This is a genomic window from Romboutsia lituseburensis (assembly GCF_024723825.1).
In the GTDB taxonomy this organism is placed as follows: Bacteria; Bacillota; Clostridia; order Peptostreptococcales; family Peptostreptococcaceae; genus Romboutsia_F; species Romboutsia_F lituseburensis_A.
Genome location: NZ_JANQBQ010000001.1, coordinates 3,460,293 through 3,517,963, shown reverse-complemented (window position 1 = coordinate 3,517,963; position 57,671 = coordinate 3,460,293). Strand labels below are relative to the sequence as shown.

Annotated in this window: 68 protein-coding genes and 1 tRNA gene (1 of these 69 only partly in view); 19 read left to right on the top strand and 50 right to left on the bottom strand. The window is 26.8% G+C overall.

The window, feature by feature from the left end; translation table 11 throughout:
• Together NWE74_RS16995 and NWE74_RS16990 are read right to left on the bottom strand one after the other, a co-directional pair.
• A protein-coding gene (locus NWE74_RS16995; protein WP_258244155.1) for a CPBP family intramembrane glutamic endopeptidase crosses the window boundary here: on the bottom strand, positions 1–272 show its 5' end (the start). It extends 727 nt beyond the left edge of the window; the window shows 272 of its 999 coding nt (coding positions 1–272); its start codon is at positions 270–272; the stop codon falls past the left edge of the window.
• A 156-nt stretch (positions 273–428) separates the two neighbouring features.
• Positions 429–1,607, bottom strand: a complete 1,179-nt coding sequence (locus tag NWE74_RS16990) for an MFS transporter (RefSeq protein WP_258244154.1) — start codon at positions 1,605–1,607, stop codon at positions 429–431.
• A 156-nt stretch (positions 1,608–1,763) separates the two neighbouring features.
• On the opposite strand from NWE74_RS16990, the gene NWE74_RS16985 reads away from it, so the two are divergent.
• Positions 1,764–2,648: an AraC family transcriptional regulator gene (locus NWE74_RS16985; RefSeq protein WP_258244153.1), complete on the top strand. Its 885-nt coding sequence runs from the start codon at positions 1,764–1,766 to the stop codon at positions 2,646–2,648.
• A 142-nt stretch (positions 2,649–2,790) separates the two neighbouring features.
• Here NWE74_RS16985 and NWE74_RS16980 read toward each other — a convergent pair whose 3' ends face one another.
• The 6 genes from NWE74_RS16980 to NWE74_RS16955 form a co-directional block, all read right to left on the bottom strand.
• On the bottom strand, positions 2,791–3,096 hold the full coding sequence (locus tag NWE74_RS16980) for a hypothetical protein (RefSeq protein ID WP_258244152.1): 306 nt from the start codon (positions 3,094–3,096) through the stop codon (positions 2,791–2,793).
• Between the two features lie 109 nt (positions 3,097–3,205).
• The gene (locus NWE74_RS16975; protein ID WP_258244151.1) at positions 3,206–3,496 is read right to left on the bottom strand and encodes a hypothetical protein; all 291 of its coding nucleotides are present in this window, start codon (positions 3,494–3,496) and stop codon (positions 3,206–3,208) included.
• Positions 3,497–3,541: 45 nt separating this feature from the next.
• The gene (locus NWE74_RS16970; RefSeq protein ID WP_258244150.1) at positions 3,542–3,760 is read right to left on the bottom strand and encodes a hypothetical protein; all 219 of its coding nucleotides are present in this window, start codon (positions 3,758–3,760) and stop codon (positions 3,542–3,544) included.
• A 258-nt stretch (positions 3,761–4,018) separates the two neighbouring features.
• The gene (locus NWE74_RS16965) at positions 4,019–4,576 is read right to left on the bottom strand and encodes a GNAT family N-acetyltransferase (RefSeq protein ID WP_258244149.1); all 558 of its coding nucleotides are present in this window, start codon (positions 4,574–4,576) and stop codon (positions 4,019–4,021) included.
• A 341-nt stretch (positions 4,577–4,917) separates the two neighbouring features.
• Positions 4,918–7,440 (bottom strand): ABC transporter permease, encoded by a 2,523-nt coding sequence (locus NWE74_RS16960; protein ID WP_258244148.1) that lies wholly within the window; start codon positions 7,438–7,440, stop codon positions 4,918–4,920.
• Positions 7,440–8,120, bottom strand: a complete 681-nt coding sequence (locus NWE74_RS16955) for an ABC transporter ATP-binding protein (RefSeq protein ID WP_258244147.1) — start codon at positions 8,118–8,120, stop codon at positions 7,440–7,442. Before NWE74_RS16955 ends, NWE74_RS16960 begins: the two co-directional genes overlap by 1 nt.
• A gap of 371 nt (positions 8,121–8,491) precedes the next feature.
• Here NWE74_RS16955 and NWE74_RS16950 point away from each other — a divergent pair, with 371 nt between their 5' ends.
• Positions 8,492–8,818, top strand: a complete 327-nt coding sequence (locus NWE74_RS16950) for a PadR family transcriptional regulator (protein ID WP_330385802.1) — start codon at positions 8,492–8,494, stop codon at positions 8,816–8,818.
• A gap of 5 nt (positions 8,819–8,823) precedes the next feature.
• Complete coding sequence (locus NWE74_RS16945; RefSeq protein ID WP_258244146.1) at positions 8,824–9,723, top strand: permease prefix domain 1-containing protein; 900 nt, start codon at positions 8,824–8,826, stop codon at positions 9,721–9,723.
• 54 nt (positions 9,724–9,777) lie between these two features.
• Here NWE74_RS16945 and NWE74_RS16940 read toward each other — a convergent pair whose 3' ends face one another.
• The 3 genes from NWE74_RS16940 to NWE74_RS16930 all read right to left on the bottom strand — a co-directional run bounded on the left by NWE74_RS16940 (position 9,778) and on the right by NWE74_RS16930 (position 11,855).
• The gene (locus NWE74_RS16940; protein ID WP_258244145.1) at positions 9,778–10,395 is read right to left on the bottom strand and encodes a DUF3267 domain-containing protein; all 618 of its coding nucleotides are present in this window, start codon (positions 10,393–10,395) and stop codon (positions 9,778–9,780) included.
• A 754-nt stretch (positions 10,396–11,149) separates the two neighbouring features.
• Positions 11,150–11,605 (bottom strand): lasso peptide biosynthesis B2 protein, encoded by a 456-nt coding sequence (locus NWE74_RS16935; RefSeq protein ID WP_258244144.1) that lies wholly within the window; start codon positions 11,603–11,605, stop codon positions 11,150–11,152.
• Positions 11,580–11,855: a lasso peptide biosynthesis PqqD family chaperone gene (locus NWE74_RS16930; protein ID WP_258244143.1), complete on the bottom strand. Its 276-nt coding sequence runs from the start codon at positions 11,853–11,855 to the stop codon at positions 11,580–11,582. The genes NWE74_RS16935 and NWE74_RS16930 overlap by 26 nt, the downstream gene beginning before the upstream one ends.
• 268 nt (positions 11,856–12,123) lie before the next feature.
• Between NWE74_RS16930 and NWE74_RS16925 the strand changes: the two genes are divergently transcribed.
• The 3 genes from NWE74_RS16925 to NWE74_RS16915 are packed head-to-tail and all read left to right on the top strand — an operon-like array spanning position 12,124 to position 13,652.
• Complete coding sequence (locus NWE74_RS16925) at positions 12,124–12,684, top strand: TlpA family protein disulfide reductase (RefSeq protein ID WP_258244142.1); 561 nt, start codon at positions 12,124–12,126, stop codon at positions 12,682–12,684.
• Between the two features lie 4 nt (positions 12,685–12,688).
• A complete protein-coding gene (locus NWE74_RS16920) occupies positions 12,689–12,826 on the top strand; it encodes a CD1871A family CXXC motif-containing protein (RefSeq protein WP_092725930.1) in 138 nt (45 codons plus the stop codon).
• Entirely contained in the window at positions 12,819–13,652 is an 834-nt protein-coding gene (locus NWE74_RS16915) for a 4Fe-4S binding protein (RefSeq protein ID WP_258244141.1), read from the top strand. Before NWE74_RS16920 ends, NWE74_RS16915 begins: the two co-directional genes overlap by 8 nt.
• A gap of 57 nt (positions 13,653–13,709) precedes the next feature.
• Here NWE74_RS16915 and sstT read toward each other — a convergent pair whose 3' ends face one another.
• From sstT to NWE74_RS16885, 6 genes are all read right to left on the bottom strand, one after another.
• Entirely contained in the window at positions 13,710–14,936 is a 1,227-nt protein-coding gene (gene sstT / locus NWE74_RS16910; protein ID WP_258244140.1) for a serine/threonine transporter SstT, read from the bottom strand.
• Positions 14,937–15,348: 412 nt separating this feature from the next.
• Positions 15,349–15,921: a PepSY domain-containing protein gene (locus tag NWE74_RS16905; RefSeq protein ID WP_258244139.1), complete on the bottom strand. Its 573-nt coding sequence runs from the start codon at positions 15,919–15,921 to the stop codon at positions 15,349–15,351.
• 108 nt (positions 15,922–16,029) lie between these two features.
• Positions 16,030–16,506: a VanZ family protein gene (locus NWE74_RS16900; RefSeq protein ID WP_258244138.1), complete on the bottom strand. Its 477-nt coding sequence runs from the start codon at positions 16,504–16,506 to the stop codon at positions 16,030–16,032.
• A gap of 172 nt (positions 16,507–16,678) precedes the next feature.
• Complete coding sequence (locus tag NWE74_RS16895; protein WP_258244137.1) at positions 16,679–18,592, bottom strand: GGDEF domain-containing protein; 1,914 nt, start codon at positions 18,590–18,592, stop codon at positions 16,679–16,681.
• Positions 18,593–18,788: 196 nt separating this feature from the next.
• Complete coding sequence (locus NWE74_RS16890) at positions 18,789–19,751, bottom strand: LCP family protein (protein WP_258244136.1); 963 nt, start codon at positions 19,749–19,751, stop codon at positions 18,789–18,791.
• Between the two features lie 423 nt (positions 19,752–20,174).
• The gene (locus NWE74_RS16885) at positions 20,175–20,975 is read right to left on the bottom strand and encodes a DUF2785 domain-containing protein (protein ID WP_258244135.1); all 801 of its coding nucleotides are present in this window, start codon (positions 20,973–20,975) and stop codon (positions 20,175–20,177) included.
• A gap of 237 nt (positions 20,976–21,212) precedes the next feature.
• On the opposite strand from NWE74_RS16885, the gene NWE74_RS16880 reads away from it, so the two are divergent.
• Both NWE74_RS16880 and NWE74_RS19325 read left to right on the top strand, forming a co-directional pair.
• Positions 21,213–22,400, top strand: a complete 1,188-nt coding sequence (locus NWE74_RS16880; RefSeq protein ID WP_258244134.1) for a metallophosphoesterase family protein — start codon at positions 21,213–21,215, stop codon at positions 22,398–22,400.
• Between the two features lie 301 nt (positions 22,401–22,701).
• Positions 22,702–23,163, top strand: coding sequence for a 5'-methylthioadenosine/S-adenosylhomocysteine nucleosidase (locus tag NWE74_RS19325; protein WP_420330207.1), 462 nt, complete (start codon positions 22,702–22,704; stop codon positions 23,161–23,163).
• A gap of 135 nt (positions 23,164–23,298) precedes the next feature.
• Here NWE74_RS19325 and NWE74_RS16870 read toward each other — a convergent pair whose 3' ends face one another.
• Positions 23,299–23,571 carry a hypothetical protein gene (locus NWE74_RS16870; RefSeq protein WP_258244132.1) on the bottom strand — a complete coding sequence of 91 codons (273 nt, stop codon included), beginning with the start codon at positions 23,569–23,571 and terminating at the stop codon, positions 23,299–23,301.
• Entirely contained in the window at positions 23,555–24,214 is a 660-nt protein-coding gene (locus NWE74_RS16865) for a TetR/AcrR family transcriptional regulator (protein ID WP_258244131.1), read from the bottom strand. The genes NWE74_RS16870 and NWE74_RS16865 overlap by 17 nt, the downstream gene beginning before the upstream one ends.
• Before the next feature lie 248 nt (positions 24,215–24,462).
• Between NWE74_RS16865 and NWE74_RS16860 the strand changes: the two genes are divergently transcribed.
• On the top strand, positions 24,463–24,708 hold the full coding sequence (locus tag NWE74_RS16860; protein WP_258244130.1) for a hypothetical protein: 246 nt from the start codon (positions 24,463–24,465) through the stop codon (positions 24,706–24,708).
• Between the two features lie 91 nt (positions 24,709–24,799).
• Here the strand turns inward: NWE74_RS16860 and NWE74_RS16855 are convergent, their stop codons facing one another.
• Together NWE74_RS16855 and NWE74_RS16850 are read right to left on the bottom strand one after the other, a co-directional pair.
• The gene (locus tag NWE74_RS16855) at positions 24,800–25,783 is read right to left on the bottom strand and encodes a DUF4179 domain-containing protein (RefSeq protein WP_258244129.1); all 984 of its coding nucleotides are present in this window, start codon (positions 25,781–25,783) and stop codon (positions 24,800–24,802) included.
• Positions 25,773–26,327, bottom strand: a complete 555-nt coding sequence (locus tag NWE74_RS16850; protein WP_258244128.1) for an RNA polymerase sigma factor — start codon at positions 26,325–26,327, stop codon at positions 25,773–25,775. Before NWE74_RS16850 ends, NWE74_RS16855 begins: the two co-directional genes overlap by 11 nt.
• Before the next feature lie 209 nt (positions 26,328–26,536).
• On the opposite strand from NWE74_RS16850, the gene NWE74_RS16845 reads away from it, so the two are divergent.
• The gene (locus NWE74_RS16845) at positions 26,537–27,052 is read left to right on the top strand and encodes a hypothetical protein (protein ID WP_258244127.1); all 516 of its coding nucleotides are present in this window, start codon (positions 26,537–26,539) and stop codon (positions 27,050–27,052) included.
• A gap of 84 nt (positions 27,053–27,136) precedes the next feature.
• Here NWE74_RS16845 and NWE74_RS16840 read toward each other — a convergent pair whose 3' ends face one another.
• Positions 27,137–27,628: a peptidoglycan-binding domain-containing protein gene (locus tag NWE74_RS16840; protein ID WP_258244126.1), complete on the bottom strand. Its 492-nt coding sequence runs from the start codon at positions 27,626–27,628 to the stop codon at positions 27,137–27,139.
• A gap of 614 nt (positions 27,629–28,242) precedes the next feature.
• Between NWE74_RS16840 and NWE74_RS16835 the strand changes: the two genes are divergently transcribed.
• Both NWE74_RS16835 and NWE74_RS16830 read left to right on the top strand, forming a co-directional pair.
• A complete protein-coding gene (locus NWE74_RS16835) occupies positions 28,243–28,557 on the top strand; it encodes a hypothetical protein (protein ID WP_258244125.1) in 315 nt (104 codons plus the stop codon).
• A gap of 492 nt (positions 28,558–29,049) precedes the next feature.
• Positions 29,050–30,027, top strand: a complete 978-nt coding sequence (locus tag NWE74_RS16830) for an HD domain-containing protein (protein ID WP_258244124.1) — start codon at positions 29,050–29,052, stop codon at positions 30,025–30,027.
• 129 nt (positions 30,028–30,156) lie between these two features.
• Here NWE74_RS16830 and NWE74_RS16825 read toward each other — a convergent pair whose 3' ends face one another.
• From NWE74_RS16825 to NWE74_RS16745, 17 genes are all read right to left on the bottom strand, one after another.
• Positions 30,157–30,672, bottom strand: a complete 516-nt coding sequence (locus NWE74_RS16825; protein WP_258244123.1) for a GNAT family N-acetyltransferase — start codon at positions 30,670–30,672, stop codon at positions 30,157–30,159.
• A 99-nt stretch (positions 30,673–30,771) separates the two neighbouring features.
• Complete coding sequence (locus NWE74_RS16820; RefSeq protein ID WP_258244484.1) at positions 30,772–31,047, bottom strand: GNAT family N-acetyltransferase; 276 nt, start codon at positions 31,045–31,047, stop codon at positions 30,772–30,774.
• A 17-nt stretch (positions 31,048–31,064) separates the two neighbouring features.
• The gene (locus NWE74_RS16815; RefSeq protein WP_258244122.1) at positions 31,065–31,316 is read right to left on the bottom strand and encodes a hypothetical protein; all 252 of its coding nucleotides are present in this window, start codon (positions 31,314–31,316) and stop codon (positions 31,065–31,067) included.
• A 104-nt stretch (positions 31,317–31,420) separates the two neighbouring features.
• On the bottom strand, positions 31,421–31,813 hold the full coding sequence (locus NWE74_RS16810) for a hypothetical protein (protein WP_258244121.1): 393 nt from the start codon (positions 31,811–31,813) through the stop codon (positions 31,421–31,423).
• Positions 31,814–31,984: 171 nt separating this feature from the next.
• Positions 31,985–32,980, bottom strand: a complete 996-nt coding sequence (locus NWE74_RS16805) for a DUF4003 domain-containing protein (RefSeq protein WP_258244120.1) — start codon at positions 32,978–32,980, stop codon at positions 31,985–31,987.
• Between the two features lie 230 nt (positions 32,981–33,210).
• Positions 33,211–33,570 (bottom strand): hypothetical protein, encoded by a 360-nt coding sequence (locus NWE74_RS16800; protein ID WP_258244119.1) that lies wholly within the window; start codon positions 33,568–33,570, stop codon positions 33,211–33,213.
• 65 nt (positions 33,571–33,635) lie between these two features.
• Positions 33,636–34,157, bottom strand: a complete 522-nt coding sequence (locus tag NWE74_RS16795; protein WP_258244118.1) for a GNAT family N-acetyltransferase — start codon at positions 34,155–34,157, stop codon at positions 33,636–33,638.
• Positions 34,158–34,410: 253 nt separating this feature from the next.
• Complete coding sequence (locus tag NWE74_RS16790; RefSeq protein WP_258244117.1) at positions 34,411–34,917, bottom strand: GNAT family N-acetyltransferase; 507 nt, start codon at positions 34,915–34,917, stop codon at positions 34,411–34,413.
• Positions 34,918–35,330: 413 nt separating this feature from the next.
• On the bottom strand, positions 35,331–36,065 hold the full coding sequence (locus tag NWE74_RS16785) for a hypothetical protein (protein WP_258244116.1): 735 nt from the start codon (positions 36,063–36,065) through the stop codon (positions 35,331–35,333).
• 42 nt (positions 36,066–36,107) lie between these two features.
• Positions 36,108–36,587, bottom strand: coding sequence for a barstar family protein (locus NWE74_RS16780; protein WP_258244115.1), 480 nt, complete (start codon positions 36,585–36,587; stop codon positions 36,108–36,110).
• Between the two features lie 322 nt (positions 36,588–36,909).
• Positions 36,910–37,053, bottom strand: coding sequence for a hypothetical protein (locus tag NWE74_RS16775; protein ID WP_258244114.1), 144 nt, complete (start codon positions 37,051–37,053; stop codon positions 36,910–36,912).
• A gap of 68 nt (positions 37,054–37,121) precedes the next feature.
• Positions 37,122–37,472: an immunity 26/phosphotriesterase HocA family protein gene (locus NWE74_RS16770; RefSeq protein WP_258244113.1), complete on the bottom strand. Its 351-nt coding sequence runs from the start codon at positions 37,470–37,472 to the stop codon at positions 37,122–37,124.
• A gap of 29 nt (positions 37,473–37,501) precedes the next feature.
• Positions 37,502–38,038: a YwqG family protein gene (locus NWE74_RS16765; protein WP_258244112.1), complete on the bottom strand. Its 537-nt coding sequence runs from the start codon at positions 38,036–38,038 to the stop codon at positions 37,502–37,504.
• Between the two features lie 176 nt (positions 38,039–38,214).
• A tRNA-Met gene (locus tag NWE74_RS16760) sits at positions 38,215–38,290 on the bottom strand.
• A 185-nt stretch (positions 38,291–38,475) separates the two neighbouring features.
• Positions 38,476–38,676, bottom strand: coding sequence for a cold-shock protein (locus NWE74_RS16755; protein WP_021124347.1), 201 nt, complete (start codon positions 38,674–38,676; stop codon positions 38,476–38,478).
• Positions 38,677–38,973: 297 nt separating this feature from the next.
• The gene (locus tag NWE74_RS16750; protein ID WP_258244111.1) at positions 38,974–39,375 is read right to left on the bottom strand and encodes a hemerythrin domain-containing protein; all 402 of its coding nucleotides are present in this window, start codon (positions 39,373–39,375) and stop codon (positions 38,974–38,976) included.
• A 238-nt stretch (positions 39,376–39,613) separates the two neighbouring features.
• Positions 39,614–39,862 (bottom strand): Mor transcription activator family protein, encoded by a 249-nt coding sequence (locus tag NWE74_RS16745; protein WP_092725821.1) that lies wholly within the window; start codon positions 39,860–39,862, stop codon positions 39,614–39,616.
• Positions 39,863–40,058: 196 nt separating this feature from the next.
• On the opposite strand from NWE74_RS16745, the gene NWE74_RS16740 reads away from it, so the two are divergent.
• From NWE74_RS16740 to NWE74_RS16730, 3 genes are all read left to right on the top strand, one after another.
• Positions 40,059–40,280 (top strand): DUF1659 domain-containing protein, encoded by a 222-nt coding sequence (locus NWE74_RS16740; protein WP_258244110.1) that lies wholly within the window; start codon positions 40,059–40,061, stop codon positions 40,278–40,280.
• A 114-nt stretch (positions 40,281–40,394) separates the two neighbouring features.
• Positions 40,395–40,619, top strand: a complete 225-nt coding sequence (locus tag NWE74_RS16735) for a DUF2922 domain-containing protein (RefSeq protein WP_258244109.1) — start codon at positions 40,395–40,397, stop codon at positions 40,617–40,619.
• Positions 40,620–40,628: 9 nt separating this feature from the next.
• A complete protein-coding gene (locus tag NWE74_RS16730) occupies positions 40,629–40,775 on the top strand; it encodes a YvrJ family protein (protein ID WP_092725817.1) in 147 nt (48 codons plus the stop codon).
• A gap of 140 nt (positions 40,776–40,915) precedes the next feature.
• On the opposite strand, the gene NWE74_RS16725 is transcribed toward NWE74_RS16730, so the two are convergent.
• Together NWE74_RS16725 and NWE74_RS16720 are read right to left on the bottom strand one after the other, a co-directional pair.
• Positions 40,916–42,220, bottom strand: a complete 1,305-nt coding sequence (locus tag NWE74_RS16725; RefSeq protein ID WP_258244108.1) for a replicative DNA helicase — start codon at positions 42,218–42,220, stop codon at positions 40,916–40,918.
• A gap of 129 nt (positions 42,221–42,349) precedes the next feature.
• Positions 42,350–43,102 carry a conserved phage C-terminal domain-containing protein gene (locus NWE74_RS16720; RefSeq protein ID WP_258244107.1) on the bottom strand — a complete coding sequence of 251 codons (753 nt, stop codon included), beginning with the start codon at positions 43,100–43,102 and terminating at the stop codon, positions 42,350–42,352.
• Positions 43,103–43,282: 180 nt separating this feature from the next.
• On the opposite strand from NWE74_RS16720, the gene NWE74_RS16715 reads away from it, so the two are divergent.
• From NWE74_RS16715 to NWE74_RS16705, 3 genes are all read left to right on the top strand, one after another.
• Entirely contained in the window at positions 43,283–43,645 is a 363-nt protein-coding gene (locus NWE74_RS16715; protein ID WP_258244106.1) for a helix-turn-helix domain-containing protein, read from the top strand.
• A 172-nt stretch (positions 43,646–43,817) separates the two neighbouring features.
• Entirely contained in the window at positions 43,818–44,018 is a 201-nt protein-coding gene (locus tag NWE74_RS16710) for a hypothetical protein (protein WP_258244105.1), read from the top strand.
• A 155-nt stretch (positions 44,019–44,173) separates the two neighbouring features.
• Positions 44,174–44,554, top strand: coding sequence for a DUF6483 family protein (locus NWE74_RS16705; RefSeq protein ID WP_258244104.1), 381 nt, complete (start codon positions 44,174–44,176; stop codon positions 44,552–44,554).
• Positions 44,555–44,640: 86 nt separating this feature from the next.
• Here NWE74_RS16705 and NWE74_RS16700 read toward each other — a convergent pair whose 3' ends face one another.
• The 6 genes from NWE74_RS16700 to NWE74_RS16675 form a co-directional block, all read right to left on the bottom strand.
• Positions 44,641–45,882: a LysM peptidoglycan-binding domain-containing protein gene (locus NWE74_RS16700; RefSeq protein ID WP_258244103.1), complete on the bottom strand. Its 1,242-nt coding sequence runs from the start codon at positions 45,880–45,882 to the stop codon at positions 44,641–44,643.
• 200 nt (positions 45,883–46,082) lie between these two features.
• On the bottom strand, positions 46,083–47,045 hold the full coding sequence (locus tag NWE74_RS16695) for a hypothetical protein (RefSeq protein WP_258244102.1): 963 nt from the start codon (positions 47,043–47,045) through the stop codon (positions 46,083–46,085).
• A gap of 316 nt (positions 47,046–47,361) precedes the next feature.
• On the bottom strand, positions 47,362–47,532 hold the full coding sequence (locus tag NWE74_RS16690) for a hypothetical protein (RefSeq protein ID WP_258244101.1): 171 nt from the start codon (positions 47,530–47,532) through the stop codon (positions 47,362–47,364).
• 247 nt (positions 47,533–47,779) lie between these two features.
• A complete protein-coding gene (gene galU / locus NWE74_RS16685; protein ID WP_258244100.1) occupies positions 47,780–48,709 on the bottom strand; it encodes a UTP--glucose-1-phosphate uridylyltransferase GalU in 930 nt (309 codons plus the stop codon).
• A 54-nt stretch (positions 48,710–48,763) separates the two neighbouring features.
• Positions 48,764–49,750: a UDP-glucose 4-epimerase GalE gene (gene galE, locus NWE74_RS16680; RefSeq protein WP_258244099.1), complete on the bottom strand. Its 987-nt coding sequence runs from the start codon at positions 49,748–49,750 to the stop codon at positions 48,764–48,766.
• 309 nt (positions 49,751–50,059) lie between these two features.
• The gene (locus NWE74_RS16675) at positions 50,060–52,075 is read right to left on the bottom strand and encodes a methyl-accepting chemotaxis protein (protein ID WP_258244098.1); all 2,016 of its coding nucleotides are present in this window, start codon (positions 52,073–52,075) and stop codon (positions 50,060–50,062) included.
• 248 nt (positions 52,076–52,323) lie between these two features.
• Here NWE74_RS16675 and NWE74_RS16670 point away from each other — a divergent pair, with 248 nt between their 5' ends.
• Complete coding sequence (locus NWE74_RS16670; protein WP_258244097.1) at positions 52,324–52,704, top strand: hypothetical protein; 381 nt, start codon at positions 52,324–52,326, stop codon at positions 52,702–52,704.
• A gap of 236 nt (positions 52,705–52,940) precedes the next feature.
• On the opposite strand, the gene NWE74_RS16665 is transcribed toward NWE74_RS16670, so the two are convergent.
• The 3 genes from NWE74_RS16665 to NWE74_RS16655 form a co-directional block, all read right to left on the bottom strand.
• On the bottom strand, positions 52,941–55,022 hold the full coding sequence (locus NWE74_RS16665; RefSeq protein WP_258244096.1) for a CocE/NonD family hydrolase: 2,082 nt from the start codon (positions 55,020–55,022) through the stop codon (positions 52,941–52,943).
• An 88-nt stretch (positions 55,023–55,110) separates the two neighbouring features.
• Complete coding sequence (locus tag NWE74_RS16660; protein WP_258244095.1) at positions 55,111–56,277, bottom strand: DUF819 domain-containing protein; 1,167 nt, start codon at positions 56,275–56,277, stop codon at positions 55,111–55,113.
• A 47-nt stretch (positions 56,278–56,324) separates the two neighbouring features.
• Positions 56,325–57,398 carry a mandelate racemase/muconate lactonizing enzyme family protein gene (locus NWE74_RS16655; protein WP_258244094.1) on the bottom strand — a complete coding sequence of 358 codons (1,074 nt, stop codon included), beginning with the start codon at positions 57,396–57,398 and terminating at the stop codon, positions 56,325–56,327.
• Positions 57,399–57,671 lie beyond the last annotated feature (273 nt).

Below are 57,671 nucleotides of genomic sequence, written 5' to 3'. Positions count from 1 at the left end.
ACAACTAACCTTACTATAGTAGCTATAGCAAAAAACTTAAAGAACTTCTCTACCTTTTGATTAAACTCGTAATTAGAAACTTTTTTCAAAACAACAATTACTGAAAATGCAGGAATATACATAAATAATCCAGCAAAATTACTTATAAACTTACTACTATCTGGCTTTAATGTTGATATAAATAAAAAAATCGATATAAAAGCAATAAGTCCGAAATTTACTAACAAGAAATATTTTATCTCTCGTTTTATATCCTTAATATCTGTAGACATAAAACTCCCCCCCCCATAAATTATTAAGTTAAATAATCAATGCATTATCTACTCTAATGTATTTCATCTTTATGGTATATATTCTAGATATATTTTTCAATATATTTGACTTGAATAGTTATTTTTAAGCCCCGAATAGATAAATACAAATTTAAATTAACACTCTATTTTTATATTTTTATTACATACTTTACTTACTCGTTCAGATGTAACTACCATTAATATTAATAGCATTAATAAAAAAATAGGCAAGATACCAAACCCGCTAAACTTAGATAATATACCAAATAATGGTGGCACGAAAGTACTACCTACGTAAGCTGTAGCCATTTGAATTCCCATGATACCTTGAGATAATTCTTTTCCAAATCTATTTGGAGTTTCATGAAGCATTGCAGGATATATTGGTGCGCAACCTAGCCCTATTAATATTATCCCTATTAACTGCATGTTATTTGGTAAAGGAATAGCTAATAATATTACTCCAATGATAGCTATGATTTGCCCTATTCTAATCATTTGTTTGTTATTTAGTTTCATAGCTAAAAATCCAGCTAAAAATCTGCCCACTGTAATACCTAAATAATATAAAGATACCCATTTGGCTGCTAATTCTGCTGATAACCCATTTTTTACAACTAAATAAGAACTAATCCATAGTCCAGCTGTCAACTCTACTGAACAATAACAGAAAAATGATATTAGCGCAGGTTTAGCTCCTGGTAATTTTAATAACACCGAAAGTTTTACCTCACTACAATTATTTTCATCTTCACTATCTTTAACCTCGACTTTTTTCCAAAGCGGTAATGAAATAAATAAACTTACAGCTAATATAGCTTGAACAATCCCTATAGTTGCATATCCCATTCTCCATCCATTTTCTTTAAGTAAATATAAAGACATGATAAATGGACCTGATGTTGCACCAATTCCCCAAAAGCAATGAAGCCAGTTCATATGTTTTGCCTCATAATGAATTGCTACAAAGTTGTTAAGCGCAGAATCTACTGCTCCTGCTCCTAATCCTAATGGTATTCCTAGTAAACAAATCCATACAAAACTTGGCGAAAAATATATACCTAATAAGCCAGCAGCTGTTAATAAAACACTAAAAGCTGTAACTTTACCTGTTCCAAATTTACTTATTAATTTAGAACTAAAAAAGCTTGAAATTATAGTTCCACCAGCTATAATCATAGTAGCTATTCCTGCTGATGATATAGAAACATCTAAATCTTGATGAATCATAGGCCAAGCAGAACCTAATATAGCATCTGGTAGTCCTAAACTAATAAATGCTATATAAATAATAATTAATAAAAATTTCAACATTACGTCTCTCCCCTTTGCTCTTTTAATTTAAATACGTCTAAAAATTTTCCATTAACTTTCTTAACATTCTATAATAATATTCCATTGTAATGCTGTATAATATAAGAATTGAATGTTTTTTTATAACAATCGTATATTATGTATCGAGGTGATTTAATGATAGAAATGGAATTATTAGATAATAATTTAGAAAATATTACTTATACTTTCAGTAATTTTACTATAGTAGCAAAAGAAAATTTACTCTCAAGCTATCCAAATATGTCGGCTGTGAATCATTGGCACGAAGATTTTGAGTTTATAGTAGTAAAAAAGGGTAAAATGAATTTTTCAGTAAATGGTAATAGTTATGAATTAAAAGAAAATCAAGCTATGTTTATAAATTCTAAACAAATGCACTATGGTTATTCTGCGGATGGATCTGACTGTACTTTTATTTGTATCTTATTACCACCGTCCCTACTTTCTGGCATAGATCTAATAAAAAAATCATATCTTATGCCAGTATATAATGATAAGTCTCATCCATTTTTTATATTTGATTCATCTGTTATCTGGCAGAAAAATTTTATAGATATGTTAGTTGATATATATAACCTTTGTAATGAGGAAAAAGATGGATTTGAATTACAAGTTATGAGTGCTTTGTATTCTATATGTCATGTTCTCTATCATAATGTAATAAATGACCAAGTATATAAAAAAGATAATATTGATAAAAATCTTGAGACTATGCACAATATGACTGGATATATTCAACAAAATTATCAAAATAAAATTACGCTTAGTGATATTGCTTTAGCCGGAAATATATGTAGAAGTAATTGCTGTAAGATTTTTCAATCACTTTTGAATAAGTCTCCAATTTCTTATCTAACAGAGTATCGTTTAGAGAAAAGTATTGAGTTACTTAATAATCCGAGTTATTCAATTACTGAAATAGCACTTAAATGTGGTTTTAATAGTTCTAGTTATTTTACTGAGATATTTAGTAAAAATATAGGATGTACTCCATCTGAGTATAGAAAAAAGGATAGATAAATACACATGAATTTATCTATCCTCCTAAATAATTTAATTTAATTAAATATAATAACTATAAGTTCTGTCATATTGAAGTTTACTCCACTATTTTAATAAATATTAGATATTTATGACTACTAATCTATGATATATTATTAGTTTATTTTTTTCTTATCCATAAATACTTATTTTTAAGAAATGTTATATAAATAATTGCAAGTAGAATTCTCCACTTATCCATAGAATTACCACATTCAAATTCTACCGTCTCATTCTCTAAAACAGTAAAGTCTATTTTATTACTCCTACACCAATCTATTTTTAAATATATTGTATGATTCCCTGGAGCAAGATTTATATTTTTTATCTCTCCACACTTAATCTCATCACAGTAATTTCCATCTATAATAATTTTATAACTTCTTAAATTGTCTCTATATACATTCTCCCTACTAATTGTTAGCATACATTCTACTCCTTAATATATTCATTGTTAACATTTTTCTCTTAATGTCTTTATGCTCTATCTTAATTAGCAATATAAATCTTTAATTTGAAGTTTATTAATTGCTATGTTAAATTATCATTAAACAATAAACTTCAGTAATTACCCAAATGCCTATTAACACTAAGTTCACTACTGATCCAAACTTCTCTATTTCTGATAATGCGCTATACTCATTAGACTTTTCATCTAATAATTTAATCTCAGGCAAAACTAATCTAACTAAAAACAAAAACGCGAGAGGAACTCCAATTATAGCAATTGAAAGTTGAAATCCTACTTTAGATTTAGTTATAAAACTAACCATACTTGCACAAATTAATGCTATTGAAAATAAGCATCTTTTAATATTAATACTCATATTAATTCATCCTTCCTATACTACTTATATAGTATATTTAAAAGCCTAATCCTCGTTAGAACTATTACTTTTTTTAGCAAAGTATTTATTTAAAATCCAATCAAATGAAAAATACAATGCACCCCATATCAATAGGTCATACAATAAATTAACATTTATACCACTGAATAAATTATAATTAAAACCTGTTACTTTACCTATAAATCGAGCTAATATATAAGTTAAAATAAATGTTATTAAATTTATAGATTTAGAATCTTTCACAAAATCGCCTCCATTTGAATTTTATCATTCTATATACACTAATATAGGTTTTAGGAAATTAATTTTCAATAAATAGTGCATGAATGGTCACTTTAAGTCCCCCAATAACTATTCATTGCTTAAAATTTCGCTTTGCTTCATGGCGCCAACGACTTTGTCCGTTGCTTAAAATTTCGCTTTGCTTCATGGCGCCAACGACTTTGTCCGTTGCTTAAAAAAAGGAGCCTAAGCTCCTAAGTTATAAACTATCTTATATATCTAATTTTTATAATCGCTTGTAAGTATTCCATACATAGAATAATCACAAATACCTTTGTTATTTATATCTGCTTGTCTCATAGTTCCTTCATATTTCATTCCACATTTTAGCATTACCTTACCTGAATTAGGATTAAGTGGGTCATGTCTTGCTTCAATACGATTTACGCCAACTTCCTCAATAAAAAATTTAATTAAAGCACCTAATGCTTCTGATGTAACACCTTGTTTCCACCATTTTTTACCTATACAATACCCAACATGAACCAGATTTATAGCTTCATCTTTATGTACTATACTGATACTTCCAATAGGTTCGTATCCATTTGATTTTAATGTAATAGCCCATTGATAAAAATCATCATTTTTGTACTTATCTATCCAGCTATTTAAAATATCTTTAGTAACATCTATACTTTCATGTGGTTTCCAAGTTAAAAATTCCGTAACATCTGAATCATTTGCCCAATTTTCATACATAGCCTTTGCATCTGCTGGCACAAACTTTCTTAAAATTAAATTTTCAGTTTCTAGTATCACTGTTCCTTTATGGTTCATGCTATCCCACCTTTATATATTAATTATCTTTCTGTATTATTTGACAAACTCTATATTTATCCTTTAAAGAATAAAAAATTCGCTTTGATTAAGCCACTGTGTGGGCGCTATACTTCATGTCACCAACGACTTCGTAAGTTGCTTAAAAGTCGCTTTACTCCTGACGCCAACGACTTCGTCCGTTGCTTAAAAGTCGCTTTACTCCTGACGCCAACGACTTTGTCCGTTGCTTAAAAAAAGTAGATAGATTTATTATTGTTCAAATCTACCTACTTCTTCCCTTTGGGTTACTTTATGTAAAAGTATCATCCTAGTTTTTAGTTTGATAACTTCATTTTTGTTTATTCATTTTCCCTTAATGCTTCTACTATACTATTTTTCTCTGTATATTTAATACAAATTGCAGGTACAATTATAGATATAATAATTAATATAGGAGATGATATTATTATAGGTAACATTGTAAATTTATAACTAAAAATCATCATACCTCCAGCTACTAAAGTCACTAATTTCTTAGTAAGAGGTAGCCCAATTACAACAACTATAAAAATTGTCAATAAAGCATAATACAATCCTTCTAATTTCACTAATTTCTTAAGCTGATTTTCAGTCATACCAACACCTTTTAGTATTGCAAACTCTCTTTTTCTACTTATAATATTTGTCATCATTACATTATTAAAGTTTAAAATCCCTATCAACCCTAATACAAAACTAAGCCCATATCCTACTATTTTATATGTATTTGCCATATCTTCAAACGCATTTATATATGTTAATTTCATTTTATTATCTAATGTCGGATTTGTTTTTATTTTATTATCTAAATAATTTTTCACATTATTTATTTGACTATCATCAACATTAAACATAGCAGTCATTACAGATTTATTATTTGCAATATTTTTAAATTCATTTATTGGTAAATACATATCATTTCCTACTGCATTTACGCACCCTGTACGTAAATATAAAGGAATAACTTGAACAGTTGCCATAACCTCATATTCTTTGCTTTGCCCATTTTCAAAAGGTATAGTAACTTTACTTCCAACATCTAATAATCTCCCCATATACCAATTTTCATCTAAAATAATATAGTTACCACTTTTAAACTTTTCTATATCTATTTTTCCCTTAGTTAAATATTTTTCTATAAATGGTAATATACCTTCATCAATTCCATAGCACTCTGTTGGAATTTTTTTATCTTTTAATACTTTATTAATATAATTTTGATCTTCTTGCTCCACAGAGGATTTTTTAAGTTCAATATTTTTTTTCATTTCATCAATTAATGGTAAATCAATACCTTTGTTATATATTTTATCTACGCTATCAACGCCATCTAAATTTTCAATTTCTTTACAAATATCTTCAGTTAATGCATCAGAATAATTACCGAAACCGTACTCCCATCTATAAAAGCTTGTATCTCCTACTGTAAAGTCTGTACCTATTAAATTAACTAAATACTTATCCATATCAAGCCCATATATTATGGTGTATACCACATTTAAAAGTATAATACTTAATGATAATGATGCTATAACTATAAATGACTTTCTTTTATTCTTAAATACATTAGATAAAGCCATGTTTTTAATTTTTGCTCCACTGTTTGTTTTTTTAAATTTTTTTCTAGTTTTTTCACGTACTCCACTATATCTTAATGCTTCTATCGGTGATACTTTAGATGCTATTTTACTTGGCTTATGTATACTAATCAATACGGTTATTAATGAAAATAATATAGATCCTATAAATATAATTGGACTTGCAGAAATTTCAGCATTTACTATAGTTGTCTGCCCTATTACAAGTGGAGTTAATATTGCCCCTATAAAATAACCTAGAGCGACTCCTATAGGTATACCAATTGTACACATTTTTAAAGCTTGTTTTATAATAATTTTATTTATTTGTTTTTTAGTCGTTCCAATAGTTTTTAAGAGTCCATAAAACTTTATATCTTTTACTATAGATATATAAAAAACATTATATATAATTAAATAACCAGCAAACATTATAATAGCTAAAAATCCTATAGCCCCAAAAACTGCTCCTCTATTTTCTTCAAGATTTACACTTGTATATGCCCAGTTTACACCATTGTTTATTTTTTTTGTGTTTAATCCACTTTCTATCAATACCTTCTCTAGCTTTTCTTCTATAAAGAAAGAATTTGAAAAATTAACTTCTAAAGATATAAGACCTGTACCTTCGCCGCTTTTTTTAGATTTTTCTTGGTCAACTCCTTTGAGCTCTTCTTCTACAAAGTCTTTTGATACATAAAGTATGCTTGCCATTGAAACTTTGTCGCCTTTATATATGCCACTTATTTTAAATTCTGTATTGTATTCTTTCCCTTCGATAAAATATTTTAGATTTATTTTTTGATTTATTCCTTTAGGTATTCCTAAAGCATCTAATGTTAATGTATCTACTAATATTTCATTTTTATTTTTAGGAATATCTCCTTTAAATGGTTTGGCGAAACAATTTTCTATATAATTTTTATCACCATATTTTATTTCTGTTTGTCTTTTTGCAAGTTCTTTATTTTGCGCTAAATTTACAAATATAGATATTCCTTTTTCCTTAATTAACTTGTTATCTTTGATTTTTTCATACTCTTTTGTATTTAAATTCTTAAAACCACCATGGAACGTACCTCCTACCATACGCATACTTTCATACTGTGTTGATTTTATCATACTCATTTGTATAGTAAAAAATGCTGTAAAAAGTAATGTTGTAAGTATTATAGATACTATTGCAAACTTGTTTCTTCCTTTATTATATTTAAAGCTATTTTTTGATAGCCTATTAATAACTTCCTTATTATTAGTTCGAATCATTATTCACTCACCACCTTAGATAAAATCTTCCCGTCTTCTATCCTTATAACTCTATCTGCCATTTGTGAAATTTCTTGATTGTGAGTTATCATTATAATAGTCTGATTGAATTTTTGACTCATAGTTTTTAATAGACCCATAACATCTTGACTAGTCTTGCTATCTAAGTTACCAGTAGGCTCATCAGCTAGTATTATTGATGGCTTAGTAGCTAAAGCTCTTGCTATTGCTACTCTTTGTTGTTGTCCTCCTGATAGGTTATTAGTTAAATTGTTAACCTTGCTTTCCAATCCTAATGATGTTATAACAGTATTTACATACTCTTCATCTATTTTGTTACCATCAAGTTCTATTGGTAATACTATATTTTCATAAACATTTAAAATAGGAATTAAATTAAACTGTTGAAATACAAACCCTATTTCTCTTCTTCTAAATATTGTAAGCTCCTCATCATTTAATTTAAATATATCATTATTATTTATAGCTATATTTCCTTTTGTTGGTCTATCAAGTCCACCTATCATATGAAGTAACGTACTTTTTCCACTTCCTGATGTTCCTACAATACAAACAAATTCTCCTTTATTTACTTCAAATGTTACTCCATCTAAAGCCTTAACTAAACTTTCATCTTTCCCATAGTATTTTTTTAAATCATTAATTTTTACTATACTCATATTCCCCTCCTAAAAATTATCTTTTGTGTATGCTATAAATATATCATCCAAATATAACAAACTAGTGTCTCAAATATAACACTTTTGACATATTTCTATAATTTTTATATCTATAATTATGATACTGCAACCTTTTATTGTCATTTAACTATTAAAAGCATAAATATGAATCACTTTCATAGTTTTGTGCTCAACTGCCCAATAAATATTATACTATCTCGTTTCGTTGTATTTAAAAAATATAAAAAAGTCGCTTAGCTCCTATCGCCAACGACTTCGTCCGTTGCGTAAAAAAATACTTCATCATAGTAGCACTTGACTTTTCCAAAATTTGTAATTATTATAATAAATATAATACATAGGAATCCGAGGTGTTGGTTATAAATAAAGAACTTATAAAAGGAAGTACAGTTACCATTATCCTAAATGCATTAAAAAAGCAGCCACTTTATGGATACGGTATGATTAAGGAAATTGAAAACAAATCTGGTGGAGTGTTTTTATTTAAAGAAGGTACTCTATACCCTATTTTACATGACCTTGAAAAAAATAAGTTTATAGAATCGTTTTGGGATGTTGAAAATGGTAGACGTAGAAAATACTACAAGATTACAACTAAGGGGTTAAAAGAATTAAAAAGTAGGGAAAATGAATGGAAAATATTTAGCAAAACAATGGATTTTGTACTGGGAGGGTGATTTTAATGACTACTAAAGAAAGTACTGTAGATAAATTTTTACAATCTGTATGTAGATTTGTCTCAACTGAGGAACGTGCACAGGATATAAAGGATGAGCTAAAAGATCATATTGAAAGTTATATTTGTGAATATACAAATGATGGATTTTCTATTGAGGAAGCAACATCAAAAGCTTTAATGCAAATGGGGAATCCTGATACTTTAAGCACTGACTTTAAAGATAAGGTGTCTAACAAAAATAGAATATTTACAATAAGTTTATTCTTATTTTTTATTACCTCACTTTCATCAATGACAATTTATGCTTATATAAATAATACTTATTCAATTATAGATCTTTTAGTAAACATGGCTATTTTTGTGTTATATCTACCACTTATTTTTGGAACTATAAAAGCATACAAAAAAAGTAAAACTCTATCTAAAAAAGAACCTATTTTTCATATACAAAGCTACAAAGAGCCAAATTGGTATGAATCAGTACTTAAACCTACTAAATGGTTCTTTATACTTTCAATTATATTTCTTGTGTTAGGATTTTTAGTTGATTTTAAAGATATTCCTAAAAATGAGCTTTTAAAAGAAACTTTAGATATGATGCATGTTTTAAACTTATATGTTATTTCTATTGTTATGTTTTCTTGTTTATCACCTAAAAAACAAAATAACATTGTATATGATGAAGGTATACTTACATTTGAAAACTTTATTCCTTGGGATAACATTTCAGCATACAGATGGACTAAGGAACATTCTAAAAATAAAGTTATTAACTCTATTGAACTAAAGTTTAAATCTGGGCGTTCATATACTCAAAGAATTATAAAAGTAAGTTCTTATCAAATGAATTTAGTAGATGAAGTATTTAAATCAAATAATATAGAAAAGCGTCAATTTCTTTAAAAAATTAATAAAAGCAGATAGATTTATTTTTACATAAATCTATCTGCTTTTTATTTATTGATTACTAAGGTAAAATGTGCTCATTCCATTATTTTTTATAACCCCATTTTTAGGAATTTGAAGCAATAATAATATAAATGATAATACATCAACTGATGATCCAGCTGAGTTTATAATTGATAAAGTTAAAATAATTATTGGGTCAAGTCCCATTAAAGTCATTATGAAAGGAAGTACAAAAGATAACATTATAAAAGGCAATATTGTTATAACTAAATACCTACTTTTCTTTATTGTTTCTTCTGTATAAACAAACCCTCCCCATAATTTAACTGAAATAAATGTTGATTTGGATTTAGTAAAATTAGGAATAAAAATCAAATGGACAATTTCATGAAGTAATATGTATAAATATATGTATATTATGTATCTAAACTTTATTGTAAAGCTTATACTACCACCATGAATAATAGAGTTAGTAACTGTTACTAGGTCTTTATTTATCCATTTCATAAATAATATACATAAATAGATGTTTAATATTGATATAGGTAATGATATAAGGGTTGCTATTAGTAAATTTTTTGGTTCTTTTAGCATTTTCCAACCCTTATTAATCATTTCATTTTTCAAATTAATATCCCCTTCTGGTATTTTGCTTATATACTTCATAAAATTATCCTTTCATGTAAAAGTCTATATATAGTAACTTTCTTTTACTTTATATCATTTATCATTTGTTTGAATTATTTTTCTGTAAATGCACCTATATGCTTTACTAGTAATATATTTCATCATTTTAATATTTTCAAAAATAACTAAACATAAAAACTATAAGTTATAGTTTTTATGTTTAGTTATTTTATTATATAAATAAATGCACACCATTATAAATGTTGCTATTATTAATACAATATCTACAGCTTTGCTTTTAATTCCTGTTAAATCAACTAATAAAAATATAACATTGACTATAATAATTAATAAATGCATTATGTAAAATAAAATATTTTTATTTTTATATGGTCTACAAAGTTGAATTAAAGAAAAGATTATTAAAATTATAGATAATATCATATTCTAAACCTTTCTTTTATAAAAATACTGTTATTGATTTGGTTACCCACCAAGCATAATTATTATTCATAATCCTGTATAGTTCCTAAAATAGGCACAGATATACTAGCTCATATTAATAATACACTTTTTTTCATATATTTCAATAAATACTGTTTGAATAGCCTTTTTTTAAGTATGAATAGTAAATTTATTCAAAGCTATTATTTATTTTCACTATATATGATACATTAGAATAATTTAATAATATAAGTCTTAAAGGTTTGATTTCTGTACCTAAAAAAGTTTTTATTAATTTAGTTGTGATGAAATTAAATATAAACCTTATTTAAACTTAATCTAAATTGTATTAATTGGAAAATTTAGCAACTGTAGCATACCCACTACCATCTCCGCCTGTTACAAACATCTGTCCGCATCTAATCCATGCGTGTGCTATCATATTTTGATTTTCTTTGTTGACACCTAAGTATATAGTAGTTGAAATTCCACGTTTTTTAAGCATCCTCTGAACAGTCATAGCTTGGACTAAACACAAGCTTTCCCAAGGAGTAAACTTACTTATTGTTACCACAACATCTCTTACTATTTTTGCTTTTTTATAATCATCTAGTACTACATCATCTGCCGATTCAGTGTTGTATGTACCTAATTCTTCTTTTAATTTATTGAAAGGAACCTTTAGTATTTTAGCTCTCATTAAACCTGTTAAAAAAAAAGCTTCTATGAACAAAAGCTTTTCTTTTATGCTTATCTTAAATAAAAACTTATTTATTCTTTTAACCCATTGATAAAAGCTCTGCATTGTCTAATCCCATTACAAATTCTAATACACTTTTTTCACAAGTTTCTCTATCTACATCATATTCGCCAATAAGTGTATCAACTATTTCACCTACTTTAATAGGCTGTTCTAGTTCTTGCCATATTCTACTACCTACACCATTTAAAGCAAAGTATTGGCCTTTGTCTAAGTCCATCATTACTATTTCACCGTCTAAATCAGTAGCATCTAAATCTCCTCTATGAGACACTATCGTTTCTAAAGTTATCATAAATTAGTTCCTCCTTTTTAAAATCGCCTTTTGATTGACTGTTCTCTCAACATTTATACATATATTATATTTTTATAAAAACTTTTAAAACACTACCCATAAGTATAATTTTTGTAATACTTCTAGAGTTATATTTACTCTTAAAACATGCTAATTGGGGCTCTAAATTTACTATTCATGTCAAAACAGTTGAAAATTCACATAAAGAATGATAATTTTTAAATGCAGTTTATATAACTTTAATTTAAAGTTTATGGGGGTAATAAATATGAAAAAAAGAATTTTAATAACAGGATTTTTAATAGCAGCATTAAGTTTGGTTGCTTGTTCAAAATCAACTGAAAAAAATGATATAAGCACTTCTTCTGATAATCAAGAACAACAAATACAAGAAACTAAAGTAGAATTTACTGGTAAAACAATAGATGGAAAAAATATCGACAGTTCTATATTCAAAGATTATAAACTGACTATGATAAATATATGGGGAACTTATTGTGATCCTTGTATCAAGGAAATGCCAGATTTACAAAAGCTATCTGAAGAAGCGAAAAAATTAGATGTAAATATATTAGGAATAGTAAATGATGCTAACAATGAAGAAACTATTGAGTTAGCTAAAAAAATATTAACTGAAAAAGGAGTTAAATTTGATAATTTATCTTGTGATGAAAAATTAGAAAAAGGACTATTAAAAAATCTTATGGGAGTACCTACAACAATATTTGTAGATAAAGATGGAAATATTGTAGGTGAAGAAATATTGGGTGCTCAAAGTAGAGATTCATATATGGATAACATAAAAAAGCTATTAGAAAGTGAAAAATAATAATATGAAAGATAGATTTATAAAGTACATCATACTTTTTTTAAGCATTGGTTTTATAGCATTTGGAGTTAATAGAAGTGAAGTTAAGGTAGTTTTTAATAAAGCAATTAATATATGTTTGGAGTGTATAGGAATTGGATAAAAGAACTTTAACTCAAATATTTGCAACAATAATTACCAATGCTAATGTCAAAGGCTTTTTAGAAAGAAATATATATAAAGGTAACTCTAAAAAAATATGTGTTCCAGGATTAAACTGTTATTCATGCCCAGGAGCAATGGGTTCATGCCCAATAGGTTCTCTACAAGCTGTATTAGGTGGCATCAAATATAAATTCTCATTTTATGTAATAGGTATTATGTCTTTGTTTGGGATAATCTTTGGCAGATTTATATGTGGGTGGATTTGCCCATTTGGATTTTTCCAAGATCTACTTTATAAAATAAAAATTAGAAAAGTAAAAGTAAATAAAAAAATAGATAACGTATTAAAATATTTAAAATACGTTATACTTATTACTTTTGTAATACTTATGCCTATGTTTTTAACTAATGAATTTGGCATATCAAAACCATACTTTTGTGAATTTATATGTCCCGCGGGTATACTAGAAGGTGGTATACCTTTAGTATTATTAAATGAATCTCTAAGACAAACTATAGGATTTTTATTTAACTGGAAGATATTTTTACTGCTGGTTATGATAATATCATCTGTATTTATATACAGACCATTTTGTAGATATATCTGTCCATTAGGAGCTTTTTATTCTTTATTTAATAGATTTAGTTTTTATCAATATACTATAGACAAAGATAAATGTACAAGCTGTAAACTTTGCAGTAAATCTTGTCATATGGAGATAAAAATTTATGAAGAACCTAAGAGTATTGATTGTATAAGATGCGGTAAGTGTAAAAAATCTTGTCCTCATGATGCTATAAAAAGTGGATTTAAAATACTTTAGTATGAAAAAAGCTAATTTAAGATGATTTCAATCATTTTAAATTAGCTTTTTATTATATTAAGCTACTTTACTAGCTTTTCCTTCTTTTCTATTTTTCGCAAATTCAGCTATTGCAGTGTATAAAACATCTGTTGATGAATTTAGAGCTGTTTCACAAGAATCTTGTATAACCCCTACTATAAATCCAACACCAACAACTTGCATAGCTATATCATTTGGTATACCAAATAAACTACAAGCAAGTGGTACTAAAAGTAATGATCCTCCTGCAACTCCAGAAGCTCCACATGCACTAACTGCTGAAAGTACACTTAATATTACTGCAGTTCCTATATCTACTTTTACTCCCATCGTATGAGCCGCAGCAAGTGCTAGTACAGATATTGTTATAGCTGCTCCTCCCATATTTATAGTAGCTCCAAGTGGTATTGAAACTGAGTAAGTATCTTCATCTAAACCTAAGTCTTTGCATAATCCCATGTTTACTGGTATATTTGCAGCTGAACTACGAGTGAAGAATGCTGTAATGCCGCTTTCCTTAAGACATTTAAATACTAATGGATATGGATTTTTACGTGTTGCTATAAAAGTTAATATTGGGTTAACTACTAAAGCAACAAATGCCATACATCCTACTAATAATACTATTAATTGACCATAACTAAATAATGATTCTATACCAGCTGTAGCAATTGTATCAAATACTAATCCCATTATCCCAAATGGTGCTAAGTTTATTATCCATCTAACTGCTTGAGATACTGCATCAGATATATTTATTATAACTTGTTTAGTTGAATCTGATGAATTCTTAAGAGCTAAACCAAATACTAAAGCCCAAGTTAATATACCTATATAATTTGCATTTGCTAATGAACTTACTGGATTAGATACAACGTTCATTAATAAAGTCTGTAATACTTCTCCTACTCCACCAGGAGGTGTAACACCTTCAGCTCCAGCAACTAATGTCAGTTTAATAGGGAACATAAAACTTCCTATAACTGCAACCATTCCTGCTATCAATGTTCCTAAAAGATATAAAAATACAATTGATTTCATATTTGTTTTTTTACCTTCTTTATGTTGGCAAAGTGCTGCCATTACTAAGAAGAAAACCAATACTGGAGCTACTGCTTTTAATGCTCCAACAAATAAAGATCCAAGTAAAGCTATTGGTGTAGCACTTGGCACTACTAAGGCTAATACAGTCCCTAATATAAGCCCCATTATTATTCTTTTTACCAAACTAATATTATTCCATTTTGTTACTAAAGTGTTCATAATTCCCTCCTGTAATTTTAAAATGTCATTGATAAAATTTACGATAACATATTTTTACAAACCCCTTTATCGAAAACGTTATCTTTGCTCTATATCCATTTTAAATCATTTTAGACATGAAAAGTTGAGACAAAATTTTAATCATTTTTAAATATTTTTTCTCCATATTGTAGTTTTTTTGCAATAAAATTCAACTTTAGTAAATAAATTCACACTATTCAGTAAATATAATTCTATCCATAATAAAAAAGTCGCTTCGCTCCTGTCGCCAACGACCTAAAAAACAGGTCCGTTGCTCAAGCCTAGCAGTTGGTATTATAACTTATCCACAAACCATATAATTTATAATACCTTAGTATATAAAAAACACTAACTTCTTTAAGTTAGTGTTCTTATAATTAAAGTTGTATATTTACTTTTTATCGATTTCATATGATATAACTTTTCCACTTTGTGAATCTATATCATAGCTATATTCTTGATTGTTATAATAAAAATCTATATCATAATTTTCTACGCCTGTAGTCTTATCAATTTCATATTCAACTTTTGAAAAGTTTACTTTGTCACTTGTTAGATTTGCATGTTTTAATGCTATTTCTTTTGCTTGTTCTTCAGTTATCTTTGCATTATTATTAAGCTTTTCATCTTGCTTAATTTCATGGTTTTCTATATCTTGGTCAAATTCTATGATTTCTCCTGTATCTGCATTGATTTCATAATCATATTCAGTCTTATCTACATAAAATTCAACATCATATGTTTTTACCCCATCGTCCATGTTCTCTTCAGTTTTCACAAATGTAACTTTATCATTTGTTAATTTTGCATGCTTTAAAGCTATATCTTTAGCTTCTTCTATTGTTATTTTAGTTTGTGTAGCTTGTTCTTTAGGTGGTTCATCTTTTACTGGTGTTGAATTATTACATGCTACACAAAATATACTTGTGCTTATAATAAGTGTTGCTATTAATTCTTTTTTCATATTAGACTCCTTTATGTAAAATAATTATATTCTAATTTTTTGCAAAAACATAATAAATATGCTTATTTCATGGCGCTAACCATTTTGTTTATTAATTAAAATTTAATTTTATAAATCGTCAGCACTTGCTTTTGACTTTTTATTTTCACTAATTTTAACTATAGCATTAACAATCATTAATCCTATAAAAGCACCTACACAATCTATCATTACATCTTTAAATTGAGCACCTCTTCCAGGTATAAATAATTGATGAAATTCATCACTACATGCATATAAAAATGATATTAAAAATGATATATAAGTAGCTTTTTTACTAGACTTTTTAACTTCATAAATAACCATAAAACATAGTACAGCTAGTGTTGCATATGAAAACATATGAGCACCTTTTCTAATAATAAACTGAGCACTATTTGATACCAAAATATTATTTAATAGACTTCCTACTATAGGAACATTTTTAAGCATATCTATAAAACTACCTGATATATCAAAGGATACATTTCCAGGTTGATTAGACATAAAAAATATAACCATCATCCATACAGCAATACTTGCAATCACTATCTTCTTTTTACTCAAACAATCACTCCTTTTAATTCTTAAATCCTATTAATTTAAATATATAAATTCTAGTTAAAATTATAGACCTATTTTGGATATTTATACTAAGTCAAATCAATTTTATATAATTCAAGTCAAAAAATGACTATAGAAAACTCTATAGTCATTTTGCATAACTTTATTTATTATTTTATATAGATACTTTATTTTTACCATTAAGCTTAGATATGTATAAATTTTCATCCGCTTTTCCTAACGTATTATATTCATTTTCTTTAAAACCAGCTACACCTATACTTACAGTAACTGTAATATTTTCACCCCAAGTCATACTTTCTATGCTTTTTCTATATCTTTCACATTTATCTAAAACTTCTTTTTTAGTTTTATTTTTGATTATTATAACAAATTCTTCTCCACCATATCTATATACAGAGCAATTATTATTTAGATTTTTTCTAAAAAACTTACATATTCCAACTAATACCTCATCTCCAAATTGATGTCCATAAGTATCATTTATGTGCTTAAAATCATCAATATCAAGCATTGCAATATAAAAGCCCTTATTACCATCGCCTTTTAACAAGGTATCATACATCAAATTAAAATATCCTCTATTATAAATTTTAGTCAATGGGTCTATTTTTAATGCTGCTTCTAATTTTTTATTTTTTATATTATATGATACTACTGTAATAATAAAAGCTATAAGAACAAAAATTATCACTCCTAATTTTCCTATTTTATGTTTAAAATCTTCTTCTACTTTTATTAGTTCTTTGTATTCACTAATACTATTTTTCAAATAAGAAGCCGCAATCTCATTTTGATATTTAGAGTAAATATTTTCTAACGATTCTTTAGTCTGGTTAAACTTTTCTGTATTTCCTACTGTATGATAAAGTTCTTTTAAATTTGTTAAAATTAACACTTCATAACATCTACTTTTTCGCTCGTTCATTTTTTTATAAGCTATTTCATAGTACTTTATAGATTCCTGATATTTACCAATTAAATATTTGCAGTGTGCATATCCAGATATAACTAATATATCAGTATCTACTAATAAAACTTCTTTTTCATTTTCTAATATTTTTATTGCTTCATCTATAAGCTGTTTAGACTTTTTATATCCATTACTTTTATCATTCGTCATACTTTCAAATACTTTTGCATTAATTAAATAATCATTATACTCTTCTTGTGGTATTTTTCCTTCTAATTCATAAATCTTATTTATATATTTTTTTAAATTTTTAGTATCTTTTTTATTCAAATTTATTCCACATAAAGCTGTGTATGCATATAGATCCATATTATATTTTCTATTATCATCTATTTTATTTATTGACTTAAATGACTTATATACAAGTGATTGTGCTAAATCAAATGCTCCCACATCACTAAAAGTCGAACTTAAATCTATTAAGGTTTTTGATTTTAAATACATGTCTTGTCTTTCATTAGCAGAATGTAAAATATATAAAAAGCTTTTTATAGTTTTCTCTCTATTTCCAGCTATATAATACATCGGAGCTATATTTTTTGTAAGTCCAAATATATTATTTTTATCACTTCTCAACAAGTATTTTTCCATATTTTCAATAATAAAATAAACTCCATCAGTCTTATTTACATACTTAAACAAACTATTCCATACTAAAATATAGCCCTTATTATCATTTTTTAGATCTATATTTTCTAAAGCTAATTTAGTATATTGTTTAGCCTTATCATAATCGCTATCTATAAATTTATACGATAATTTATTATATATGTAATATTTTATAAATTTATTATCAGTATTATTTATTTGCTTTGTAGCCAAATCAAAGTACTTATTTGCACTGTCTATATCTCCATTTACGATACTATAATAACCCAATATAAAATTCGCTTCTATATTTTTATTATTTTTACTTAGTGAATAAATTAAAGTTTTGTTATTTAATTTAAAATCTTTTTTTTCGTAACTTCTTAATTGATGGTGCCTCTTTATATTATGTATTTCGTGATTTACATTATATATATAGTACATTTTATAAAATAACACACTTATCATTAATAAAATAAATATTATTTTTAGCGTCTTATTTTTCATTCTATATTATATCCCCTTTGTAGTCTTATGTTTGATTTTAAATGATTGTTTTTGTATCTTAAAATAAAAAGAGTGTTAACAAATACCTGCCTACACTCTTTTACTGATATAATCTTACCATAAATATATGATATTTGAAATATTTTCTATGTTATGTATTAGACTTTATAAGCATATTCAGCTTACAATATACTAACTATTTATCCTCATTTCCATAAATAAACTCATGCCAAGCTTTTATATTAGGCTCTTTATCCCACTCTAATACCCAGCCTTTTTTATCATCTATAATATGGCCATTTCTATGTTCTTCTAGGGGAAACTGTAATTGTTCTATATCCTTGTCATTAATATTAAACACCGTATATCCTAAATTCAGCATTTGAATAGGACTTATATTTGTTTTAGTGTTTTCTAAAAGGATATCTGCACATTTTTTATATTCTTGCGGTCCTTTTTTCAAAAACTCTTTATAAACACTTTGAGCTACTTCTCTATGTCTATTATCTCTAGCAAATGCACTGTCAGTATATCTTATCCTGCTAAATGCAAGTGCTTGATATCCATTTAATCTTTGAGTTCCTGATTTAGTTATATATTCTTTTTTAACTTCGTCTTTTTTATTGTAATAATACTCATAACAGTCATCTATATACTTATTAACTTCATCAATATCTTTTTCTTCTATATTTACTTCTACTCCACCTAACTCGTCCATAATATCCATAAATGAAACAAAGTTAACAGCTATATATTTATCAATTTTAATATCAAAGTTAACCTTAAATACTTCTTTTAATAAATCAATTCCTTCATATGCATATGCATGAGTTAACTTTTCAGTTGAATATCCTGGAATTTCAACATATGTATCTCTTGCTATTGATGTTATTTTTATATCTTTGTTTTTGCTATCAATTGTAACTAACATTACAGAGTCAGATCTATTTCCTTTGTCTATATATCTTCCATCGATTCCTACTAATAATATGTTAGTTATTCCTTCTACCATTTTTTCATTAGTGTCTTGTTCACTTTTTACAGCTTCATCTTTTACATATATGGAATTTAACTTACTATATACAAATCCAAATCCAGCTAAAATAATTAAACTTAATGTAATTACTAGTCCAATTACTATTTTTTTAAAATAACTCATCTCTGTCCCCTATCTACTTATTTCATAGTTTTCTTTTATAAAAAGTCGCTTTGCCCCTGTCACCAACGACTTCCTCCGTTGCTTAAAATATAAACAACTTTTATTATATTTTAAATTTAAAGTAATTGATATTACGCTTAAGAGTAGTATTGAAATAAAACAGTCGCAGTATATTTCATCTGCGACTTGTAATAATTATCGAGCTATTTTTCCTGATCCATTTTTCATTAAATTCTCTACATCTTCTACTTTAGCTAAGTTTGCATCCCCATATATACTATGCTTTATAACTGATGCCGCTGTTGCAAATTCTGCTACATACTCAGCTTCTTTGTTACTTAGTTATGTAAAAATCATCTATTTAGTTTTAAATCCATTGTTATGACTGATGTACACGTATTTTTTAATTTTAATTAGAAATTTTTAAATAATTTCAAAAGTACTATAGAAAAACTTTAAGTATTCAGTTATTAACATTTGAGTTTCTTCAAACTCTATATCTTCAAATTTAAGCATATATGAAAGAGACATTAAAAATTTAACCCAACATAAATTAAAAGACTTAGACTCCATTAAGCTTACATTATTTGATTCTATCCAACTATTTAGTTTAGATTGAGTTAGTTTATTGTATTTTATTAAAGATATAATTACTTTATCAATTCTACTTTCCTCACCGAATAGAAAATTTTCAATATTTATTAAAGCCCTTGAAATACAATTTAATACTCTTGTCGCACTATCAGGTGTTAAGTATATGGATTTCGAAATAGTTTCTAATAAATCAGCTCCATGAGCAAATGCATGGGCCCATCCTTTTTCATCTACAAAACCTCTATTATCTTTCTCAGTTTCCATATATTCAATAGATAGTTTAATTATTTCTTTTTCAGTTTCAGCATCTATGTATCTATTTTTAAAGTGACTTTCAAGTAAAACAACTAATAACAAAGAGACAAAACTTCTAGTAAATACTTCATCAGAGTATTGCTCTTTAATACCATAAAATAATAAATTTCTAGATAGAATACCATCTATTAACCAAAGTTTTTGCTTTGTTGAAATTTTATTAGACTCTTCTAAATTAACCCAACCTATATAAATTGTATTATCTCTTAATTCAGGACATAGTGAACCAATATTTTTCAACATTAACTCAATCAATTCGTCTGAAGCAACTTTTTCAGAATTTAATCCATTTATAATTTTTTCTTTTTCATTCATTTTTATATTTCCCCTATTCTATCATTCTAATATCTACCTTTATATATAGTAACAGACCTCAAATAATAATTATTAGTTCATCCTTTTATATATATTAATTTAAAGTAAAATATAATCATAACTTACAATTTGTGATTATGAAGATAAATTTTTAGGAATAATACATCTAACACTATTATATTTTTTATTATATAATTGTGAGGTAGTTTTTAATAAATAAGAAAGGAACTATATAATATGGGTAAAATATGCATTATCTCAGACATTCATTCTAATATCCATGCACTAAATATATTCTTAGAACATATAGAAAAAAAATATAATACTATAGATTATATTTTAAATCTTGGTGATTTTATTCAAGATGGACCTAAACCATGTGAAGTTTTTGATAAAGTTATAAATGATAAAAGATTTATAACTATTATTGGAAATAAAGAATATGAATTGATTAATAATAATTTTGATGAATGTGTTTTTTTTGACGAAGGAGAATCTCATGAGCTATGGACATTGAAAAAACTAGGCGTAGATAGAATAAATAAAATTAAACAATTACCACTATATAAATCTATCGAATTATATGGTAAGAAGTTTTTTATGATCCATTCAGATTATGAATATCAAAATACTTTTGGGGACACTAGTTTAACTAATGTAATAATAGAAAGCTCTCTTGAAAAATTTTCTACTAAAGAAGCAATGTTAAATATAAATAATCATGATTACTTATTGATTGCAGAAAATCATATTGAATGCTTGGAAAATCATGAAACGTTTAAAGTAATACAGCCTGGGTCTTTAAGTTCATTAGACGATAATACTATTAAATTTGTTATATTAGATATTAATGAACATGAAGAAAATATTAATTTTAAAAATCTAAAATCTGATTCATATGAAGTAGTAATGCAATGTATAGATGAAAATGTACCAGATCCATACAATAATATATATACTAATAAAATAAAAAAAGATATTTATGATGTATCTATAACTCCTAAATATGATGTAGATATAGTTCCCGTAGACTGGTCATTTTTCCCACTAATAATAAAAAAATTTATAAAAGAATCTAAATTTGCTCATATATCTTGTTGGTCTAATGAAATAGAACTAATCAATGAAATAAGATCAAATTTAAATATTGTAAAAGAAACTGAAGTAAACTTATCACAAAAGCAAATATTATTTGAATTAAGAGTAGATGAAAAAATAGAAAGTATTTTAACTAACAATTTTTTAAATGAAAATAAATTAAAATGGTTCAATATTTATTTCTATTTAAACGAAAATATGGAATATCCTTATTTTATATGTGAGCATAATGGATTTGAAATAAGAATATTTGATTTAAATTCAAACAATCTAGATTTTATCCAAAGTGTATCCAAAAATGATACTATAAATATAAGTTTATATTAATCATAGTAGGAAGTGGGACTTAAATTTGATAATCCAGTTTTAGGTATGGTAACATTATCTTTATTATTAACCTTTTAAAATGCAATAAGTTAACCGAATCTGAATTGAATAATTGGATAGATTTAAATAACAAAATTATAGAGGAATCTAAATCATTTAACTTTTTTCAATAAAAAACACGTGTAAGTCGCTCATCCCAATAAATTCAAATTTGAGTATCCGATTTTTACACGTATTTCGGTGTATCTATGTTGATTTTATTTGTTGATATCCTAGTGATTTCCAAAAGTTGATGTGATATATATATAATATATATATATATATATATCACATTAAAGAAGGACGATTTACTATTTATAAATATAAATTTATAGAAGTTCCATTAAAAAAAGAGGTTAAAGTTAAATCTGGAGATACATTTGAAGATTGTAAAAGTATTATAAATAAAGAATCTATTAAGTTTAATTACCATATTGGTAAAATAGTTAGTGGAGAGTCGTTTATTTCCGATTGTAATTTAAGAAATTTAATAATTAAAGAGCATTCTCCTCATTGCGTTGAAATGGAAGGTTCTGCGATTGGTCACGTTGCATATATAAATAGCATACCATTCAGAAGTATCTCTGATAATGCAGATGATAATGCTGCTAACTCTATAATAGATTTTGAAAAAATATCAGCTAATAATTCAGCTCTTTTGGTCTTAAATATTCTAGATATTTTAGATAAAGCTATTTTCTTTAAAAATTTCAACATTTTTTAGACATCATCACCTGCAAATAAAGTTCGTACTCCAAGATGTGAAAGGAGTTGATTTAGCGGTAGTCTTTGCTCCTACTTCAACGCTCTTTATTTATATTTTGAGGTCAAAAATCTAATCTATCAATTTTGTTTAAGTCTATTTTTTACTTAATACTTTAGACGTTGCTAAATTAACCCCTAGTGTTACTACTCCTCCAATTATTAATCCTGTTGCTATGTTATATAACTTAACTACATAAAATACTCCACCAGCCAAAACTCCAACAGTTCCACAAGTAGCCCCTAGCATAGCACGTTTTTGCTTAACCTCTAAAGGTGCTGTAAATATTTTATAATCTTCAACTATTTTCTTTGATGATTCCATTGCTTTTTTTCTATTATCTAAAGCTTTATTATTTAGTGTTTTCATTTATTCCAACCCCTTTAAGATTATTTTTAACCTTATCTAATAATTCATCACCTATAACATCTACTCCTAATTGCTTCATAGTAAATTGAATAAATATAAATCTATTTACGGTTTCCTCATATGTCCTATTAAATAAAATAGGATTTAACCATATATTACACAGTAAAAGTAGCAGTTCTGAACATTCTTTTGGAAAATCTGTATTTAATGAACCATCCTTAACCCCATCTTTAATTATCTCAAAGAATTTAATTGAATCTATATTCACTGTTTGAATAATACTTTGAATAATGGCTTTACTATTATTTATTTGATTAAGTAAAAATCTATTTGTTGTATTTATGTTTTCATCACTTATTATTCTATTTAATACATACTTAATCTTTTCTTTAGCATTACATCCATCGGCTTCTTCAATTAACTTATCTAAGTAGATATTAGCCTTTTCTTTTTCTAAAAGTAGCACTGATTGTAATATTTCTTCTTTTGATTTGAAATAATGATATATAGCTCCTTTAGAAATACCTAACTCATTAATAATATCTTGTATACTTGTTTTTTCATAACCCTTTTCAATGAAAAAACTATATGCAGTAGATAAAATATCTTCGTATGTCTGGTTTGGCGAATTATTATTTAACATTGTACCCTCCCTAATACCGACCGTCGGTTTGTAATAAAATAGTATCATTAGAGATTTCATATGTCAAGGCAATGATTCAATCTAATCATTTACATAAAATTCCATATAACTGTTGTGTTACAACTTTTATTAATATAATATAAAAAATAATAGTCAAATAAATCGTGATATGCTTTTGATAAATAGACTAATTAGTATGTAATTTTATAAAGTTTTAATACCATTTTATATAAAGTAGATATTTTTTGATGGATAAAAAATTTTTGATTTTTAATTTAGATAAACTAAAAAGAAATAAAGACTATTTTATAGTAGTACTTTTTCTAAATGTTACAATGTTTGGCGTTCCGATAGTGAGCTTAGCGAATGAAACTAATATTAGTATACATAACCTTAGCGTGCAAAAATATATATCTACAATCGTATGTTTTGCAATAACGCTAATGTATTTAATTTGTATAAAAAAAGAATTTAGATTAATGAAAAAGAATTAATTATAGTTCGTTCGATTAAATGTATCTATGATATTGTACTAATACCAATTCAATCAAAGTTAATAAAAAAACAGAGAAAAATCTCTGTTTTTTATTTTAAATTAATGATTATTTTATCGTTTAATTTATCAAATTCTTCATTACTGTCAAATGATTTTGAATATGGATATAGTGTAAGGGATGTTGCATTTGTGTTTATATTACTATTTTGATTATCAAGAGCAAAGGTAACGAAACCACTTAAATTCTCATCTAAATATAAACGGTCTACAATGAATTCACATTTATTGCCAAGATTATCTGATCCGATTAATTTGACATCTAAACTAGAAATATCACCAGTAACTGAAGTTTTGATTTTAGAACGGAACATGTTACCTTTATACTCTGTGAGTTTCATTGAAATATTATGAGTTAAATTTACAACTTTATCTAGCTCAACAGTAACGGATGTTTCCTTTAATACATCTGGATTAACATTGAAATTGAAATTCCAAGAACCTTCTATTTTATTAACATCAGCTTTCTCATTTGTAATTAAAGGTTGGTACTGAATCTCAATATTTGAATTCTTTGTCAAAGCTTCTTTAAACCTATATGTGCTAATGCTGTTAATTGTAGAACTATCTTTACGCTCTAACATTTCATCTGAATCATATGAAAGTTTTTTGTTATTAACTAGTATCGTAGCTTGAAGTTTTTGTTCGTCTAAAAAAGTTCCACTATCAGATTTTATAGTAGATGATACGATTAGTTCATTTTCATCTACTAATGCTTCGTTTATTGTTATAGTATACCCTCCATCGCTAATAGAAGAACCAATTGAAGCTTTATATTCATCTAAATCATTAGATGAGCTGAAATAACTCGCTATACTAATAAAAAAGTCTTTGGCATTGGCAAAAGAATTGGTATTTAAAAAAATCATATTTCCCAAAATAAATACTGCAATGGATAAAGAAAATTTTTTCATCCTTTTTCTCTTCTTCTTTAATACAGCAGTTCTCACACTTGTTTCTATAATACTATCTAACTCAGCAGACACCTCTATGTTGTCAAAGAAATCATCTTTCATACAAATAATCCTCCTTTAAAATATCTTTCATAGCAATCTTAGCCCGTCTCAAGTAAGTTTTTACAGTATTAGATGGTACCCCCATTATTGTAGCTATTTCGTCTATAGTCAAATTATCAAAGTATTTCAATATAAGTACTGTTTTATATTCATATTTCAATGAATAAATAGCATTATTAATATCTATCTTCTCGCTTAGATCACAGGCAAAGTTATCTTCGATTGTGAGTGAATCTGTAAATTCAATATTTGACAATCCTTTGTTCTTGCAATAATCACATGCGCAATTTATCAGTATTTTTGCGATCCATGCTTTAAACGAGGAATATTTTTTTAGTTTTTTTATATTTAACCACGCTTTACACACGCACTCTTGGACTATATCTAGAGCGTCAGATTCATTACCTGTATAACTGTAAGAGATTTTATACATGTAGTTTTTGTATTTCTTCAATAGTATTTCATAGCATTCAGCATTCCCCTTTATACTTCTTTTTACCAGTTCATCTTCAGATAAAAAAACTAAATCATCATACCCCTTCATAAAACAACTCCTTTCTATTAAATTTACAATGACACATCAGTTATATTTCGTACACGAAAAAAGTAGAGATTTATATCTTACAATACATAGACCTCGAATTCATCTAAAAAGTTTCAAAAAAATAAAATAAAGATACTAAGACTGAGCATTCAAATGAATATAATCAAGCTAATGAGATATAATTTATTATAAATACAGGAGGTGGTTATATGGAATATAAGTTTAAACTTACTATTGATGAGTATACAACAGTATTTAAAGTTCTAGAAACACTTGGCGGTGGACGTGCTTGGATGGTTAAGTTAATGAAACGTGTTATGGTATTTACATATGTCGGCTTGTCATTAGCTTTTTTGATATTTCAAGGATTTAAAAGCTTTATTGCCTTTGGCATAGCAGCAGGTATTATTTTAATAATTTTTTTTATTGGCTTAAGTCCGTCGTTTCTTGACAAAACAAGATCTAAGATTGTTTCTAAAATGTTAAAAAATAAACCCGGTTTACTAGAGGAGCAAATTGTTAAATTTGAGGAAGATCATGTTATATATTCATATACTAATGTTACTGTCAAAACACACTATACAGACATTTCAAGGGTTGTAGTAGAAAAAGATGTTATAATGGCACTAGGTCCAAATATCGAGCAATATGCTGTTATACCTTGTTCTATTTTTGTAGATTCTTCAGAGAAAAATAGGGTCATTAATCTATTAAATTCAAAATAAATAGAATAATACATCCGGATGCATATGCATTCTGATGTATTATTTTGTTTATTATTCTTTTCTTTTTTATCTATTTCTGTATCCTCAGATGTAGATGAAACAGACATCGGAATTGATAACCCAGATAATATTTGTAAGCCTTTTGCAATCCCTGCTTAGTAAAGCCTTAAATATCATAGGACTTGTGATGCCATTAACTTCGGTTCCCGCTAAGCCTGGTGAAGTTTGAAATCTCTTTACACCAGCCTCCGTTCCATCTCCAAATGTTCCTGTTAGCCCTCCTGGAGAAAAGCCTTTACACCACATTGCACCTTGGAGTATATAAACTAATCTCTTAATCTTTTCAGTAGGGTTAAAGTCTTTCTTTAATGTTGGACATTTTTCTTCAGTTGCTGGTCTGAAAGTTCCATTAGGTGTTGGTATTCCTACCTCTATTTGTAATGCTCTTATGAGACCTCTTATCGTAGACCAACCGGTTTTACCATTTTCATCTAGTCTAATCCAGTATGGATTACCTGTATACGTATTATTTAAATACTCTTGTGTTCTTAATACCATTGCATTTAATCTTTGCATATTATCATTCCTTTTATTTTTTCTTATCTATTTAATATTTTTTTGTTGTTGCACATATAAAATAGATGTTTTAGATAAAAATGTAAACCTGTATTTTTTCAAATTAATTAGGTAGATTTATCTTTTTTATTTAATAAATTTTAATTAACTATTAACTCCTTCCAAGAGATTTATCACTAGAATATTTCGTACATTGAAACTGTAATTGGCATTAAGTATCCTCCTTTTATTTAGATAATTATAAAAATATATTTGCTTCACGTTGAGATGATTTAAAAACTGCTGTTGAAGCAAAAGTAGTTAGAAGGAGAAAAATATCAATGGAACTAGATTTAATACAACTAGTAGTTAATTTAGGATTTGTGCGACATGCTGATAATTAAAAAGATTCGCCACATTTAATTTTATTAAATGGATAACTGATAATCTAAAAAGTCAAATGAGGTAGTAACGCACCAAATTGCTTTCTCTAAAGCTTTGAATGTACGGTTCTAAACAGATAATATAGTTCTTTAATTTTTTAGATTTGAATACCCCTATAAACTATAGGTTATGCTATAATTTGATTAATAATTATTATCAAGCATTAACTTCACGTAGAAAGGGGTAAATAAATGGGAACAATGGTGATAACTACACTTTTATCATCGGTAATATCTAGCCTTTTATTGTATATTTTAAATACTAGGATATGGGGCATATTTAAACCAATACAAAGGGATTTAAGTAGTTTAAGTAATTTAACTAGACGTATTTTAAGCTTTGCAGGTTTCCTATTAGCAATTTTTATAACTATTTTTTTAAGAATTAGTTTAAATATTAGTGGTGCTGGATCTGGTTTAATTTTAGGTTTTTTGGGTTCTATCGTAGATACATGCTTTAGAAATAATATTATAGAAAATAATCTAGAAAATAATGAGCTATATTAATATATTGTAAACTAGCAGGGTAATAATCTAAAATTATTACCCTGTTTTGTGTTCAAGAATAAAAAATATTTTTGTTAGTCATAATCTATATAAGACTAGATTTTCAAATTATATATGCAGTCATCTTAGTATTTCTAAGAACAGAAAGATCCTTACTAAACTTAATGCCTCTATTTCTTATATTAAAGATGTTTGAAATACTGTTACATAATCCATTAGAAAATTTATTTCTTGCTACTTATTTTCTTAAAGAAGAATCATCCATTCCATAGATTTGATCAACTTCTATAAAAGTATATAACCCTTCAAAGAACATATGCTCCTCTCCTTAAAGTTAATCTACTTTTTTTCAAGCACTATTTGGTTACACACCGAGATAGATGCAAAAACAGCCACATAAGAATAATTTAAACATAGCAATCGTGGAACATCCAATTTTAACTTAGATGAAATATAATTATATTAATAAAAATGTTAAGGGAGTAGAAGTCTATGAAGTATAAGGTAGCTATCTTAAAAAGTATTGAATTTATAGAAAAGAATTTGAAAAATAATTTATCATTAAAGATTATATCTAATCATGTAGGATATTCTGAGTATCATTTTTCAAGAATTTTCAAATCTAAAATGAACATATCTGTTATGGATTATGTTCAAGAAAGAAGGCTATTAGTTGCTTCAAAGGAAATATTTTATGGGCGAAAAATAGTAGATGTATCATATGATTATCAATATGAAACTCATAGCGGTTTTTCAAAAGCATTTAAAAAGAAATTTGGCTTTACTCCAACTCAACACTTAATCTATGCAATAAAAATATTAGAAAATATAAAAAATGAGAATAGAGAGGTTTTAATTATGAAAAATGAAAATAATCAAGGTATATTTATAGAACCATCTGTTGAGTTTGCAAGTGTAGAAGAATTATACAATCAATTAATTTTAAATCTGAAATGTAAATATAACTGTTCAGATTTAGAGGAAATAGAAAGGGCTTATTTATTGTCTTGTGAAGCACATAAAGACCAATATCGTAGATCAGGTGAACCTTACGTAATACATCCTCTAAATATAGCTTTAATATTATCTCAAATAGATGTTGATAAAGAATCTGTGATAGTTGGATTACTTTATGATGTTATAACAAAAAATACTCCTATTCCAATAGAAATTGTTGAGTCTAAATTCTCAAGGGAAATTTCTATATTACTAAATGATGTAACTAATTTTAAATCAGCCGACTTAAGAAAAGTAATTGAAGAATACTGTGACATAGATGGTAGAGTATTTGTTATTGAACTTGCATCTAGACTCCACAATATGAGAACTATAAAGCATATGAGTCCAAATGTTTATAATGAAAAGGCAAAAGAAACAATAGAAATTTTTTCACCTATAGCGGCTAAATTAAATCTTATAAAATTAAAAATTGAGTTAGATGATTTATCAATAAAATATTTGATTAACTAAAGCCATCAAGTATTTTTAATAAAATATACGTGTAAAGCGGTCATATCAATGGATTCAAATTTAAGTGACCGATTTTTACACGTATTTCAGTGTCTCTATATGGAAATTTATATTTTGGAAAAATAAAAATTATTTAAGAATTAATTTCAATATATTTAAATTACTCTTTTTATCTCCCATATTAATAGTCGTTGATTTTACGTGCTGATATCCTAGTGATTTCCAAAATTTTAGACCTTTAATATTTTGCTCTAATACTCCTATTCGGAATGTATCAGCTCCTTGAGTTAAAGCATATTTCTTTATTTCTTCATGAATTATTTTCCCTAATTTTTTATTTCTTTCATTTGGTGAAAGTAAAAGTAAACCTATCATCCAAGTTCCCTTCTGAGGATAATTTTTAAATATATCTACCATCCCAATTAATAAATTGCACTTATCATATACTCCTAGTGTTAATGAGTCCTCTAATGTTTTTCTATCACTATATTTAAAAATACTGTCTACATCCTCATAAGTTGCATATTTTCCACTGCACATAATATGATAATCAGAACATAAATCATATAAATATTTGACTTCATAGCGGTTAGAAGAAGTTATAGGCTTAATTAAATACTCATTACCTTTTATAGCTTTTATCATAATATATCCCTCTCTTTATATAATTGAAATTATTATATAATCTTACTTTAATTGTAGCAGAAGCATATTTTCAAAGTATCCATTAAAACGTATGATTTTTTAACAAATATATTTACACTCATACCTATTACAATTTCCATATTTTTCACCTAGGCTTTTTATTTTAAAGCCATATTTTTTATAAAAATCAACTGCATCATCATCAGTTTCAGCAATTAGCATTTTAGGATTTAAACTTTCAATAGAATAGTCTATAAGCTTACTACCAATACCTTTAAATTGCATACACTTATTAACCGCTATGTTTAATATAACAACCTTATTTGTATTAGTAATATCAAGTACAATTATTTCCTCTACTTGATTGCCTTCAATATATCCATATACAAAACTTAAAAATTAAACCATTTTATATTTTTATACTCTTCTTCTACATCTGGATAGCATCCAACTATTTTTTTTAAAGAAATAGATTCATCACCATATATACTTTTAATAAACTTCACGAATAAAGTTTCATCATAGCAATTGGTCTTTTTCCATTTAAAGAAATCAGCAAGAATAGTATCAAATTTATCTAATATTATTTTATCAACTTTATATAATCCAATATCTCCATCAGCACTTAATAATAAATACATCATATCAGCCCCCCTATAAATTTATGTAATATCAAAAGTATAATTCTAAATTAATAAATATATAATTAATATAGAAAATATACACTAAGTTAAATGTGTAGTTTTATTTAATCTCCTATACTAAAAATTTTTTTATTGTTAGCTAATGCAAATATGCACATTTTTATCATGAAATTAGCAAATCTTATAAACTCTTCTTTTTCAACATCACAATTTTTAAACTCATCTATAGAATCTAAATACTCCAAAATATCTTCTTTAATTAATGCTTTTGATGCAATTATAAATGATTCAATCTCATCAAGTTTAATCACCACATGACCATAAGGGTCTAATCTATTAAAAACATCTACATCATCACCAAAAATATGTCTATTTTTATAAATTAAATCACACATATCATCATAGAGGTTAATATATTCACCTATTCCGTCTATTTCATATGCATTTCCTTTTATACCATCATCTATACTTTCTGCTATTATAAAAGTCATTCCCATCTAAAATCACCTTCTTACCTTTAGTTTAATGTATTCTGCTATATTAAAGTTTTTACCCGTAGATTTATCTTAGTAGTCAATTAAAAATTCGGTTCACTCGTAGCACCAACGACTTCGCCCTTAAACGTAAAAAATCCTAAGACAAATACTATCTCAGGATATATACTAATTCTAATTTGAGGCAGCAGCAGTTGTTGATGCTATAATAGCTACCATCATTGCGATTTCTATAGCTATTATTATTTCTAAAAATATATTACTACTTATTGAATCTACATTACTGTCTTCATTTAAATATTGTGCATATGACGCTGCTACTATTGATGCACTAAGCATATTTCTATTATTTTTTCCTAATGCCCAGTTTCCAAATCCTTTTACTTCACTTAGTTTATTAGATACTCTTACTATTTGTTCTACTATTTTATTTTCATCATAGTCTATAAGTGCTAATGCTCCTATTAATGGATAACCATAGCCATCTATCTTACATTTTTCCTGTTCTAATAACTCTTTAATTCTTATTACTTTATTTATAGTTTTTGCACTTTTATCTTTATCAAGTGCCATTATATGAGATAGTGACTGAAGATTATTTGATTTATAAAACCCTCTTGAATTAAATATTTCATAAGCCTTCTCTATGTATTTTAAATCATTATCTAAATCATTTGAATTTATAGCTATAAGTGCCGCTCTACAATAATCATCACTTGATGTTAACCAAGGGTGATGTTTTTTCATAAAGTTATATACATATTTTGTTTTTTCTATAGATGTATTTATGTTCATTTTATCTTTATTTTCATTTATTATTATTGCTGTAAATGGTAAATATGAGTCATTAATAAATTTCTCTTCTTTTAATTTACCATATATGTTTTTTATTGATTTAAATTCTTCTTCTCTATTTGACTTTGTTGATAATATGTTTGCTAGATAAAACATACTGTGACCTCTAAAGTTTGAGAACATATTTGTATTTTCTTTAATTACATTTATACTCTCTTCTACTGCTAGTTTATTTATACTTTGATTTTTTATTGTAGATGATAATACACAGCTATATTGCATCATACCCATTTGCCATGAACCTTTGACTTCTTTTATCATCTCACTATTTTTTATAAATAAATTTAATTTATTGTTTATTATATACTCTTCCATCTTATATCCCCCAATGTTCTAATTGATGATACTTTAATAATTATAATAGCTTCTTAATTTTCTCTAGTCAAACTATAATCTATATTGATAATAAATTGTAACTAAATGTCATTATATCCTCTATATCTTTATTATTTATTTGGAACTAAAAGTGAGTAATTAAGATAATCCTTCCTATCCATAAAGGTAGACTAAAAGTTATATAATAAGATTGTGTCTCAAGTATATTTTTAGTTAAATGTATTAATATTGTTTTGGATATAATATGTATCTATTGACATAATTATTTCTTCATATACAATAAGTATGTTTTCAGAATTATCACCTTGTGCTTCATAAACCGTGCATCTAGGTAGTTCACCTTTTTTATTTATTATAGCTACTTTCTTACCTCTTTTTATATTTCTAAATCTTTCTAAAAAATCTACGCCTTGATACATAGTGTATGTAGCATTATTGTAAGTAAAAGATGAGTCCTCATTTCTATCTATATGAGGTAAAAAAGGCGAAAATCTCCATATATAAAAAATTATAATTGATATACATATTAATGATATAATGGAAATTTTTAAAACTTTACTGATTTTCATTGATATTCTCCTTTTGTAAATAATGTTTCATCAGGAACAAAAATCTCAAACTTAAATTTAATATATTAAAAGTGTATCCAATAACGCTCTATAGTATCTCCCTCTACGCCTACATTTTTTTCGAATAATCCTCCATTAGCAATTATAGTCTTTTTACTTCCTATATTGTTACAATCGCAAGTTACAAGCACCTTATCTAATCCATATGATTTACAATTCAATATGATTTGCCTAAGCATCTCTGTAGCATAACCTTTTTTTCTTTCACTCGGACTAACAGAATATCCTATATGGCCTCCCCATATACTTAATATTGGATTTTTAATATGATGTCTAAAGTCAATCACTCCTACGATTTTATTGTCACTTATTCTTACTGCTATATAAGTGTTAGAAGTTACCATGTCTGGTGGACAAGTTTTATCACTTTCAAGTAAATCAAGTTCATCAATCCATTCTTTTGCTGTAGAACATTTTCTTAAATTTCCACAACCTGACATAGTTTCGCCACTTTGTAAAAACTCTTGTTTATATTTCATAATATCATAAGCATATTCTAAAGTTGGTTTTATTAATTTAATTTCCATTTTCCAATTCCCCCTTGAAACCTGTTTATATCACACTATATTTTTATCTATATTGTAGTATAACTAATATTCTACTAAAAGTAATATTTTTCTGATCATCATAATAGAGCAATATTTTTTATTCTATTGCTCTATTAATTTAAATATTGAATCTTACTTAGCTTTTTAAAAACATTGACATTCTTAGCTTGATTTTGTTTAATATACAAAATTAGAATTTTATTTAGTTCTAGATTTTTATAAATAAATATATCTAAAATTTAATTTCAAATTGATTATACAAATTACCGTCTTTTTCATGACTTTTAAAGAATATTCCATTATTATTTAAAATAACTTTTTCAGAGCGTATATTAGTTTTAGCACAATTTAACACAACTTTATCAAGCCCAATTTCCTTTGCATAAGGTAGTGCTAATTCTAATATTTTATTTCCATACCCATTACCTCTATATTTTGGAGCAATATCATATCCTATATTACCATCAAAAGGGATATTACCATGTCTAATTCTAATAGATCCTAGAACTTGTTCTTTATCATTTACTAACCAAAAACTAGAACAAGGTACATAACCTTCCGGAAGATCAATGCCTTTAGCATTATTGTTAAGTTTACTTACATACTGTTTAAAATCTTTATAAGCATCTCTGTAAACATACATGTACTCTTTATCTCCTAATGTCTTGTAGTCATTAATATACTCTAAAAAACTCTTTTCATATTTTATGCTTGGTATTTCTAATCTAATATTATCCATATAAAATTTCCCCTTTCTCCCCTATCACTTATATCATATATATTATTCTTGCTTGCTACAGTTGTTATTTTTAATAAAATATTGAAAAAATAAATTGGCAATTAATAGTTTGATATGCCTAATAAGCATCATTTTTATAGGAGTTTTGATTGGTAAAAATTTATCTTTTTTAGCGCTAATTGGATTTGGATTAGGACTATCTCGGTGTGACATTATTAGTTTTACAAAACTCGGATCAAAAACTACAAATGCAAAAGTAATAAAAAATAAAAACTTAACAATTAAACTTATAGTTTATCTAAAAAATAAGCCTAACAAGTACTTTGACTTATTAGGCTATATCCATTAACTAAATCTCCATCATCAAGTCCTAATGTGATATTAAATATAATATCTGCCAACTTATTTTCGCTTTATGTATTAGATGTTATCTCATATAGGCACATTGGCAAATCGTGTCCGTACATAGGGTCTATATATTTTAAAATTAATTCTATACTTTCATCATATCCACACATTTTCTCTGCATAATCTTGATTTAAAATATCTTCATTGTTAAACTTTATCCTTAAATTCTTAACTATATTAAAATACTTATTTACAAAATCATCCTCATTCATTATTTTAATATCTTTAAGAATCTCTTTGTAACCTAATTGCTCACCTGTATTATAGAGCTTATCAAATATAATATTATCTTTTACAAATTGTATTTGTCTTTCTATAATATCAATCATAGTAATATCTTTCATTTTTTTATTTATCGTATTTGTTGGCATCCAATTTCTATATTCTGTATAATAAACACTTGGATTTATACATCTTAAAATTAATACTATAGCGTTGTTATATCCACATATTTTATCTACTTCATTTTTATTTTTGTTTAAAATTTCAATACTGTTAACCTGTTCATTTATCTTCTCACAATGTGCCTCTATATCATCAATTATTTTAATGTACTTATTTTTAAAATCGTCCTCATTCATTATTTTAATATCTTGAAGCATCTCATTATAAGCTAATAACTCACCTTCATCGTTATGCTTAAAGTCTATTTTATCAAATACAGTATTTGATTTTATAAATTGCATTTGTCTCTCTATAATATCAACTATAGTGAACTGTTTCATTTTTTTACTTAACATATTTGTTAGTCTCCTAATTATAATAGATATGTTTTAATTTATTTATATGTATTTTTGTATATCACATTTTTTAAGCTCTTTTTCTAATAAATTTAGATTTTCTACAGTAGAAAGTACGCAATCTATCTTTGAAAGAGTTTTATAGTCATAGTGATTTCTACCTTCATTCCATTCAATTAATGAATCTGAAATAATATCATAGAAGTATCCTAAATTATAAATTTCATTTGCTAATAAGTATTCAGTATCTCTTAGTACAATAATTAAACTGCTAAATTCAATCCATTCTAAATCATTTAAACATTCATCAAGAGAATCCCAGTTGTACGAAAAGTGACTAGGAAAATTTAACTTATTAGCTATTTCTACCATTAAACTTTGTTTATCTTTACAATTTTCACACTCTATTTCAACTACTAATGCGTCATTATACTTATTTATTATTTCTGCTTTTATTTTCTCTTCCCATTCAAAATACTTACAAATATAAATATAGTTTTTTTCTATTAATTCTCTGTACATTTATTCACCTTAAATTCTTAATTTTTAATTGTCGGTAACATGCACCCTTTCCATAGGTCCTCTCTTTTCCAACTTATTTTTTGTATCTTATCATTCATTATAACTAATCCTCTACTTATTCTACTTTAATTAATTTCTTAAATATTAATAAAATATATTAATCATACTTACGTCTTTTTTAATATAATTACAACCTTCGGTTGTTTCAGATGCAATTATTTCACTCCAAATAACATTAATTCACCGCCCTATTTATGTCTAATATTTCTAACAATTTGATTCTAATGTTTTACATTCAGTGAAAAAACATGGTCGCCAAGAATTATATATTTTGATCTACTAAAAAATTGATAGATTTAATAGTGTCTTCTCCATAAAATAATCCAATTGCAATTGCTATAAAAAACATAATGGCTATTGAATCATATATTGTTTTTTGAATTAAAATCGAATTATACTCATTCATACTCCTGTCACCTTCTATTGTAGCCCATCCATCGTCATAAAGACCCCATAGCTCTTCATGATAGGCTACTATTGTATTAAAATAATGATATTTATCAGCCTCTGACATTTGTAGTTTACTACATGATATTTACTATCTACCCCCATTTTAAACATAGGTATATTTAAGTCTTCTGGAATTTGAGCATTACCTACTATCTTCCAATCCCCATCTCTAAATGAATAATTAAAACTTCTTGTTAAAAGCATTTTTGGACTTTTTATTACTTCCTCTATAGATTTATTTTCATCACCTAATATATCATATATTAAATATAGGTTATATTCTTTATCTATTACCTGTCCATATGAGTACAATCCTTCTTTTATATCTATTGTAAAAACATCTCCATCTTTAGGTCTTTTTCTTCTTTTTATCACTTTTAATTTCTCCTTTATATAGTGAATATTCAAATGGACTGATCCTTATTTTTTGTGTAATCAAAATTTACTACACTAAAATCTTTATTTTTCAAATCTTCACTGTTTATAAAGAAGTTACAAACACCACAGTCTCCCCATACAATACCTTCATCTTCTTCAGTATCTATTTGAAGTAACAGTGTATCAAATCTCCTTAAAGACTTTTCGCCTTCTCTTGGATCCTGCTGAGCAAAGAATGGATATCCACCTATCTTATGTTGAGTACAGCCATCTTTTTGTTCCTCGTCATCATCATATATTTCATCCATAACTTCTTCATCTATAGTATCTATAAATGATTTATTGCATTCATTATTGAATAGTTTATCAAAATTATAATCTTGAATAGTAATACCTTCTTTGGCAATCTCAAATTCTAACTTATATTCATCTTGAATTGGAAATTCTTCATCTTCATGCCATGATTCAAAATCATCTATTATTATATACATATATATTTCATGGTCGAACTTAATAAAAAATCCTATAAGACATATAAGATATCCTACTACTCTTCTTTTCATGTCTTCCTCCAAAAGTCAATTTTTCTATATTGTTTGAATTTCTTTAAATTTCTAAAACACATAAAAAAAGAAACCAATCTAAGTGATTTCTTTCTTAATATATCATTAAATTTTACTATTTATATAAAAAAAGTTCTTATACCTAAAGATATAAGAACTTTTTTTATATAAATAATTGGTTGCGGAGGCAGGACTCGAACCTACGACCTTTGGGTTATGAGCCCAACGAGCTGCCAACTGCTCCACTCCGCGATATTATTTGCTACATTTATTACTATATCAGTTATTTGATGTTATGTCAAATTTAATTTATGTTACTTTGTAAAATACATTGATATTACTTACATACACAAGTTTTACATATATTTTCAAGTATCATAATTTCCTTGTAATAAAAAAAAGACACTAAAAAGTGTCTTTTTACGAATCCATCTATATTATAATATAGTTATGTTTTCTGCTTGAGGACCTCTAGCACCTTTAACTATATTAAAGCTTACTTTTTGACCTTCTTCTAATGATTTGAATCCATCAGTTTGTATTGCTGAGAAATGTGCAAATACATCTTCTCCACCATCTACTGTTATAAAACCAAATCCTTTTTCATTGTTGAACCATTTTACTATTCCGTTATTCATTTATATACTCCTAATTAACCTATCAAGATTTAATCTTGATTTACTTTTGTATTGCTACAAATATTATTATATAACACTTTTCAATAAATAGATATAGTTTTAATTCATATACTAAATTTACCTAAGATGGGTTAATCAAGAATTACTTAATATATTAATACATTTCATAACGTTACTTTAACTCCATTTAGGGCTGTAGTGTCTACTTTGTAAATAATAAAACTCTGTTTCATTATCGTATTTAATATTAATTAATAAAATAAGAAGATACACACCTAGTTACAGATGCGTATCTTCTCATTTTATTAATATGTATAAATTTTTATCTTCTTTATTAAGTCTATTAAATATAGAATCAATGATTTTAGCATACTCTATTTTAAATTCATTTATATTTTTTAAAATTTTATTTTTAGTATTAAATTTTAATTTAAAATCATTAAATGATTTAGATATGTGTCCCATTTCTATAATAAAATTTTTTGCAATTTTTCTTATTTCTGGATTAGAAGCATTTAATAGTAGTGAGTATAAATACTTATCTTCTGACTGTAAATGGATATTTATTTTTCCTGCTAGTAAATTAATATTTAATGCAATTTTATCAACATTAGATTCGACATTATATCCAAGAGATTTCATATCAGATAATAGCTTATAAAGGTCTTTATGTTGCCTTGTTAAATTTTGATGGATCATTTTTTCTCCTTTGTGATATCAATTATTTTATATTGATAAATATAACTATTTATGGTTTATCAATAGTTATATAATATATTCTATAGCATTAAAATTCAGTAACTAGCGTTACATATAATATCATATCTCAATTCTCTTAGCATTTAAATTTATACGGATTTATGTATTAAAGCTTTAAAAATACATTCATTTACTTTTAATCCAATTGCTTAATTATTTATTATCTTTTGACCAAAAATTATCCCTTAACAATTTTGTTTACATAATTAACACTAATACCATATTCTCTAGCTAGGACATCAGCATTACATCCATTAAACTTATTAATAATCTCCCTATTTCTACTTTCCCTAATAGCACTTTTATATGTAGGAATATATAAATTGTTCCCCCCATAAAGCTTAGTAATCTCTAAAAACTTTTCCTCACCAACAATATTAAATAAATTACTTACATTAATACTTAAATCATCTAATTTAACCTTCATATAAAACCCCTCCTATTTATTATTCTCACTAATATAATATAACTTTATATAAAAATACTGTTAAAAACTATTTTTATAATTTTTTATACTAAAAAACATTGCAAATATAGTTTATAACTACATTCCCTCCACACTAAGTACTATATAGATATAAGCTAAACAAGCTTAAAAAACAAAACAAAGGGAGGAATAAATTATGGCAATAGCTACAAAAAATCCATCAGGATTAAAATTAAAATTTCAAATTGGTCAAGATGAACTAACAGGAAAGATAAAGACTAAAACTAAGACTTTATCAAACTTAAAACCAAGCACATCTAATGATGCTGTTCATGAAGTAGGCGAACTATTAGCATCACTTCAAGATCATACTTTGCTAGAAGTAGCAAAAATAGATAATACAACATTATCTGCATAAAATTTCATGGCGCCAACGACTTTGTCCGTTGCTTAAAATTTGCTTCGCTCATAACGCCAATGACTTCGTCCGCTTATTTAAAAATTTAAATTTATAATTTATGGAGGTTTAATTATGGAAATTAAAAAGAAATTAGTAATGACTTTTAAAACTGTTTTAGGTAAAAAGGTATCTATATCTTTGGATAATCCTAAAGAAGGTTTAACTGAAGGTGAAATAAAAGCTGCTATGGATAATATACTATCTAAAAATATATTTACATCAAACGGTGATGATTTTGCTGCTTGTGTTGATGCTAAGATAGTTGAAACTGGAACTGAAAACTACGATTTAGCTTAAGGTTAAATTATGGATAGTAATTTTCAAACTCTAATAGCTAATATAGGTTTTCCAATTGCTCTATCTATGTATTTACTAGTTAGAATAGAAGGAAAACTATCTAGCTTAACTGATAGTATAAATGAATTATCCAAAAACATTTTAAATATCAAATAATCAGCGACTTTGCTTAAGCCATCTTGTTAGTGCTACCTTTCATGGGGCCAACAACACGCTTTATAACTTATAAGTCACATAAGTTAATATAAAGGAGAATTCTCAGTATTGAGATATTCTCCTTTTTTAATGATATCCCCCTAATATTCAATATATTGAAAGTGTAGTCTAGATCCTTTATAACAGTAATGTCTAAATCCAATTTCTCCATCTCTACATTTTGCCACTATTAAATCAACTAACTTAATTCCCTTTTTCTTCGCATTTAGCACACTTTTTTTATCTCTTTTAATATCCTCACACGCTTCATCAAATTCAGATAAAACTGGTTCGTGTATATAAATAACGTTATTGCTATCATGAAATATAGCCTTACTATCTCTCATAGGTCTTTCTCCCCAAGGTCTAAAATCTTTCATTTCATCATTTAATTGACTTAGCTGAATAACAGGTATATCAAAGTCTAAAGTAATATTTTTAAGTTCCCTAGATAAAGTAGCTACTTCTCTTTCCCTGTTTTGCAAACTACTTTCAACACTCATAAGCTGAACATAATCAACTATCACTAAGTCAGGATTTAATACTCTTATCCTTTTTCTCAGTTCACTAATAGTACTTATTTTGTCATTTATGTATATCAAGTTTCTTTGACTAAAATCACCCATGACTTTTATAATACTTTTCCAACTATCTTCATCTAAATCTTTATTTTTCATATTTTTTGTGCTAATACCTGTTCTTTTTGTGAGATTTCTCATAAAGACTTGCTGACTTGTCATTTCCCTACTTACAAACAAAACTTTCTTTTTTTGTTCCATACAATTTAACATGATTTGAAGAGCTAGAGCTGTTTTACCCACACCACTACGAGCTGCAATAGTAGTTAATTCCCCGTTGAAAAGTCCCCCAATAATATCATCTAAAAATTTAACCCCAAATCTCATACCGATTTCTTCATCACTTTCTAAGAAATTCAGTAAACCTTCACATATATCTGAAATACTATCGTTGTATTTTACTTTTTCTTTGTTTAATATTTTTTGCATTCTATTTTCAAAATTATAAATAACAGAATTTATCTCATCTCCATCACCTAAACTTTGAAATAGGCTTGTACAATTTTTTATAATTTCTCTTCTTAAACATTTATCTTTTAAAATTTCAATATGAGTATCAATAGCAAAACTTTGGCTCATTGCCGCTAAGTTGCTCAAATAACTTATATTTACTTCTAAATTATTTTCACTTAACTTGGTACAAATAGTTTGAATATCCAAACTCATATTTGATTTATATAAATCAAGCATAATACTAAAAATCGCTTTGTTATAATCAAAAGTAAACAAATCCCTACTTAAATCTTCAAGCTTATATCCTAAAGATTCATCTACTATAAAAGCTCCCAATATAGATTGTTCTATATTAACAGCATCAAAATTTTTCATACCAATACACCTCAATTTATAATTTGGTGGTAAGGTGTAAATTATAAATTTCGCTAAGGTTATCTATAATTTAATTATAGTTTTATTTGAGTTTATTTTGCAATATATTTTTATATTTTTTTCTAACTATTAGTAATCAAACTTAATATCCCAAATCTCACAATCATTGTTATCATCCACTTTCTTAGTGTTAATTTCATTTAGATATCCTTCAAATTTATTGCTAAATAAAGTTTCAGGTCTTAGATATTTTGCCATATCACTATACAACCATTGGCTGCATTTTATATCTATAACTTTATAAAAATCATCTAAAGCAAAACCTTCGTTAATTCTAGCATCAATCATACTTTTAGTTTTTTTAGTAGTGCTCTTAAAATTCTTACTGCTTTTTTCATTTAGGTGATTGATTATAGACGTGTATATATTATGTTTATTTAAATCTCTTTTTAAATTCTCTTTTTTTAAGTTCATCAAATCATTACTCATATCACTATCCATTTCTTTTTCATTATTCTTAGTGTATGTATTGATATCACTAGATTTTACTATATCTTTATCTTTACTTAAATCAGTTTCAAAGTCTTTCACCACATACTCATATACAGAATTATTTCTAGATAAATTCCCCTTAATAATATTTTTTATTATGCCTATGTTTTCAAATTCTTTTATGAGATTATAAGCTTTTCTTTTAGATAAATTAAGCTCCCTTTGCACCTCACTTATAGTTAAACTAAATTGACCATCAGGCAAATCTTTAATCAACCTATTTAGATTTTCTTTTCTCATAATGTAATGATTAAACCTAATCTTATCAACATCTTTTAACACATCAAATTTTAAAACTTTGCTATTCATTTTATTAAAACAATATCCCATATTATCCCCCATACTTAATTAATTGCTATTTCCAATTTTTTTATAGTTAACAACAAGAAAATTTTAGTTTATTTTAAGTTAACTTTCAATATATAAAATTAAATTTAGCAAAGTTTTTTGTAATTTGTTTACATAAATAAAACCTTGCACTATACTTAAATTATGGTGGGGTGATAAATTATGACTTTCGGAGAAAAATTTAAAAATTTAAGGTTAGAAAAAAACCTTAATCAACAAGAGATGGTAGATGAATTTAATAAATTGTATGGATATACATTTACAAAATCATCTATATCTCAATATGAACACGATAAAAGAATGCCTGAAATAGGAGCATTAAAAGACTTTGGTTTGTACTTTAATGTATCTGTTGATTACTTATTAGGGAAAAGTAATGATAGAAATAAATTTACAGCTAATGATAAAGTTGAGTTAGCAAAAGATTTGTTAACTTTCATTAATGGTTATTTAAATAGTGATAATACTTCTAAAGATATAAAAGATGATTTGTTCGATTTTTTATCTAAAGATTATCGAGATTAAATAATATGAGCCACGTATTTCGTGGCTAAATTTAGGTGTTTTTTGCGAACATATATTTCTTTATTTTATAAAAAGTTGAAATTTGATTTATATAGTGTTATAGTTGTTTTAGGGAATATTTAACAATTTTATTCAAATATTTACAAATAGACAAATCAATTAGGGGGATTTTATGTTTTTAGATAAAGTATTAGAGGATATGGATATAGAAGTAGAAGAAAATGAAGCAGAAGAAGAAAAAGAAGTTAACCATTCAGCAAACTATAATAGAATTATAGCTTTAGCTACTATGGTTTTTACTAGTGACTGCTTCACTGCTGAAGAAAAAGAAGAGTTACACATGAAGATTAAATGTATATACGATGAAATATAAATTTATTAATTTTGTTGTTATTATCAAAGAATTATGCTTTAATTTCATGTAAAAAATAAAGGGATTTTTTCATTTTTGTAGAATTAAAAAAAGTAGAATTAAAAAAAATAGTAAATTAATAAGATTACTAATTAAAATAGATTGGAGAAATAACTATGGGATACACACAAGACTGGTTGATTAGACAAATCGAGGGAATTGGGCGTTGTGTAGCTAAATTAATATTTAAAACAAGTTCAATAGAATATGAGATACATGATAAAGATAACTACTCACAAGCTGATAAGTTATATGAAGAAATTCATAGTCTTATTAGCCAACATAAAATTTGTGAAGCTGAAAATTTACTATTTAAAACGTTAGATAAAAATAATCTAGATTATTTAAAAGTAGCTGTGGATTTTTACCAAACTATTAGTAAGTTTTCTGAAAATCAATTAGAAGAATGTAATTTTTCTAGAGAAGAAATTTTTGAAGGATTACAAGATATTCTAAAAATCTATAATGTGCCAATTTCAAATTTTGACTTAATATAATTTTATATTTAACTGTTTTTTTATTTAAAAAGGGCTGATATTTTAGGAAATATTAGCCCTTTTTTCTTTTATAGTTTTAACTTAATTTAAGGTAGTATTATTCTTTGTCCTGGATATATTAAATTAGGATTTTTTATATTGTTAAGTTGAACTAATTCATTTACTGTTGTGTTGTAATTTAGTGCTATTTGACTTAGGGTATCTCCCGGTCTAACTATATATACAGTATTTGAATGGTGTTGATTACTAGATTTATATATTTTTATTACTTGTCCTGGATATATTAGATTTGGATTTTGTATATCATTAGCTTGCACTAATACATTTACTGTTGTATTGTAGTTTTGAGCTATCTGGCTTAGTGTATCCCCTGGCTTTACTACATAATCTATTACTGAACTATTAGCATGGCTAAATGGCTTAGAATTTGCGTATATCTTTATTACTTGACCTGGGTATATCAGATTTGGATCTTGAATATTGTTGGCTTGTACTAATGCATTTACTGTTGTGTTATAGTTTTGCGCTATCTGACTTAATGTATCTCCTGGCTTTACTATATAATCAATTATTTTGGTATTATCTATTTTGTGGTGTGTATCTTTTGATGGTTTATTATGAGACTTTTCTGTTGGATTTTTTTCTGGTTTACTTTCAGGCTTGTGCTCTGTTTTTTTCTCTGGATCTTTTGGCTTATGCTCACTATCTTCTTTGTGTTCTAGTAATATCTCCCTTGAAAAATAATCTAAATCTGTATTAGCTCCTACTCCTCTAACATATCCAGAATCAGAGTATTGCCATCCAATATATGCCTCTCCCCATACAGGATTTTGTTGAGGATAATTTGAACTATACTCTGCTATCCATACCTTATATTTTCCTATATCTGAATTTGTATTTAAGCTAGTTTGAGCAAAGTTTGTATATGTGTAAACTACTACATCTAATCCACTAAATTCTTTTACAGCTTCTAAAAACTCTATTGCTTGATTAGTTAACTCTTCGTTATTTAGACCTCCTGTTTCTTCTAAATCTAATGCTAATCTACAATCTATTTTAAATCCTTTTAATGCATCTACAAAATATCTGGCTTGCTCTCTTGGAGTTGGTGAGCTACCTGGATTAAAATAATGATAAAAACCTACCTTTAATCCATTTTCTTTTGCTCCATTATAAAACTCGTGTAAATATGGGTCTGTATAATAAACTCCTTCTGTTGCTTGTATATATACAATTTTCGCATCTGTTTGAGCAACTTGACTGAAATCTATACTTCCAGACCAGTTACTAACATCTATTCCATTTATGTTACAATTATTTCTAGACATATTCATACTCCTTGTGAGAAATTTAGTTGTTTTTTGACACCCTAATTTATTATATTAACTTAGTTCAATAAATGTTAATTTTCTAATAAAAATAAAGCTAACAGTTTTAATATATAATCAATTACTGTTAGCTTCATTTAATAATATTTATTCTATATAGTTTTTTACTTTTAGTCCAATATACATTTTTTATAATTTAATTATTTTAATCCTGCTTCTGTATGTAGTACATCTATTGCACTTCTTAATGTATTATCATTTGCTAAGTAATTTACTCTTGCATATGTTATAGCTTCATTAAGTGCATCTATCCATGCTTCTTTATTTTCTTTGTCATTTTTATCTACACGTTGTAATTCTCTCATATCGTTCATTAATCTTAATGCTACATTTGCACTTGGGAATATTTCATTTTCTATTCTACTATATAAATCATCTACCCACTGATTTGATTCCATTCCTTCTAATCTTTGTTTTGCTGCATTTGTAAATGCCATCATTCTATCGTAGTTCTCTACATTTGTTAAATCTGCATTGTCTAATAAATCTAGTGCTGTTTCTATTTCTTGACGAGCGTAATCATATTGCTCTCTATCCATATTTACTTCTTCTGTTTGTTGATCTTCTTTATCTTCTGTTATTAATCCAGCTTCTGTATGTAATACTTTTATAGCACTTCTTAATGTATTGTCATTTGCTAAATAGTTTACTCTTGCATATGTTACAGCTTCATTAAGTGCATTTATCCATGCTTCTTTATTTTCTTTGTCATTTTTATCTACACGTTGTAATTCTCTCATATCATTCATAAGTCTTAATGCTACATTTGCACTTGGGAATATTTCATTTTCTATTCTACTATATAAGTCATCTACCCACTGATTTGATTCCATTCCTTCTAATCTTTGTTTTGCTGCATTTGTAAATGCCATCATTCTATCGTAGTTCTCTACATTTGTTAAGTCAGCATTGTCTAATAAATCTAATGCTGTTTCTATTTCTTGACGAGCGTATTCATATTGCTCTCTGTCCATATTCTCTATATTTGCTTGTCCTTGCTCTGATGCATTTGCATTAGCTGTTATTGTTGGAACACAAGTACCAAATACTAATGCTGCTGCCATAGCAGTTCCTACTAATTTTACCATTTTGTTTTTTATCATTTTTAATTCTCCTAAATTTAATTTTTACATAACTATAAAATGTAAAATTTTACCAATAGCTATAATATAAATTTACCAATATATGCAATTAAAATTAATTAGATATTAGTATAGTCTTATTTATACTTAAGGAGAGCAACTTTAACAAATAGTATATAAACATCTATCGTTATTTATAATACTGTATTTTAATAATATTTGTTTATAATAAAATAATCCCTAGTACATTTTCCTTTTTAAAATATGCCTAAATGAAAAAACTTCTTTTTAGAAATTATATTCTAAAAAGAAGTTTTTTCATTTTCTATAATTAATTTTATGATGTATGCATTTGGTCTTTATGATATATAGAATTATGTAAGTCTTTTTGTCCTTGTGTGTAGTGTTTAGTTGAACAATAATCACAAGGATATTTTAGTTCATCATTAGCTGTATCTTTTAATCCTAATACATTTAATTCTGGATTGTCCCAATATTTTTTACTCATTGTTTCAAAACCTCCAATACTAAATTTAGTTTAAGTAATATCTATTAAATACTAGGATTTCTAAATTGATTATAAACCAGTATTTTGTTAGATTTTTAACTTTAATCAATACCTATTATAGGTCTATAAAAAACTTTAATATATTACCCATAAGTATAGTATTTCTAATACTTATATATATTAATTACCTTTTTTAGCACATAAATAGGGTGATTAGCATCGCTACTCACCCTTCAAATAATATATATTATGCTTTATCTATTGCCACTTCATCTATTACATTAACTTCTACTTCTTTATCTTTATTGTCTTTCCCCTTACGTCTTAGAAACTCTATAAATTCATCTCTAAGCTCTGGTCTTTTTAATGCAAAGTCAACAGTAGCTTCTAAGAAACCTAGCTTATCCCCTACATCATACCTTCTACCTTCAAAGTTGTATGCATATATAGCTTCTTGATCTGCTAAAGTTTGAAGTGCATCTGTTAATTGTATCTCTCCACCTTTTCCAGGCTCTTGATTTTCAAGTATATCAAATATAGCTGGAGTTATTATATATCTACCAAGTATAGCTATGTTTGATGGAGCTTTATCAACATCTGGCTTTTCAACCATGTCTTTTACCTTGTATACTCTGTTTTCTATATACTTAACATCTAGTATTCCATACTTGCAAGTATCTTCTTTTGCAACTTCTTGAACACCTAATACTGTAGTTTTGTATTCATTGTAGCAATCTATTAATTGCTTTAAACAAGGCTTGTCACTATCTACTATATCATCTCCTAAAAGTACTGCAAATGGCTCATTCCCTATAAAGCTTTTAGCACAATGAATAGCATGTCCTAGTCCTTTGGGCTCCTTTTGTCTGATGTAGTGAATGTTTACCATGTTTGATATGTCTTGCACCATCTTAAGCATTTCTTTTTTGCCTTTTTGCTCCAGTTCTAGTTCTAGTTCTACTGATCTATCGAAGTGATCTTCTATACTTTTTTTGCTACGACCTGTTACTATTAATATTTCTTCTATCCCTGAGTTTATCGCTTCTTCTATTATGTATTGTAGTGTTGGTTTGTCTACTATTGGTAGCATTTCTTTTGGTTGTGATTTTGTAGCTGGTAAAAATCTAGTCCCTAGTCCAGCTGCTGGTATTATTGCTTTACGTACTGTGCGTTTCATTGATTCCTCCCATTTTTCCCCTTGCCTACTCATTTATAGGTCTTTAGCTTTTATCTATTTTGAATACCCTTTTGGATTATTACTATGCCAATTCCAAGCATCTTGTACTATCTTTTCTAATGAATCAAACTTAGGCTTCCATCCAAGGATAGTCTTTGCTCTTGCACTACTTGCTATAAGTATAGCAGGATCTCCACTTCTTCTTGGTTCTACTACTGACTTTATATCATGTTTAGTTACACTTCTTGCCACATCTATCACTTCTTTGACAGAGTATCCATTTCCATTTCCTAAATTAAATATATCACTGTCATTTCCATTTCTTAAGTACTGAAGTGCCTTATAATGAGCAGATGCCAAATCCATTACATGTATATAGTCCCTAATACATGTACCATCATTAGTGTCATAATCATCACCAAATATACTTATATGCTCTCTTTTTCCTAGTGGCACTTGAAGTATTAAAGGTATTAAATGAGTTTCAGTTTTATGATCCTCCCCAATACTACCATCAAAATATGCACCTGCCGCATTGAAATATCTAAGTGATACATACTTAGTACCATAAGCATTATCAAACCACTTCATCATTTTTTCCATAGCAAGTTTAGTTTCACCATATGTATTAGTTGGATTAGTATCATCACTCTCAACTATAGGTATGCTCTTAGGCTCTCCATATGTAGCTGCTGTTGATGAAAATACTATTTTGTCTACATTATTTTGTTTCATAACATCAAGTAGACACATCATTCCATATACGTTGTTATGATAGTATTCATATGGTTTTACCATACTTTCTCCAACTAATGAATTTGCTGCAAAGTGTATTACTGCTTCTATGTTATGTTCTTTGAATACTTTATCTAAATTTTCTTTATCTCTGATATCTACGTTGTAAAACTTATTTGTAGATATCGCTTCTTTGTGTCCAGTTAATAGGTTGTCTACTATAATTACTTCTTCATTTTGGTCTAAGAAATATTTGACAGTGTGACTTCCTATATATCCTGCTCCACCTATTATTAATATACTCATATTTTTTATTCCTCACATTTTTTATATAGTTTATTTCATTATTATAACTTATTTTGAGATATTATTTTGTATTTATTAAACTTTAAGTCCATTTTATTTAATAATTACTTCCGTTTTTTATATCTTAAACTCTCTAAATTACATACATGAATATTATATTTGTATATTTGGATTGGTTATATCGAGCATTCAGGTTATTTTTATTACTCTAGTGTTTTAATAGGATAATATACCTTGTACTTAATTTGTAGTATAAAATTAAACTTCTTCAGTATCAAATATTAATTTTACTATCAAAAAATTACTCTTTTATTTTTTTAAATTAAATTGTTCAACAAGTTCTTTTAACATTTGAGATTGACTTGATAATTCTTCACTTGCTGCTGCACTTTCTTCTGATGTTGCTGAATTATTTTGAACAACTGATGATATTTGTTCCACTCCAACATTTACTTGATTAATGTGATTAGCTTGTTCATTAGTTGCATCTGAAATTTCTTGTATAATTTGTGCTGTATCTTTTGCACCATTTATTATTTCATCTAAAGCTTTTGCAGTTTCCGAAACAATTTGTGTACCATTTTCTATTGCTAAAATTGATTTGTGTATTAAAGTTTCTGTATCTTTTGCGCTTTGTGCTGATTTTTGTGCTAAATTTCTAACTTCATCAGCAACAACTGCAAATCCCTTACCTGCATTTCCTGCGCGAGCTGCTTCAACTGCTGCATTAAGTGCTAGTATATTCGTCTGGAATGCTATATCATCTATATTTTTTATTATATTTCCTATTTCATTTGATGTTTTACTGATTTCATCCATTGCATGTATCATATCATTCATTTGTGACTTTCCTTTATCTGTTGCAACAGAAGATTGTAAAGCTATTTGTTGTGCTTTTATTGTATTTTGTGCCGTTTGATTTATTTGATCAGATACTTCATTTATAGTTGATGAAAGTTCTTCAACTGCACTTGCTTGTTCTGTTGCACCTTGAGAAAGTAATTGTGCTCCCTCTGCTACTTGCTCAGAACCTGATGCTATTTGTTCACTTGATATATTTATTTGTGATAAAGTATTATTTAAATTTCCTATTATTTTATTTAAAGCAATTAATATCGGCTCAAAATCATTTACAAATAAATTAGTTAATCTTTCTTCATCTACATCAATATTTAAGTTACCTTCAGCCATTTGTGTTAATATATGTATTAATTCATTTATCATTTGACTAATGTCATCAACTATTTTGCTTGTAGCATAAGATACTTGACCTATTTCATTATCTTCATCTAAAACTATAGTTTCTGAGTGTAAATCACCTTGTGCTAATTTATCTAATCTTTCACTACATTGTTTTAATGGATCTCCTATTTTTTTCGAAACATGTACTGCTACTATAATTCCTAATATTGTAAATGATGACGCTAATATAACTGTAGTTATTATCGAAGTACGCAGACCACCTAAAAAGTCATCCTTATTTGTCATTACTCCTATACCCCAACCATCACTATTTTCAATCGGAGCATATCCTACCATCCAAGCTTTTCCATTGAATTTTGCATCTTCATATCCTGTTTGTCCTGAAATAAGCTTTCTATCTGCATTAGCAAAAGGTATTAAGCTTTTATCACTTTGTGAATCCTTTATTGAATTTGATACACCTACATGAGAACTATCTTTATGACCTATCACTGTTCCCTCTTTATTTACAAGGTAAGCATAACTATTTTCACTTACTTTTATATTAGAAACAATCTTATTTAAAAACTCTTTATCTGGATTAAAAGTTACAACTCCAACTACATTGCTACCCTTTTCTCCATTTTCCCAAATAGGCGCTGAAACTACAAATACCATTTTACCTGTTGTTTTACTTTTAATTGGAGAACTTATATATGCTTTTCCACTCATAGCAATTTTAAAATACTCTCTATCAGTTACGTTCTTTCCGTTTACAATATCATTTCCATTTACATCTAATATTTTCCCTGATGATAATCCATATAATTGTTCTTGTTTTATTAAAATATTTTGTTTTTCTTCTATACTTATTTTGGGATCTGAAAGTTCTTTGATCATTCCAATTTGAATTACTGCATTTTCAAGACTTTCAATTTTTTGAGAAATGTTTTGAGAAACTTGTTTTGTCGTTTCTACTACAGTTTTTGATAAAATTGAATTTGCTGTTTTATAATTTAAATAACTTGTAATCGAACCTAATAATGCACAACCTAAAGCCACAAAACAAGCTATTATTAATATAAGCTGAGTTTTTATACTTTTACTTTTTTCTTTATTCTTCCTTAATATTTTAAATTTCATTTTTTATTCCCCCTTATATGTTTTTTTGTCTAATTACTATGTAATATTAATTTAAAATATAAAAATTATAGTTTCACTTGAAATAGTTAGATTTATAATTTACACTATATTTTATCATTAGTGTATTTTTTTGTAAATAATTGTATTTTTTTGTAAAATATAATATATAAGATAAATTAAACCTATACTTCTATTCATTTTTAATTTATACTATAATAAGCCAAATTTTAATTAAGGAGATATATTTTATGTCAAATAAAAAAAGATCAGTTATTTTAATAATATTAAACTTAATTTTAACTCTAACTATATTCTTTTCTGAATATATATATTCGTCATATTACAGTATATTTAGTTGGTATGAGAACTGTGGAACTCAATTTTTAGCAATTTTAATGATTTCTACACCTATATTTTTAATACTTAGTATAATTTACTATTTTTTAGGTAAAAAAAATATTGTTACAGGCTTAAACAAAAATCTTCCAATTATTTCTCTTGTAGTATTTTTAGCTCCGCTGTTATTAGATCTTAGTTTATCTTCTTTACTTATAACAATTGGTGCTTTATTAGGTTTTTGTTTATGTATAACTACAATAATAGTTTTTTTTAAAAGTATTATTAACTAAAGTTAAAGTCATTAAATGTGAATACAACAAATAAAAAAGAATACCCAATAATTTAATAATATTTAATCAATAAAAAGATGGCATATAATGCCATCTTTTTATTAATTAAATATTTCATAATTTTCTATAAAACCTTAGGATACTAACAAGTTATCAATATTTTTTCATAATAGAATATAATTATTAGATAATCTACTAAAAAGCCCAAATCAATTTACTATCTCTTTTTTACTTTATTATTTTTCTTTTCTTACAACTATTTTAGATAAATATTTGCCTCCATGATGAACTTTATTATTAGCTATAACAACAACTTCACTATTATATCCATCTTTTGTGTTGCTATTAGGGAATACAAAGTTTTTAGCACTTGATGTTATAGTGAAACGTATTTTATGACCTTTCTTAAAAGTATTAGATATCTTAGTTGTTAGTATATTAATTTTATAAACTTCATCCTTTTCTAAATACTTAGGCTCAGAGAATCCTTCTCTATATTTAGCAGAAATTATTCCATCTGCTAACTTTATAGATCTTCCATTTTCATCAACATCTGTAATTCTAACCATAAAATCAGTATCTACTGCATCCGATGATATAAATAATTCTACATTTATATCTCCAGTTATAGTGAAATCTTCCTTAATAACTTCACTTGTATAACATAATATATCCTCTCGTTTCTCTTCTTCTGTGTAATCTTCTGGAACTTCTATTTCATTTTCACTCATATCTATTATATGTGTTGATAAATTTTCAGGGTCATAGTAGTAACTATCTATTCCTTCATTTTCAACATTTTCAAATACAAGCTTTCCATCTCCACTTGAAGTATTAGCACAACCGTTACTAGTTAAGTAAATCTCTACTTGATCAGTTTGCGGTACTGGCCAATTTTGAGCAGTCTTCCATTCATTCGAACCAACTGTGTAGTACTCAACTGGTGCACTTTCATCCATTTTATTTTCAATACCTTTTAAATGTAAATCAAACCACTTTAAGAAATTTAAGTCTAAATCAAATCTAAGAGCATTAGTTCCAAAATCAACACCATGTAAATCATATCTTGAGTTTCCACTATGTTGCCATGGACCTAATATTACTTTACGCTTACCTATAGGATAGTCTTTAACTAAATCTAATGCTTCTGTCGTTCCCATTCCATTATCATCAAACCAACCAGACATAATTAACGCAGGTATTTCTTTATTTTGACTTCTTGCATGCCAGTTTGACTTATGCCAAAATTCATTATAATCTTTTTCAGATAGCCATTTTTCTAAAAAGTCGATTTTATATCCTAGCGCTTTTTCCGGTATTTTATTTAAAGGTCTTATATTTAATACTTCTTCCCAATCATCTCTTTCCATTAACTCGGGTTTAAATTTCTTTTGAGATACTGCAAATGCCCAAGCTAGCATTCCTGAAGTGAATGCTCCTCCGCGTCTTGGTAAATCAACAAATGCACTACCTGCACAAACTATACTTACAAGAGCACTAAGATATGGATTTTTACTTGCTGCAGCTGCCCACTGCACATATCCTAAATATGAACCACCTATCATACCTACCTTCTTGCTACTCCAAGGTCTATTTGCAATCCAAGTTATCGTGTCATCTCCATCTTCTACTTCAAAATAATTAGGAATCCATTCTCCTTCACTCAAGTTTCGTCCTCTAACATCTTGAATTACAACAGCGTATCCTCTTTGAACATATCTAAAGTACATTTGATTGTTTAACTCTTTCCCATAAGGTGTACGAACAAGTATAGTTGGTATATTTTCCTTCATATCCGCTGGTAAAAAAACATCTGTTGATAGCTTAACCCCATCACGAGTTAATACATCAAACATCCCTTCATACTTTACAGGATGAATTGGCTCTTTTATTTCTTCCCACTGAGATAAAACAGTATGATTTTCATATCCTTGTTTTATAAGTATAGATGCGTATTCACGATTTGGGCATAACACACCAACTATTTCATTGCCATCTAGTAAAATATTTTTTGGAAACTTAATTTTTCTTTGTATGTAGTATCCTTTAGAAGCTAATTCATATACTTCATCAAATTTTGTTATTATATTCTCTTCTTTCGTTTCAAAGAGTTCCTCATAGTAATCAAATTTTTTAGCTATCTCTAAAAAATCTATTTTGCAAAAGCTAATATATTCTTCATTTTTTTCTTTTGTTAATTCTCTTTTTTCTAAAAACTCATTTTTATATACATCTAGCTCTTTAAAAAATACTTTTTCTCCCTCAAAATAAAAATAAGCATATAGTATTCCTGATGAGTATAACTTATATTCTCTCATTATTAAGCCCCCTTTTAAGTGTTTATTTATAGCAAAAGACTATCATATTAAATATATGACAGCCTTTTATATATACTATTTTAATGTACTACAATCCGAGCACTCCTTTTATTAAATAAGCAACTGAAATTCCTGCATAATTACCACAAGCTCCAGCTAATACTCCCATTAAAAGACCTATGTTTATAAGACCCTTCCATTGTGCTCCTGATGCTACTAAAGCTGCTGTTGGTCCATCTGATATAGCTCCTACTATTGATAATATCACATATTCATACTTAACTTTGAATAAACGAGTTATCACTAAGTGTAATATTGTACATCCTATAACAACACAGAAACAGAATATCGTTATATGTAATGTTGAGCCAAAGAATTGTTTTAAATCAACTGCAAATCCGATAGTAGTTAAAAATAATAATGCTACATATAAACCTAAATCAAAGTTTCCTCTAAGTTTCTTAATTTGAGGTAATTGAGCTACTATTATAGACATCGTAGTAATTAATATTATCCTACCTGCACTTCTAAATCCTTCGCCAAACAATACCCCTGCAAGCTTTGTAGCTATTGCCACTATTGTAAATCCTATAGCAAGCATCCATGCTATATCTTGTATGCTCCACTCTTTTGCTGCCATAAGTTCTGTATGGTCTCCATCACCTAAAAGCTCTTCTTCAGTATGATGATATGGCCATATTTTATTGAAAAATTTAGAGTGTTTTAAAATTGCTGGTGAAGCAAACATAAATATTAATGTTGGTATACCTATAACATAATCTGCCGCATTAGCTGCTGCTATTGTTTCACGAGCTGCATCAAGTCCTACTGCTATAGCTGTAAGATTTGAACTACCACCTGTATATGTTCCAACAAACATACCTGCAACTTTCCATCCCTCATCTATCTTAGTAGCAAATACTAAACCAAATAAAAATGCCATTAAACAAACTGAAAATACAGCTGAAAAAAGTGCTATTATCGGTTCTTTAGAAAGCTTTCTCATTTCTTTTAAGTCTAAGCTTAATAAACAAATACAAATTGATAACGGAACACAATATCCAGATATTATGCCATATACATCATGATTAACTGGAACTATTTTTAAGTTAGAAAGAACTATACCAATTACTATAACTGTAAGCGCAGGTCCCAAAGATTTAAACATCTTATATCTTTGTAACCAAAATCCTAATGCTACAGTTAGAAACATTATAAGTAGTAAAAAATCAGGTGTATTAAAAATTGCTTCCATATTATCCCCCCTAAAAATTTATGTAACTATCAAAGATTATTTACCCTCTAAAAGTCAAACTCTATACCTAATCCTGGTTTATCTAATAATGTGAATATATCTTTATCTATTTCAAATCCACCCTTCATTCCATTTTCAGGATCTGAACAATACATAAAGCTATCACAGTCAGCCTCTGTAATATTTTTCTTAGCCGCAACTAAACTTGCTCCTGCAGTTATAGCTATTTTGCTTTCAAGCATACAACCTACCATACATCTAACATTATTAGCTTCTGCAATTGCATTTATCTTTAGTGCATTATAAAGGCCACCACATTTCATAAGTTTTATATTTAAAATATCAGCTGCATCAATTTTACATGCTTTTGCAGCATCCATAGGTGAGTGAATTGTTTCATCTAACATAACTTTTAGATTCACTTTTTCTCTTATTAATTTTGATCCATCTAAATTCCAATATGGTAAACATTGCTCAACAGCTTCTACCCCTATTTTTTCAAATTCTTTAAGTACTGCTATTGCATCATTTACACAATATCCTTGATTTGCATCTACTCTTAAACGTATATCATCTCCCACAGCCTTTCTTATTAATTGAAGAGCTTTTATATCTTCACTAGGATTTATACCCGCTTTAACTTTTAATATTCTAAATCCATCATCATTTACTCTTTGTTTTGCTTCCATAGCCATATTTTCTGGAGTATCTATACCTATTGTCATATCAGTTTGAATTTTATTATCATATCCACCAAGAACTTTATAAAGCGGTTGAGATAATATCTTACCTTTTATATCATAAAGAGCTATATCTATAGCTGCTTTAGCTGCTGTATTTCCAACTATCAATCTATTCATTAATGTATGTATTCCTTCAATGTTTAAAGGGTCCATGCCTATTAAACATGACTTAAATAACTTAAGAGTCTCTACTACTCCATCCGCAGTTTCTCCTGTCACAGGTGCAAATGGTGCAGCTTCCCCTAACCCAAAATATCCTTCATCTGTAACTACTTTTACTATTACATTGTCAGCATAATCTTGAACTGCAAATGCAATCTTAAAAGGCTTTTTTAAATTAATGCGTAACTTTTCAATTTTAATATCAACTATCCTCATGTTATCCCCCTTTTATTTATACTAATATTTAATTAAATAATACTATACTGTTTTTTACTTTTCAATAAATAATTTCATATTTTTTTACAAATATTAAAAAAGCGTGGAATTAGTATCGTTATCAGCTCATAAAAACATGTATTTTGCTCATTTTATATAAATATAATTAGAATTTTAAATATTTTTTTACTTATAGTAAAATATATTTATATAATTATACCTATATCAATTATTATCGTTTAATTTAAATAATTTTTGTGTTAAAATAAAATT

Bases quoted from the DNA above. Each gene is read 5' to 3' on its own strand.
- NWE74_RS16700 (WP_258244103.1), bottom strand. From the start codon at position 45,882: ATGTCTAGAAATAATTGTAACATAAATGGAATAGATGTTAGTAACTGG.
- NWE74_RS16725 (WP_258244108.1), bottom strand. From the start codon at position 42,220: ATGAAAAATTTTGATGCTGTTAATATAGAACAATCTATATTGGGAGCT.
- NWE74_RS16710 (WP_258244105.1), top strand. From the start codon at position 43,818: ATGTTTTTAGATAAAGTATTAGAGGATATGGATATAGAAGTAGAAGAA.
- NWE74_RS16850 (WP_258244128.1), bottom strand. From the start codon at position 26,327: ATGAAGGGGTATGATGATTTAGTTTTTTTATCTGAAGATGAACTGGTA.
- NWE74_RS16665 (WP_258244096.1), bottom strand. From the start codon at position 55,022: ATGAGAGAATATAAGTTATACTCATCAGGAATACTATATGCTTATTTT.
- sstT (WP_258244140.1), bottom strand. From the start codon at position 14,936: ATGAACACTTTAGTAACAAAATGGAATAATATTAGTTTGGTAAAAAGA.
- NWE74_RS16960 (WP_258244148.1), bottom strand. From the start codon at position 7,440: ATGATTCGAACTAATAATAAGGAAGTTATTAATAGGCTATCAAAAAAT.
- NWE74_RS16715 (WP_258244106.1), top strand. From the start codon at position 43,283: ATGACTTTCGGAGAAAAATTTAAAAATTTAAGGTTAGAAAAAAACCTT.
- NWE74_RS16730 (WP_092725817.1), top strand. From the start codon at position 40,629: ATGGATAGTAATTTTCAAACTCTAATAGCTAATATAGGTTTTCCAATT.
- NWE74_RS16920 (WP_092725930.1), top strand. From the start codon at position 12,689: ATGAAAGATAGATTTATAAAGTACATCATACTTTTTTTAAGCATTGGT.
- NWE74_RS16865 (WP_258244131.1), bottom strand. From the start codon at position 24,214: ATGTTAAATAATAATTCGCCAAACCAGACATACGAAGATATTTTATCT.
- NWE74_RS16720 (WP_258244107.1), bottom strand. From the start codon at position 43,102: ATGGGATATTGTTTTAATAAAATGAATAGCAAAGTTTTAAAATTTGAT.
- NWE74_RS16670 (WP_258244097.1), top strand. From the start codon at position 52,324: ATGTCAAATAAAAAAAGATCAGTTATTTTAATAATATTAAACTTAATT.
- NWE74_RS16785 (WP_258244116.1), bottom strand. From the start codon at position 36,065: ATGTTAAGTAAAAAAATGAAACAGTTCACTATAGTTGATATTATAGAG.
- NWE74_RS16825 (WP_258244123.1), bottom strand. From the start codon at position 30,672: ATGATAAAAGCTATAAAAGGTAATGAGTATTTAATTAAGCCTATAACT.
- NWE74_RS16805 (WP_258244120.1), bottom strand. From the start codon at position 32,980: ATGGAAGAGTATATAATAAACAATAAATTAAATTTATTTATAAAAAAT.
- NWE74_RS16880 (WP_258244134.1), top strand. From the start codon at position 21,213: ATGGGTAAAATATGCATTATCTCAGACATTCATTCTAATATCCATGCA.
- NWE74_RS16905 (WP_258244139.1), bottom strand. From the start codon at position 15,921: ATGAAAAAAGAATTAATAGCAACACTTATTATAAGCACAAGTATATTT.
- NWE74_RS16835 (WP_258244125.1), top strand. From the start codon at position 28,243: ATGGGAACAATGGTGATAACTACACTTTTATCATCGGTAATATCTAGC.
- galU (WP_258244100.1), bottom strand. From the start codon at position 48,709: ATGAAACGCACAGTACGTAAAGCAATAATACCAGCAGCTGGACTAGGG.
- NWE74_RS16815 (WP_258244122.1), bottom strand. From the start codon at position 31,316: ATGATGTATTTATTATTAAGTGCTGATGGAGATATTGGATTATATAAA.
- NWE74_RS16830 (WP_258244124.1), top strand. From the start codon at position 29,050: ATGAAGTATAAGGTAGCTATCTTAAAAAGTATTGAATTTATAGAAAAG.
- NWE74_RS16655 (WP_258244094.1), bottom strand. From the start codon at position 57,398: ATGAGGATAGTTGATATTAAAATTGAAAAGTTACGCATTAATTTAAAA.
- NWE74_RS16660 (WP_258244095.1), bottom strand. From the start codon at position 56,277: ATGGAAGCAATTTTTAATACACCTGATTTTTTACTACTTATAATGTTT.
- NWE74_RS16980 (WP_258244152.1), bottom strand. From the start codon at position 3,096: ATGCTAACAATTAGTAGGGAGAATGTATATAGAGACAATTTAAGAAGT.
- NWE74_RS16775 (WP_258244114.1), bottom strand. From the start codon at position 37,053: ATGAATGAGTATAATTCGATTTTAATTCAAAAAACAATATATGATTCA.
- NWE74_RS16755 (WP_021124347.1), bottom strand. From the start codon at position 38,676: ATGAATAACGGAATAGTAAAATGGTTCAACAATGAAAAAGGATTTGGT.
- NWE74_RS16780 (WP_258244115.1), bottom strand. From the start codon at position 36,587: ATGTACAGAGAATTAATAGAAAAAAACTATATTTATATTTGTAAGTAT.
- NWE74_RS16870 (WP_258244132.1), bottom strand. From the start codon at position 23,571: ATGAAAACACTAAATAATAAAGCTTTAGATAATAGAAAAAAAGCAATG.
- NWE74_RS16690 (WP_258244101.1), bottom strand. From the start codon at position 47,532: ATGAGTAAAAAATATTGGGACAATCCAGAATTAAATGTATTAGGATTA.
- NWE74_RS16800 (WP_258244119.1), bottom strand. From the start codon at position 33,570: ATGAAAATCAGTAAAGTTTTAAAAATTTCCATTATATCATTAATATGT.
- NWE74_RS16885 (WP_258244135.1), bottom strand. From the start codon at position 20,975: ATGAATGAAAAAGAAAAAATTATAAATGGATTAAATTCTGAAAAAGTT.
- NWE74_RS16765 (WP_258244112.1), bottom strand. From the start codon at position 38,038: ATGAAAAGAAGAGTAGTAGGATATCTTATATGTCTTATAGGATTTTTT.
- NWE74_RS16965 (WP_258244149.1), bottom strand. From the start codon at position 4,576: ATGAACCATAAAGGAACAGTGATACTAGAAACTGAAAATTTAATTTTA.
- NWE74_RS16955 (WP_258244147.1), bottom strand. From the start codon at position 8,120: ATGAGTATAGTAAAAATTAATGATTTAAAAAAATACTATGGGAAAGAT.
- NWE74_RS16790 (WP_258244117.1), bottom strand. From the start codon at position 34,917: ATGGATAATATTAGATTAGAAATACCAAGCATAAAATATGAAAAGAGT.
- NWE74_RS16990 (WP_258244154.1), bottom strand. From the start codon at position 1,607: ATGTTGAAATTTTTATTAATTATTATTTATATAGCATTTATTAGTTTA.
- NWE74_RS16855 (WP_258244129.1), bottom strand. From the start codon at position 25,783: ATGAAAGATGATTTCTTTGACAACATAGAGGTGTCTGCTGAGTTAGAT.
- NWE74_RS16985 (WP_258244153.1), top strand. From the start codon at position 1,764: ATGATAGAAATGGAATTATTAGATAATAATTTAGAAAATATTACTTAT.
- NWE74_RS16795 (WP_258244118.1), bottom strand. From the start codon at position 34,157: ATGGAAATTAAATTAATAAAACCAACTTTAGAATATGCTTATGATATT.
- NWE74_RS16695 (WP_258244102.1), bottom strand. From the start codon at position 47,045: ATGATAAAAAACAAAATGGTAAAATTAGTAGGAACTGCTATGGCAGCA.
- NWE74_RS16975 (WP_258244151.1), bottom strand. From the start codon at position 3,496: ATGAGTATTAATATTAAAAGATGCTTATTTTCAATAGCATTAATTTGT.
- NWE74_RS16745 (WP_092725821.1), bottom strand. From the start codon at position 39,862: ATGAAGGTTAAATTAGATGATTTAAGTATTAATGTAAGTAATTTATTT.
- galE (WP_258244099.1), bottom strand. From the start codon at position 49,750: ATGAGTATATTAATAATAGGTGGAGCAGGATATATAGGAAGTCACACT.
- NWE74_RS16810 (WP_258244121.1), bottom strand. From the start codon at position 31,813: ATGGGAATGACTTTTATAATAGCAGAAAGTATAGATGATGGTATAAAA.
- NWE74_RS16890 (WP_258244136.1), bottom strand. From the start codon at position 19,751: ATGAGTTATTTTAAAAAAATAGTAATTGGACTAGTAATTACATTAAGT.
- NWE74_RS16925 (WP_258244142.1), top strand. From the start codon at position 12,124: ATGAAAAAAAGAATTTTAATAACAGGATTTTTAATAGCAGCATTAAGT.
- NWE74_RS16940 (WP_258244145.1), bottom strand. From the start codon at position 10,395: ATGAAGTATATAAGCAAAATACCAGAAGGGGATATTAATTTGAAAAAT.
- NWE74_RS16895 (WP_258244137.1), bottom strand. From the start codon at position 18,592: ATGAAAAATAAGACGCTAAAAATAATATTTATTTTATTAATGATAAGT.
- NWE74_RS16705 (WP_258244104.1), top strand. From the start codon at position 44,174: ATGGGATACACACAAGACTGGTTGATTAGACAAATCGAGGGAATTGGG.
- NWE74_RS16675 (WP_258244098.1), bottom strand. From the start codon at position 52,075: ATGAAATTTAAAATATTAAGGAAGAATAAAGAAAAAAGTAAAAGTATA.
- NWE74_RS16930 (WP_258244143.1), bottom strand. From the start codon at position 11,855: ATGATAACTTTAGAAACGATAGTGTCTCATAGAGGAGATTTAGATGCT.
- NWE74_RS16845 (WP_258244127.1), top strand. From the start codon at position 26,537: ATGGAATATAAGTTTAAACTTACTATTGATGAGTATACAACAGTATTT.
- NWE74_RS16735 (WP_258244109.1), top strand. From the start codon at position 40,395: ATGGAAATTAAAAAGAAATTAGTAATGACTTTTAAAACTGTTTTAGGT.
- NWE74_RS16840 (WP_258244126.1), bottom strand. From the start codon at position 27,628: ATGCAAAGATTAAATGCAATGGTATTAAGAACACAAGAGTATTTAAAT.
- NWE74_RS16740 (WP_258244110.1), top strand. From the start codon at position 40,059: ATGGCAATAGCTACAAAAAATCCATCAGGATTAAAATTAAAATTTCAA.
- NWE74_RS16945 (WP_258244146.1), top strand. From the start codon at position 8,824: ATGACTACTAAAGAAAGTACTGTAGATAAATTTTTACAATCTGTATGT.
- NWE74_RS16860 (WP_258244130.1), top strand. From the start codon at position 24,463: ATGGATAAAAAATTTTTGATTTTTAATTTAGATAAACTAAAAAGAAAT.
- NWE74_RS16935 (WP_258244144.1), bottom strand. From the start codon at position 11,605: ATGCAGAGCTTTTATCAATGGGTTAAAAGAATAAATAAGTTTTTATTT.
- NWE74_RS16750 (WP_258244111.1), bottom strand. From the start codon at position 39,375: ATGATCCATCAAAATTTAACAAGGCAACATAAAGACCTTTATAAGCTA.